Annotated in this window: 52 protein-coding genes and 1 tRNA gene (1 of these 53 running past the window's edge); 33 read left to right on the top strand and 20 right to left on the bottom strand. The window is 58.2% G+C overall.

Annotated features, from left to right (window positions below; genetic code table 11):
* The 15 genes from MGEO_RS17710 to MGEO_RS17640 form a co-directional block, all read left to right on the top strand.
* Nucleotides 1–144, top strand: the end of a protein-coding gene (locus MGEO_RS17710; protein ID WP_085640841.1) for a ferredoxin:protochlorophyllide reductase (ATP-dependent) subunit N. Its footprint begins 1,143 nt before the window's first position; the window shows 144 of its 1,287 coding nt (coding positions 1,144–1,287); its start codon lies off the left edge, out of view; it ends in the stop codon at nucleotides 142–144.
* Nucleotides 141–1,697 carry a ferredoxin:protochlorophyllide reductase (ATP-dependent) subunit B gene (bchB, locus tag MGEO_RS17705; protein ID WP_085640839.1) on the top strand — a complete coding sequence of 519 codons (1,557 nt, stop codon included), beginning with the start codon at nucleotides 141–143 and terminating at the stop codon, nucleotides 1,695–1,697. Before MGEO_RS17710 ends, bchB begins: the two co-directional genes overlap by 4 nt.
* Complete coding sequence (locus MGEO_RS17700) at nucleotides 1,687–5,256, top strand: magnesium chelatase subunit H (RefSeq protein WP_085640837.1); 3,570 nt, start codon at nucleotides 1,687–1,689, stop codon at nucleotides 5,254–5,256. Before bchB ends, MGEO_RS17700 begins: the two co-directional genes overlap by 11 nt.
* Before the next feature lie 106 nt (nucleotides 5,257–5,362).
* Nucleotides 5,363–6,250, top strand: a complete 888-nt coding sequence (gene bchL / locus MGEO_RS17695) for a ferredoxin:protochlorophyllide reductase (ATP-dependent) iron-sulfur ATP-binding protein (protein ID WP_085640867.1) — start codon at nucleotides 5,363–5,365, stop codon at nucleotides 6,248–6,250.
* The gene (gene bchM / locus MGEO_RS17690) at nucleotides 6,250–6,921 is read left to right on the top strand and encodes a magnesium protoporphyrin IX methyltransferase (protein ID WP_085640835.1); all 672 of its coding nucleotides are present in this window, start codon (nucleotides 6,250–6,252) and stop codon (nucleotides 6,919–6,921) included. Before bchL ends, bchM begins: the two co-directional genes overlap by 1 nt.
* The gene (locus tag MGEO_RS17685) at nucleotides 6,918–8,357 is read left to right on the top strand and encodes a PucC family protein (protein ID WP_085640833.1); all 1,440 of its coding nucleotides are present in this window, start codon (nucleotides 6,918–6,920) and stop codon (nucleotides 8,355–8,357) included. The genes bchM and MGEO_RS17685 overlap by 4 nt, the downstream gene beginning before the upstream one ends.
* Nucleotides 8,358–8,384: 27 nt before the next feature.
* Nucleotides 8,385–9,164, top strand: a complete 780-nt coding sequence (puhA, locus tag MGEO_RS17680; RefSeq protein ID WP_085640831.1) for a photosynthetic reaction center subunit H — start codon at nucleotides 8,385–8,387, stop codon at nucleotides 9,162–9,164.
* A 51-nt stretch (nucleotides 9,165–9,215) separates the two neighbouring features.
* Nucleotides 9,216–9,851, top strand: a complete 636-nt coding sequence (gene puhB / locus MGEO_RS17675; protein WP_085640829.1) for a photosynthetic complex putative assembly protein PuhB — start codon at nucleotides 9,216–9,218, stop codon at nucleotides 9,849–9,851.
* An 11-nt stretch (nucleotides 9,852–9,862) separates the two neighbouring features.
* Complete coding sequence (puhC, locus tag MGEO_RS17670; protein ID WP_085640827.1) at nucleotides 9,863–10,330, top strand: photosynthetic complex assembly protein PuhC; 468 nt, start codon at nucleotides 9,863–9,865, stop codon at nucleotides 10,328–10,330.
* A 17-nt stretch (nucleotides 10,331–10,347) separates the two neighbouring features.
* Nucleotides 10,348–10,644: a hypothetical protein gene (locus tag MGEO_RS17665; protein ID WP_085640825.1), complete on the top strand. Its 297-nt coding sequence runs from the start codon at nucleotides 10,348–10,350 to the stop codon at nucleotides 10,642–10,644.
* On the top strand, nucleotides 10,641–11,765 hold the full coding sequence (gene acsF / locus MGEO_RS17660) for a magnesium-protoporphyrin IX monomethyl ester (oxidative) cyclase (RefSeq protein WP_085640823.1): 1,125 nt from the start codon (nucleotides 10,641–10,643) through the stop codon (nucleotides 11,763–11,765). Before MGEO_RS17665 ends, acsF begins: the two co-directional genes overlap by 4 nt.
* A 91-nt stretch (nucleotides 11,766–11,856) precedes the next feature.
* The gene (gene puhE / locus MGEO_RS17655; protein WP_085640821.1) at nucleotides 11,857–12,678 is read left to right on the top strand and encodes a putative photosynthetic complex assembly protein PuhE; all 822 of its coding nucleotides are present in this window, start codon (nucleotides 11,857–11,859) and stop codon (nucleotides 12,676–12,678) included.
* Nucleotides 12,668–13,882: a 5-aminolevulinate synthase gene (gene hemA, locus MGEO_RS17650; protein ID WP_085640819.1), complete on the top strand. Its 1,215-nt coding sequence runs from the start codon at nucleotides 12,668–12,670 to the stop codon at nucleotides 13,880–13,882. Before puhE ends, hemA begins: the two co-directional genes overlap by 11 nt.
* Nucleotides 13,883–13,989: 107 nt before the next feature.
* Entirely contained in the window at nucleotides 13,990–14,412 is a 423-nt protein-coding gene (locus MGEO_RS17645; RefSeq protein ID WP_085640817.1) for a c-type cytochrome, read from the top strand.
* Between the two features lie 134 nt (nucleotides 14,413–14,546).
* Nucleotides 14,547–15,863 carry a UDP-glucose dehydrogenase family protein gene (locus MGEO_RS17640; RefSeq protein WP_085640815.1) on the top strand — a complete coding sequence of 439 codons (1,317 nt, stop codon included), beginning with the start codon at nucleotides 14,547–14,549 and terminating at the stop codon, nucleotides 15,861–15,863.
* 464 nt (nucleotides 15,864–16,327) lie between these two features.
* On the opposite strand, the gene MGEO_RS17635 is transcribed toward MGEO_RS17640, so the two are convergent.
* The gene (locus MGEO_RS17635) at nucleotides 16,328–16,894 is read right to left on the bottom strand and encodes a TlpA family protein disulfide reductase (protein ID WP_085640865.1); all 567 of its coding nucleotides are present in this window, start codon (nucleotides 16,892–16,894) and stop codon (nucleotides 16,328–16,330) included.
* A 22-nt stretch (nucleotides 16,895–16,916) separates the two neighbouring features.
* Here MGEO_RS17635 and argH point away from each other — a divergent pair, with 22 nt between their 5' ends.
* The 5 genes from argH (at nucleotide 16,917) to MGEO_RS17615 (ending at nucleotide 22,832) form a co-directional block, all read left to right on the top strand.
* Nucleotides 16,917–18,308: an argininosuccinate lyase gene (gene argH / locus MGEO_RS17630; RefSeq protein ID WP_085640814.1), complete on the top strand. Its 1,392-nt coding sequence runs from the start codon at nucleotides 16,917–16,919 to the stop codon at nucleotides 18,306–18,308.
* Nucleotides 18,305–18,478 carry a hypothetical protein gene (locus MGEO_RS21595; protein WP_170102923.1) on the top strand — a complete coding sequence of 58 codons (174 nt, stop codon included), beginning with the start codon at nucleotides 18,305–18,307 and terminating at the stop codon, nucleotides 18,476–18,478. The genes argH and MGEO_RS21595 overlap by 4 nt, the downstream gene beginning before the upstream one ends.
* A complete protein-coding gene (locus tag MGEO_RS17625; RefSeq protein WP_085640812.1) occupies nucleotides 18,478–18,795 on the top strand; it encodes a DUF2834 domain-containing protein in 318 nt (105 codons plus the stop codon). Before MGEO_RS21595 ends, MGEO_RS17625 begins: the two co-directional genes overlap by 1 nt.
* A 155-nt stretch (nucleotides 18,796–18,950) precedes the next feature.
* Entirely contained in the window at nucleotides 18,951–20,216 is a 1,266-nt protein-coding gene (gene lysA, locus MGEO_RS17620; RefSeq protein WP_085640810.1) for a diaminopimelate decarboxylase, read from the top strand.
* A 36-nt stretch (nucleotides 20,217–20,252) separates the two neighbouring features.
* Complete coding sequence (locus MGEO_RS17615; RefSeq protein ID WP_085640808.1) at nucleotides 20,253–22,832, top strand: TIGR02302 family protein; 2,580 nt, start codon at nucleotides 20,253–20,255, stop codon at nucleotides 22,830–22,832.
* A gap of 73 nt (nucleotides 22,833–22,905) precedes the next feature.
* Here the strand turns inward: MGEO_RS17615 and arfB are convergent, their stop codons facing one another.
* From arfB to MGEO_RS17585, 6 genes are all read right to left on the bottom strand, one after another.
* Nucleotides 22,906–23,328: an alternative ribosome rescue aminoacyl-tRNA hydrolase ArfB gene (gene arfB, locus MGEO_RS17610; RefSeq protein ID WP_085640806.1), complete on the bottom strand. Its 423-nt coding sequence runs from the start codon at nucleotides 23,326–23,328 to the stop codon at nucleotides 22,906–22,908.
* 264 nt (nucleotides 23,329–23,592) lie between these two features.
* Nucleotides 23,593–24,222, bottom strand: coding sequence for a queuosine precursor transporter (locus tag MGEO_RS17605; RefSeq protein WP_085640804.1), 630 nt, complete (start codon nucleotides 24,220–24,222; stop codon nucleotides 23,593–23,595).
* Between the two features lie 91 nt (nucleotides 24,223–24,313).
* A complete protein-coding gene (locus tag MGEO_RS17600; RefSeq protein WP_085640802.1) occupies nucleotides 24,314–25,129 on the bottom strand; it encodes an esterase-like activity of phytase family protein in 816 nt (271 codons plus the stop codon).
* Nucleotides 25,130–25,165: 36 nt separating this feature from the next.
* Entirely contained in the window at nucleotides 25,166–26,089 is a 924-nt protein-coding gene (gene mepA, locus MGEO_RS17595; RefSeq protein ID WP_085640800.1) for a penicillin-insensitive murein endopeptidase, read from the bottom strand.
* On the bottom strand, nucleotides 26,086–27,426 hold the full coding sequence (locus MGEO_RS17590) for an MFS transporter (protein WP_085640798.1): 1,341 nt from the start codon (nucleotides 27,424–27,426) through the stop codon (nucleotides 26,086–26,088). Before MGEO_RS17590 ends, mepA begins: the two co-directional genes overlap by 4 nt.
* A gap of 54 nt (nucleotides 27,427–27,480) precedes the next feature.
* Nucleotides 27,481–28,032, bottom strand: coding sequence for an acyl-CoA thioesterase (locus tag MGEO_RS17585; RefSeq protein WP_085640796.1), 552 nt, complete (start codon nucleotides 28,030–28,032; stop codon nucleotides 27,481–27,483).
* A 137-nt stretch (nucleotides 28,033–28,169) separates the two neighbouring features.
* Between MGEO_RS17585 and MGEO_RS17580 the strand changes: the two genes are divergently transcribed.
* From MGEO_RS17580 to yaaA, 3 genes are all read left to right on the top strand, one after another.
* Complete coding sequence (locus MGEO_RS17580; RefSeq protein WP_085640795.1) at nucleotides 28,170–28,463, top strand: YggT family protein; 294 nt, start codon at nucleotides 28,170–28,172, stop codon at nucleotides 28,461–28,463.
* A 214-nt stretch (nucleotides 28,464–28,677) separates the two neighbouring features.
* Nucleotides 28,678–30,732, top strand: a complete 2,055-nt coding sequence (recQ, locus tag MGEO_RS17575) for a DNA helicase RecQ (protein ID WP_085640793.1) — start codon at nucleotides 28,678–28,680, stop codon at nucleotides 30,730–30,732.
* Nucleotides 30,733–30,768: 36 nt separating this feature from the next.
* Entirely contained in the window at nucleotides 30,769–31,548 is a 780-nt protein-coding gene (gene yaaA, locus MGEO_RS17570; RefSeq protein ID WP_085640791.1) for a peroxide stress protein YaaA, read from the top strand.
* Here the strand turns inward: yaaA and MGEO_RS17565 are convergent.
* From MGEO_RS17565 to MGEO_RS21870, 4 genes are all read right to left on the bottom strand, one after another.
* Complete coding sequence (locus MGEO_RS17565; RefSeq protein WP_085640863.1) at nucleotides 31,533–33,677, bottom strand: ATP-binding protein; 2,145 nt, start codon at nucleotides 33,675–33,677, stop codon at nucleotides 31,533–31,535. The genes yaaA and MGEO_RS17565 overlap by 16 nt on opposite strands.
* A 108-nt stretch (nucleotides 33,678–33,785) precedes the next feature.
* Nucleotides 33,786–34,964, bottom strand: coding sequence for an acetyl-CoA C-acyltransferase family protein (locus MGEO_RS17560; RefSeq protein WP_085640789.1), 1,179 nt, complete (start codon nucleotides 34,962–34,964; stop codon nucleotides 33,786–33,788).
* A gap of 68 nt (nucleotides 34,965–35,032) precedes the next feature.
* The gene (locus tag MGEO_RS17555) at nucleotides 35,033–36,367 is read right to left on the bottom strand and encodes a mechanosensitive ion channel family protein (protein WP_085640787.1); all 1,335 of its coding nucleotides are present in this window, start codon (nucleotides 36,365–36,367) and stop codon (nucleotides 35,033–35,035) included.
* Between the two features lie 60 nt (nucleotides 36,368–36,427).
* Nucleotides 36,428–36,559, bottom strand: a complete 132-nt coding sequence (locus MGEO_RS21870; protein WP_269845903.1) for a hypothetical protein — start codon at nucleotides 36,557–36,559, stop codon at nucleotides 36,428–36,430.
* Between the two features lie 267 nt (nucleotides 36,560–36,826).
* Here MGEO_RS21870 and leuC point away from each other — a divergent pair, with 267 nt between their 5' ends.
* The 7 genes from leuC to MGEO_RS17520 all read left to right on the top strand — a co-directional run bounded on the left by leuC (nucleotide 36,827) and on the right by MGEO_RS17520 (nucleotide 43,302).
* The gene (gene leuC / locus MGEO_RS17550; protein ID WP_085640786.1) at nucleotides 36,827–38,230 is read left to right on the top strand and encodes a 3-isopropylmalate dehydratase large subunit; all 1,404 of its coding nucleotides are present in this window, start codon (nucleotides 36,827–36,829) and stop codon (nucleotides 38,228–38,230) included.
* Nucleotides 38,230–38,835, top strand: coding sequence for a 3-isopropylmalate dehydratase small subunit (gene leuD / locus MGEO_RS17545; protein ID WP_085640784.1), 606 nt, complete (start codon nucleotides 38,230–38,232; stop codon nucleotides 38,833–38,835). The genes leuC and leuD overlap by 1 nt, the downstream gene beginning before the upstream one ends.
* Nucleotides 38,836–39,148: 313 nt before the next feature.
* Nucleotides 39,149–39,985 carry a hypothetical protein gene (locus MGEO_RS17540; RefSeq protein WP_233139981.1) on the top strand — a complete coding sequence of 279 codons (837 nt, stop codon included), beginning with the start codon at nucleotides 39,149–39,151 and terminating at the stop codon, nucleotides 39,983–39,985.
* Between the two features lie 11 nt (nucleotides 39,986–39,996).
* Complete coding sequence (locus tag MGEO_RS17535; protein ID WP_233139980.1) at nucleotides 39,997–40,965, top strand: endonuclease/exonuclease/phosphatase family protein; 969 nt, start codon at nucleotides 39,997–39,999, stop codon at nucleotides 40,963–40,965.
* Nucleotides 40,966–41,023: 58 nt separating this feature from the next.
* Nucleotides 41,024–42,130, top strand: a complete 1,107-nt coding sequence (gene leuB / locus MGEO_RS17530; RefSeq protein ID WP_085640782.1) for a 3-isopropylmalate dehydrogenase — start codon at nucleotides 41,024–41,026, stop codon at nucleotides 42,128–42,130.
* Nucleotides 42,131–42,148: 18 nt separating this feature from the next.
* Entirely contained in the window at nucleotides 42,149–43,129 is a 981-nt protein-coding gene (locus MGEO_RS17525) for a DMT family transporter (protein WP_085640857.1), read from the top strand.
* Between the two features lie 96 nt (nucleotides 43,130–43,225).
* Nucleotides 43,226–43,302 (top strand) — tRNA-Pro (locus MGEO_RS17520).
* 29 nt (nucleotides 43,303–43,331) lie between these two features.
* Here MGEO_RS17520 and MGEO_RS17515 read toward each other — a convergent pair.
* The 9 genes from MGEO_RS17515 to mutM all read right to left on the bottom strand — a co-directional run bounded on the left by MGEO_RS17515 (nucleotide 43,332) and on the right by mutM (nucleotide 54,635).
* Nucleotides 43,332–44,354, bottom strand: coding sequence for a phosphotransferase (locus tag MGEO_RS17515; RefSeq protein ID WP_085640780.1), 1,023 nt, complete (start codon nucleotides 44,352–44,354; stop codon nucleotides 43,332–43,334).
* A complete protein-coding gene (locus tag MGEO_RS17510; RefSeq protein WP_085640778.1) occupies nucleotides 44,351–45,580 on the bottom strand; it encodes an acyl-CoA dehydrogenase family protein in 1,230 nt (409 codons plus the stop codon). The genes MGEO_RS17515 and MGEO_RS17510 overlap by 4 nt, the downstream gene beginning before the upstream one ends.
* A 141-nt stretch (nucleotides 45,581–45,721) precedes the next feature.
* Complete coding sequence (gene gyrB / locus MGEO_RS17505) at nucleotides 45,722–48,139, bottom strand: DNA topoisomerase (ATP-hydrolyzing) subunit B (protein WP_085640776.1); 2,418 nt, start codon at nucleotides 48,137–48,139, stop codon at nucleotides 45,722–45,724.
* 107 nt (nucleotides 48,140–48,246) lie between these two features.
* On the bottom strand, nucleotides 48,247–49,356 hold the full coding sequence (gene recF / locus MGEO_RS17500) for a DNA replication/repair protein RecF (protein ID WP_085640774.1): 1,110 nt from the start codon (nucleotides 49,354–49,356) through the stop codon (nucleotides 48,247–48,249).
* 29 nt (nucleotides 49,357–49,385) lie between these two features.
* Nucleotides 49,386–50,504 carry a DNA polymerase III subunit beta gene (gene dnaN / locus MGEO_RS17495; protein WP_085640772.1) on the bottom strand — a complete coding sequence of 373 codons (1,119 nt, stop codon included), beginning with the start codon at nucleotides 50,502–50,504 and terminating at the stop codon, nucleotides 49,386–49,388.
* A gap of 154 nt (nucleotides 50,505–50,658) precedes the next feature.
* Entirely contained in the window at nucleotides 50,659–52,044 is a 1,386-nt protein-coding gene (dnaA, locus tag MGEO_RS17490) for a chromosomal replication initiator protein DnaA (RefSeq protein WP_233139983.1), read from the bottom strand.
* Nucleotides 52,045–52,522: 478 nt separating this feature from the next.
* On the bottom strand, nucleotides 52,523–52,786 hold the full coding sequence (rpsT, locus tag MGEO_RS17485) for a 30S ribosomal protein S20 (RefSeq protein WP_085640770.1): 264 nt from the start codon (nucleotides 52,784–52,786) through the stop codon (nucleotides 52,523–52,525).
* 155 nt (nucleotides 52,787–52,941) lie between these two features.
* The gene (locus MGEO_RS17480) at nucleotides 52,942–53,718 is read right to left on the bottom strand and encodes an enoyl-CoA hydratase (RefSeq protein ID WP_085640768.1); all 777 of its coding nucleotides are present in this window, start codon (nucleotides 53,716–53,718) and stop codon (nucleotides 52,942–52,944) included.
* A 65-nt stretch (nucleotides 53,719–53,783) separates the two neighbouring features.
* Complete coding sequence (gene mutM / locus MGEO_RS17475; RefSeq protein WP_085640766.1) at nucleotides 53,784–54,635, bottom strand: bifunctional DNA-formamidopyrimidine glycosylase/DNA-(apurinic or apyrimidinic site) lyase; 852 nt, start codon at nucleotides 54,633–54,635, stop codon at nucleotides 53,784–53,786.
* 85 nt (nucleotides 54,636–54,720) lie between these two features.
* Between mutM and ubiE the strand changes: the two genes are divergently transcribed.
* The 3 genes from ubiE to MGEO_RS17460 form a co-directional block, all read left to right on the top strand.
* A complete protein-coding gene (ubiE, locus tag MGEO_RS17470) occupies nucleotides 54,721–55,473 on the top strand; it encodes a bifunctional demethylmenaquinone methyltransferase/2-methoxy-6-polyprenyl-1,4-benzoquinol methylase UbiE (protein WP_085640764.1) in 753 nt (250 codons plus the stop codon).
* A gap of 1 nt (nucleotide 55,474) precedes the next feature.
* Entirely contained in the window at nucleotides 55,475–57,007 is a 1,533-nt protein-coding gene (gene ubiB, locus MGEO_RS17465) for a 2-polyprenylphenol 6-hydroxylase (RefSeq protein WP_085640762.1), read from the top strand.
* A 201-nt stretch (nucleotides 57,008–57,208) separates the two neighbouring features.
* A partial coding sequence (locus tag MGEO_RS17460) for a transglycosylase SLT domain-containing protein (RefSeq protein WP_143746289.1) occupies nucleotides 57,209–57,671 on the top strand: 463 nt, incomplete at its 3' end.

Genomic DNA, 57,671 nt, shown 5'->3' with positions numbered 1-57,671 from the left:
GAAGCCGACGGGCTGACCACAAAATGGGCCATCGAACTGGTCTTCACGCCGGTGCATTTCTACGAACAGGCAGGCGATTTGGCCGGGCTCTTCTCGCGCCCCGTGCGCCGCCGCGCCCTCCTCAAGGTGGAGGCGGCAGAATGAAGCTGACCGTCTGGACATATGAAGGCCCACCCCATGTCGGCGCGATGCGCGTCGCCACCGGGATGACCGGACTGCACTATGTTTTGCATGCACCGCAGGGCGACACGTACGCGGACCTGCTCTTCACCATGATCGAACGGCGCAACCACCGCCCGCCAGTGACCTACACGACGTTTCAGGCGCGCGATCTGGGTGCAGACACAGCATACCTCTTCAAGGACGCCGCCACCGCTGCCTATGAGCGGTTCAAGCCGGAGGCGATGATTGTCGGCGCGTCCTGCACAGCCGAGCTGATCCAGGACGATCCCGGCGGTCTGGCGGAAACGCTCGGTTTGCCGATCCCGGCCATTCCGCTGGAACTGCCCAGCTACCAGCGCAAAGAGAATTTTGGCGCAGACGAGACGTTCTTCCAGATTGTGCGTGCTTTGGCGAAGCCGATGGAAAAAACCGCGCGTGTGACCGCCAATCTGATTGGTCCCACCGGCCTTGGCTTCCGTCATCGCGACGACATCGTCGAAGTGACCGGTCTCCTTATGGATATGGGGATCGAGGTGAACGTTGTGGCCCCGATGCCCGCTTCTCCGTCGGACATCGCCAAGATGGGTCAGGCGCATTTCAACGTGCTGATGTACCCTGAAACGGCCGAAACTGCAGCCCGTTACATGGAGCGCGAGTTTGGTCAACCTTACTCCAAGACGGTTCCAATCGGTGTCGGAGCGACCCGCGATTTCGTTAAGGAAGTGGCCGAAATCGCGGGTGTAGAGCCTGTTCTGGATGAAAGCCGTCTGCGGATGCCGTGGTATTCGGCCAGCGTCGACAGCACCTACCTGACCGGCAAGCGCGTCTTCCTCTTTGGTGACGGCACGCATGTGGCCGCCTGCGCACGTATCGCGCGCGACGAGATGGGTTTCGAAGTGGTCGGAATGGGCTGCTACAACCGCGAACAGGCCCGGATGCTGCGCGGATTGGCCAAGGACTACGGCGTCGAGGCGCTGATCACCGACGATTACCTCGAGGTCGAACGCCGGATCGAGGAACTTGCTCCCGAACTGATCCTGGGCACGCAGATGGAGCGTCATATCGGGAAGCGCCTTGGCATCCCCTGCGCGGTGATATCCGCACCCGTGCACGTCCAGGATTTTCCCGCCCGTTACAGTCCGCAAATGGGCATCGAAGGCGCGAACGTGATCTTCGACACTTGGGTGCATCCGCTGGTGATGGGCCTGGAAGAGCATCTGCTCACCATGTTCCGGGAGGATTTTGAATTCCACGATGAGGCAGGTGCCAGCCACCACGGGCACAAAGCAAAACTGCGCGAGATCGGCATATCTGACGGTGCCGAAAACGAGACTGTTTCGCCTCAACAAGCCCAAGTGAGTACCGGCCCGGTCGAGATTGTCTGGCTGCCAGCTGCCGAAAAGGAACTGAAGAAGATCCCGTTCTTCGTGCGCGGAAAAGCCAAGCGCAACACTGAGACATTCGCGTCGGAACGCGGGGTTTCCGAGATCAGCGTCGACACGCTTTACGAAGCGAAGGCCCATTATGCGCGATAGTTTCACCGAAGCCCGGGCGTATAACATCGCCATCATTACACTGGACAGCCATTCCGCTGGCCCGGTGGCACGGGCTTCTGTGAACCTTGCGCGTGACTTTCCCGGCCTGAGCGTTTCCGTCCACGCAGCCGCCGAATGGGCGGAAACGCCCGAAGCGCTGACTGAAGCCAAAACCGCAGTCGCAAATGCGGACATGGTCGTAGCCAACCTTCTTTTCCTCGAAGAACACATCAAACCGATCATCGACGATCTGCGCGCCGTTCGCGACAAGGTGGATGGCATGATCGGCGTGATTGCCGATGCTGAGATCATCAAGCTGACCAAGCTTGGCAAGCTCGACATGAGCAAGCCGGCGTCGGGGCTGATGAAAATCCTCAAGTCGCTAAAGCCGAAATCAAACGACTCAGAGGTCGAAAAAGGCGAAAAGCGGATGCAGCAACTGCGCCGCTTGCCGAAACTGCTCAAGATGGTTCCGGGCAAAGCACAGGATCTGCGGTCCTGGTTTCTTGTGATGCAGTACTGGCTGGGTGGGTCCGACGACAATATCGAGTCGATGGTCCGGTACCTTCTCGGCAAGTATGCCAAAGGGCGGGACGAGTGGTTGGGCGCTGTTGCGGATGCGCCGATCGAATACCCGGATGTGGCTCTGTATCACCCTGATTTGCCAAATCGGATCACTACGGAGATCGCCGATCTGCCGCGCCCGGCAGAGGTCAAAGCCACCATTGGCCTGCTGATGATGCGCTCTTATGTGCTGGCCAACGACACCGCGCATTACGATGCGGTGATCCGTGCGTTCGAAGCAAAAGGACTTGCCGTTGTTCCCGCCTTTGCGGGTGGGCTGGACGGACGCCCTGCCATTGCCGAGTTCTTCCGCAAGGACGACCGCACCACGATTGACACGATGGTGTCTCTAACCGGGTTCAGCCTTGTCGGCGGACCGGCTTACAATGACAGCAACGCCGCTGTCGAAGTTCTGAAAGACCTCGACATCCCCTACATCGCGGCGCATCCGCTGGAATTCCAGACGCTTGGCCAGTGGTCCTCGGGCGAGCAGGGGCTTGGTCCGATCGAGACCACCATGCTGATCGCGCTGCCCGAGCTGGATGGCGCGACCTGCCCGACGGTGTTCGGCGGGCGTCACGGCCCGGAAGGCTGCACTGGATGCCATTACCAATGCCCGTGCGACACGCAAAGCAAGGCCATGGCACCGTGCCGTGAGCGGATCGACAGCCTTGCGGAAAAGGCGCTGCGCCAGGCCACGTTGCGGCGCAAGCAGAACGCCGAGAAGAACGTCGGGATTGTTCTTTTCGGCTTTCCGCCCAATGCAGGAGCGGTTGGCACCGCGGCCTATCTGAGTGTTTTCGAGTCGCTCTTCAATACGCTTCACGCGATGAAGGCTGAGGGTTACGACATTGACCCGCCCGAAACGGTGGATGCGCTGCGCGCAGCTGTTCTTGAAGGCAATGCCAAGCAATATGGCCAGGAGGCCAATGTTGCCGCCCATGTGAGCGCTGACGACATCGTTCGCAATACTCCGCCGCTCAAGGCTATTGAAGCGGTCTGGGGTCCGGCACCGGGCAAGATTCAGTCGGACGGACGGGGTGTCTTTGTTCTGGGCGCCCAGTTCGGCAAGGTCTTTGTCGGCGTTCAGCCAACCTTCGGTTACGAAGGCGATCCGATGCGGCTGCTGTTCGAACGCGGCTTTGCGCCAACCCATGCGTTCGTCACCTTCTACCTCTGGATGCGCAACACGTTCAAAGCGGATGTGGTGCTCCATTTCGGTATGCACGGCGCGCTGGAATTCATGCCGGGCAAGCAGGCGGGCCTGGGCGCGCGTGACTGGCCGGATCGCCTGATCGGCGAAATGCCGAACGTGTATCTGTACGCCTCCAACAACCCGTCCGAGGCCGCTTTGGCCAAGCGTCGGTCGGGTGCCGTGACCGTCACGCACCTGACCCCGCCTCTGGCGCAGTCCGGGCTCTACAAAGGCTTGCAGGAGCTGAAAGACAGCCTGACGCGCTGGCGGTCATTGGGTCCGAGTGATGCGGAACGGGCAGAGTTAGAGACACTTATTGCCGAACAAGCCGAGGCTGTGGACATGACGGGCACAGAACCTGATGCGCTTTGGCTCAAGTTGCTTGAAACCGAAGACGCCCTGATCCCCGACGGCCTGCATGTTGTTGGCAAGACGTTCAGCGATGCGGCGCGGGCTGAGTATCTCAAGCTCATTGAAACCGCTGATGACGCGACCAAGGCGCGGGTCGATGCATTGTTGCAGCAGGAAACCGAACTGGCCGGGATCCTGCGCGCATTGAATGGCCGTTTCACGCCACCGGTGCCGGGTGGTGACTTGATCCGCTCAACCGATATGCTGCCGACAGGGCGCAACATCCACGCCTTCGATCCGTTCCGGATGCCGACCGAGTATGCCTGCCGCGATGGTGCGAAACAGGCTCAATTGCTGCTGGAAACGCACAAAACGCTGCCGCGCACGGTGGCGCTCGTTCTGTGGGGATCGGACAACATCAAGTCGGACGGTGCGCCCTTGGCGCAGGCTTTGGCCCTGATCGGGGCGAAGCCGCGGTTTGACAGCTTTGGGCGCATCTCGGGCGCGGACCTGATCCCGCTGGAAGAACTGGGTCGTCCGCGCATCGACGTGGTGATGACCCTGTCCGGCATCTTCCGCGATCTTCTGCCGTTGCAGACACGCATGTTGGCAGAAGCCGCGAAGAAGGCGGCGGAAGCGGATGAGCCTCTCGAGCTGAACTTCATTCGCGCGCACGCTTTGGATTATGCAAAGGAGCACGCGTGTGATCTTGAGACAGCCGCGCTGCGGGTCTTCTCGAATGCCGAAGGCGCGTATGGCTCGAACGTAAACGCGCTGGTCGACAGCAGCGCTTTTGGCGACGAAGACGAGTTGGCTGACGCCTACGAGGCACGGAAGTCTTTCGCCTATGGCGTGAACGGCAAGGCGGCGGCCAATCCGGCGCTGCTTCAGGAAACGCTGAAGACCGTCGATGTGGCGTACCAAAATCTCGAATCCGTCGAATTGGGTGTCACCACGGTTGATCACTACTTCGACACGCTGGGTGGCATTTCCCGTGCAGTAAAGCGGGCGCGCGGTGGTCAGGAAGCGGCGATCTACATCTCGGATACCACGCGCGGCAACGGCAAGGTGCGCACGCTTCAGGATCAGGTCGCATTGGAGACCCGGTCGCGCAGCCTGAACCCCAAATGGTTTGAGGGCATGCTCAAGCACGGGGCCGAAGGCGTGCGCCAGATCGAGGCGCAGGTCACCAACACGATGGGTTGGTCCGCGACCACGGGCAAGGTCGAGCCCTGGGTCTATCAGCGCCTGAGCGAAACCTTCGTGCTAGATGCCGACATGCGTGCGCGCTTGGCGGAATTGAATCCGACTGCGTCGTCCCGAATGGCGAACCGCCTGCTTGAAGCCCACGACCGTAACTACTGGCAACCCGACGCCGAAACGCTCGCTGCCTTGCAAGACGCAGCAGACGCTCTGGAAGATCGCCTTGAAGGGATCGCTGCAGAATGAGCGCCAACACGTACAACCGGAGGCCCACATGAGCCCACTAGACGCCAAGAACCCGCCCGCAGCCAAGGCCGCGATGCGTGAAGCCGCCGGTCTCAAGGCGCGCCGCATGTCCGCGCCACCCGTCCTCAAGGGGCAGGACGGCGAAGGCTCGGTTCAGGTGCACCAGGACAATTCGATGCGCATCGAAGGGGCCAAAGTGTTTGCCGTCTATGGCAAAGGCGGGATTGGCAAGTCGACCACGTCGTCGAACCTGTCCGCTGCGTTTTCCAAGCTGGGCAAGCGCGTGCTGCAGATCGGGTGCGACCCGAAGCATGACAGCACCTTCACATTGACCGGCAAGCTGCAGCCGACGGTGATCGACATCCTCAAGGAGGTTGATTTCCACGCCGAGGAACTGCGCCCCGAAGATTTCATGGCCGACGGATTTAACGGTGTAAAATGCATTGAGGCTGGTGGTCCGCCTGCCGGAACAGGGTGCGGCGGGTATGTCGTTGGTCAGACGGTAAAGCTGCTCAAGCAGCATCACCTTCTGGAAGACACCGACGTGGTGCTGTTCGACGTGCTGGGTGACGTGGTCTGCGGCGGCTTTGCTGCGCCGCTGCAGCACGCTGATCGCGCGATGATCGTTACGGCGAATGACTTTGACAGCATCTATGCGATGAACCGTATCATTGCGGCGGTTCAGGCCAAATCCTCGAACTACAAGGTGCGGCTTGCGGGTTGCGTTGCGAACCGGTCCAAGGACACGGACGAGGTGGACCGCTTCTGCGACAAGGTCGGGTTCAAGCGCATTGCTCATATGCCCGATTACGACGCTATTCGTCGGTCGCGTCTGAAGAAGAAGACGCTTTTCGAGATGCCGGACGAGGAAGATATCGTCATGGCGCGCAAGGAATACATCCGGCTTGCCGAAACTCTTTGGAACGGGACCGAAGCGCTTGCTCCGCAGCCTTTGGAAGACCGTGACATCTTTGAACTTCTGGGATTCGATTGATGAGTTACGACGCGACACGCGATCGGGTCGAACACTATTTCGACCGCACGGCGACCAAGGTTTGGGAGCGTCTGACCTCGGACGCGCCGGTCAGCCGTATTCGCGAGACCGTCCGCAAGGGCCGGGACCAGATGCGGGACAAGCTGTTGTCGGCGCTGCCGTCAGACCTGAACGGCGTTCGCGTTCTGGATGCCGGATGCGGTGCGGGGCAGATGACGCAGGAATTGGCCCAGCGGGGGGCTGACGTGGTGGCCGTGGATATCTCGCCGTCGCTGGTCAAGATCGCGCGCGACCGTCTGCCAGAGCACCTGCGGTCCCGCGTGACGTTCGCCAGCGGTGACATGCTGTCAGCGGATCATGGGTCGTTCGACCACGTCATCGCGATGGACAGCCTGATCTACTACACGGAGTCCGACATCCGCGCCTCGTTGTCCAGATTGGGCGAACGGACGCGGGGATCCATCGCCTTCACCGTTGCACCGCGTACGCCGCTATTGATGACGATGTGGTACGCGGGCAAGGCGTTTCCGCGCTCCGACCGGTCGCCGGTGATGATCCCGCATGGATCGGCGCGTTTGTCGAAAACAGTCTCTGATATTGGCCAACTCAATGATCTGGGCCGCGTGAATTGCGGCTTCTACATCAGCCAGGCCCTGGAGTTCCGCCCATGATCGTGACCCGCTCTCAGGTCAAGTCTCTCGGGGTGAGCCTGCTTCCGTTCTCGGACGCGGCCTCGGACGATTTGCCTTTGGGCCAGCTTCTTCGGCTTGCGCTGTTCCAGGTGTCGGTCGGCATGGCGGGCGTCATGCTGCTGGGTACGCTGAACCGGGTGATGATCGTCGAGCTTTCCGTTCCGGCGACGTTGGTGGCGATCATGGTCGCGCTGCCTGTTCTGATTGCGCCCTTCCGGGCGCTTCTCGGGTTCAAGTCGGACAACTATCGCTCGGCGATTGGGTGGAAGCGCATTCCCTACCTTTGGTTCGGCACGCTCTGGCAGTTCGGCGGTTTGGCCGTGATGCCCGCCTGTCTTTTGGTCCTTGGTGGCGACGTCACCCATGAGATTCCGTTCGCTGGAGAGGTGCTGGCAGCCTTGGCGTTCATCATGACCGGTCTCGGCATGCATATGACGCAGACAGCCGGGCTTGCCCTTGCCGCGGATCGTGCGACCGATGAAACCCGCCCGCGCGTCGTGTCCCTGCTTTACGTCATGTACCTGATTGGCATGGGGGTGTCTGCCATCGTCATTGGCTGGCTGCTGCGCGATTTCTCGGGCGTTCTGCTGATCAGCGTCGTTCAAGGCTGTGCAGTTGCGACACTGCTGCTCAACGTGATCGCGCTTTGGAAGCAAGAGCGCGTGCGTCCGATGTCGAAAGAAGACCGTGAGGCTCCGCAACCGTCCTTCAAGGATGCCTGGGCGGACCTGACGGCAGGCGGCACGGCTGGGCGTCTGCTGGCCGTGGTGTTTGTCGGAACGATGGCCTTCAACATGCAGGACGTGCTGCTCGAACCTTATGGCGGCGAGATCCTTGGGCTGAGCGTATCGTCCACAACGCTGCTCACCGCGACCTGGGCGCTGGGCGCATTGCTCGGGTTTGCCTTGGCTGCGCGGGTACTGTCGAAAGGTGGGAACACCTATCGCATGGCCTCGGTCGGGTTGCTGGCGGGTGTCGCAGCGTTCAGCATCGTTATCTTTGCTGCGCCGATGAACTCCGCCCCTCTGTTTTTCCTCGGTGCTGGCCTGATTGGGTTCGGTGGTGGTTACTTCGCCATTTCAACACTGACGGCTGCGATGACCCTACCTGCCGACGGATTGGCGGGCCGAGGATTGGCGCTGGGCGCGTGGGGCGCGGCGCAGGCAACGGCTGCCGGTTTTTCCACACTCATTGGCGGCGCAACCCGCGACGGGATCAACATGGTCGCCATGTCCGGCCGCTGGGGCGATGCCTTGGCCACCCCGACGACGGGCTATTCCGTCGTCTATCACCTCGAAATCGCGCTTCTGTTCCTGACGCTCATCGTTCTGGGCCGTCTCATCAGCCAAAGCAGAAGCACCCTGATATCCAACCAGAAACCGACAGGGCTGGGCCTTGCCGATTTCCCAACCTGACCAAGGCCCATCAAGGAGGACACTCAGATGACCGAAGACTATATCCTTGGCAACCTAGACCTCGCGAGCATCTCGCTCTGGTTGTTCTTCATTTTCTTCGTCGGACTGGTGATCTGGATCCAGCGCGAAAACCAACGCGAGGGTTATCCGCTTCTGGACGAGGACGGCACCCCGGCAGACGCGGGTGGCGTATTCCCCAACCCGGCAGACAAGACGTTTCTGCTGCCCCATGGCCGGGGCGAATACACCGTACCTTCGGGACAGACTCCCGAGCGCACGGACATCGACGCCAAACTCACACGCCAGTTCGACAGTGGCGGTTTCCCGTTCGATCCGGTGGGCAATCCGCTGGCGGATGGTGTTGGTCCAGGCTCTTGGGCACCGCGCCGGGATGAGCCGGAGCTGGATGGGCATGGTCACCCGAAGATCATTCCCATGTCGGGCAGTGAACACTTCCGTGTTTCTGCCGGCCGTGACCCGCGTGGTCTTCCGGTTGTCGCGGGAGACGGTGCAATCGTCGGCAAGATCACCGACATGTGGATCGACGAGCCTGAACAGATGGTGCGCTACCTCGAGATGGAACTCGATGCCGAATATGGCGGTGGATCGCGGCTCGTGCCGATCACCTTTACCCGCATCTGGGGTAACCGCGTGAAAATCCGTTCGATCTTTGGCGAACACTTTGCCGGTGTTCCCCAACTCGCGTCACCGCAGCAGATCACAAAGCTCGAGGAAGAAAAGGTCAGCGCCTACTACGGCGGCGGCACGCTCTACGCGAGCAAGGCGCGGCAAGAGCCGCAGCTCTGACACGTCAAGGACCAACAGCCGCAGCCACGGCTTACCGAAAGGGAACCTACCATGCCGCATGATGACTTTCAGGTAGAACCGGTTAAAGGCCTTCCAGAGACACCTCCCAAGGGAGAGGTGATCCTCTGGCAAGGCAAGCCGGATTGGTGGGCGCTTTCCAAGGAGTCGCTGAACCTGCTGTGGGTCGCCGGTTATTTCGTGTTCCTGGCGCTCTGGCGGTTCGTTGCTGTTGTCGATTTGATGCCGCTTGGGCAGGCAATCTGGGCTTCGGTTCCGTTCCTGATCCTTGGGGCTATTGTGTGTCTGCTGCTCATCGGGATCGCATGGGCTCAGGCGCATTATACGGTCTATACGATCACAAATCGGCGTGTAGCGATGCGGATCGGTGCGGCTCTGACGGTGACGCTGAATCTGCCATACACGCAGATCGGTGCGGCCAACCTCGATCTGCGCAAGTCCGGCACGGGAACAATCGCTTTCGACCTCTTGGGCGATACGCGGATCAGCTACCTGGTCTGCTGGCCGCATGTGCGCCCGTGGCGGATTTCGCCGACGCAACCCGCGCTGCGCTGCATTCCCGAAGCGGAAAAGATCGCCGCAATGATCTCTGAAGCGGCGCAAGCGCGTATCTCGACACCGCAGGTCGAGCGCACGAATGCCGCCCCGTCGGCTGTTGCCGCGGAATAGGGGGGTCGATCATGCAAACGCAAACCGTCGATAAAGCCCGCATTCACGCAACAGAGCGTGAACTCGTACCGCGCCTCTTTGTACGCGCGATGTTCGGGATGGTGATGATCTGCCTGATCATGGTGGCGATCTACCGCTGGATGGACGGCCCGGTGCAATACACGGCGCCTGAATCGCCCGTCGTGATCGAAAAGACGCTTTTCCTCGAAGGAGCGATGAGCGGGGCCGCCAGGGTTTTCGCCGAGGATGGCACATTGATTGCCGAGTATTCGCCTGAAGAAGGCGGGTTTCTTTCCGGCATGTGGCGCGTCCTGCAACGGGAACGCACCAAGGCACGTGTCGATCTGGATGGTCCTGTGATCGTCCGCGCACGTGAGAACAACCGTCTTGAGATCTTTGATCCCAGCACGGGATGGGGGGCCGACCTGATGGGTTTCGGCGCCGACAACTCGGCCGCCTTCGCCAGGCTGCTGAACTAACCGAAAGGGAATCGGAAATGGGTCTTTTGACGAAAGAAATCGAAAGGGCACCGTGCACAGTGGAAATCAGCCACTGTTTCGAGAGCCTGCACGCGCATGTGCGTTTCAACAACGGCGCTGTGATCTATCCCGGCGACGAGGTGAAAGTTCAGGGGCCCGAGATCATGGCCCCATTCGGAGAGGTCGTTTCCGAAGATCGCGAAGCGATCATCGTCCGCGCCTCCAAGCTCGAACAGCTTTGGACCCGCCTGACCGGGGATTTCGAAGTGATGGAGCTTTGTGAATTCTCCTTCTCTGAAGAGGTGATGCTATGAACATGCATGCCAAACACTCCGCCGACGCGACGACCGTCGAAGAAGGTCTTGCCATTCAGGAAGAACAGGCGAAATACGACGACAATTTCGCCACTGAAACGGCGATGGCCAATACGCTGCTGACGCCGCGCTTCTACACCACGAATTTCGACGAGCTGGATGCGATCAATGTCGATGGCATCCGCGCCGAATGGGACGAGCTGATCGCCCAGATGGAAGCGGACCCGAACAAGGGTCACTTCAAGAAGAACGAAGACTGGGACCATGTCGACTGGGAGAACATGGAGCCACAGTTGAAAAAGGAATTCATCGATTTTCTGATCTCGAGCTGCACTGCCGAATTCTCGGGCTGCGTTCTCTACAAGGAAATGAAGCGGCGAGGGAACAACAAGGACATCACACAGCTCTTCCAGCTGATGGCGAGGGACGAGGCGCGGCATGCGGGGTTCATCAACGATGCGCTGCGTGAGGCCGGCCTAAGGGTGAACCTCGGATTCCTGACACAGTCGAAAAAATATACCTACTTCCGGCCAAAGTTCATCTACTACGCCACCTATCTGTCGGAAAAGATCGGCTATGCCCGCTACATCACGATCTTCCGCCATCTCGAGGCGAACCCCGAGCATCGGTTCCATCCGATTTTCAAATGGTTTGAGGAATGGTGCAACGACGAGTTCAGTCACGGCGAGGCGTTTGCCCTTCTGATGAAGACCGACCCCAAGCTGACGCAGGGCAAAAACGTGCTCTGGATCAAGTTCTTCCTGACTGCCGTCTATGCCACGATGTATGTGCGCGATCATCAGCGCCCTGCGTTCCACAAGGCGCTGGGCGTCGACCCGGATTGGTATGCGCATGAAGTCTTCGCCAAGACATCCAAACTGAGCGAGCAGATCTTCCCGATCACGCTGGATATCGACCACCCTCGGTGGCAGCCGACGCTGGAAAAACTGCAACGTGCGAACGTGCAGATTGCCGAAGCCAAGGCGCAGGGTGGTGTTGGTGGCAAGCTGAGGGAAATGGCAGGCGCAGCCAAGGCGGCAATGTGCTTCTTCTCGCTTTACACCATCCCGGCAAAGAAACACGAGGTGCCTGAGAATACGCGTCTGGTGCCCGCTTACTGAACAAAGGGGTTGCCGTCTCGGGGCGGCAACCTCGTGGGGGCTGGCCCCCACACCCTCGGCATATTTGTAGAACGAAAAAGGACAAGACAGCGTGTTGAATGATCCCTGGATCGCGGCCCTCGTGGCGCTCTTTCTCTGGTGGTTTTCCACCGGGGTGATCCTGATGGTCGTGAAATACGCCGATCGTCGTGGTCCGCGTTTCGGGCAGATTCTTTGCATCGCCGCCTTGCCGATCTTCCTGCTTGGAGTTTACGGGATCTGGATCAGCGCGGATGGCACTGATCCGGCGGGGGCGTATCACGCGTTCCTGTCCGCGCTTGCGCTGTGGGGATGGATCGAAATGGCGTTTCTGACGGGCGCAATCACAGGTCCAAACCGACTTGCCTGCCGGGATGACATTCCGGAGTGGGAGCGGTTCATCCGGGCCTGGGGGACGATCGCCTATCACGAGATGCTGCTTACCGCGACGCTGGCCGGGATCTGGCTGTATACGCAGGGGGCCGAAAACACATTCGGGTTCTGGACCTTTGCAGTTCTCTTTTTCGCGCGGGTGTCGGCCAAGCTGAACCTGTTTTTGGGTGTTCCAAAGATCAATACGGAATTCCTGCCGAGCGCGCTTGCGCATCTGCCCAGCCATTTCCGGATCGCAAAGATGAACTGGCTGTTCCCGATCTCCATAACCGCGCTGACCTTTGCTGTCGCCTGCTGGCTGGAACGCATCTACTCGGCGTCCACAGTTGGCGATGTGGTGGGCTTTGCTCTTCTGGCGGCCATGACCGCGCTCGCGTTGCTTGAGCATTGGTTCATGGTGCTGCCGCTGCCCGACGAGAAACTCTGGCGCTGGATGATTCCTGCGCCAAAACCAACACCAAAAGAAAAGACGATACGAACGGAGGACGCCCATGGACTTTGACAGCTTGTTCAATGCCCAGCTTGATGCCCTTAAGAAAGAAGGGAACTATCGGATCTTTGCGGAGCTGGAGCGCAAATGCGGCGCGTTCCCCAAAGCCAAGTCACATGATGAGGATTGTCCCGACGAGGTCACCGTCTGGTGTTCGAACGATTATCTTGGCATGGGCCAGCACCCCGACGTCATCAAGTCGATGCAGGATGCTGTCGCGAAGAATGGTTGCGGTGCCGGGGGAACCCGGAACATTTCTGGCACCAATCACCAGCACAAGCTGCTTGAGGATGAGCTGGCAGACCTGCACGGCAAGGAGGCGGCCCTTCTGTTCACGTCGGGCTACGTGTCGAATTGGGCGGCCTTGTCGACGCTGGGGTCCCGTTTGCCGGACGCTGTGATTCTGTCAGACGAGCTGAACCATGCGTCGATGATCGAAGGTATTCGCCACAGTCGTGCCAACAAGGTGATCTGGAAGCACAACGATCCGGAGGATCTTGATCGGAAACTGGCCGCGCTGCCGTCGAACGCGACCAAGATCGTCGCGTTCGAGTCGGTGTATTCGATGGACGGCGACATCTGCCCGATGAAGGAGATCGTCGAGGTGGCTGAGAAGCACGGAGCGATGACCTATCTTGACGAGGTCCATGCCGTGGGCATGTACGGCCCGCGCGGCGGTGGTGTTTCGGAACGGGAGGGACTTGCAGATCGGATCACTCTTATCGAAGGTACTCTTGGAAAGGCGTATGGCGTCATGGGCGGGTACATCACCGGGTCCGAAGCCATGTGTGATTTTATCCGATCATTCTCTTCAGGGTTCATCTTTACCACCGCCCTGCCTCCTGCCGTAGCGGCGGCGGCGCGCACATCGATCCGTCATCTCAAAAAGAGCGACACGGAACGCAGGCAGCAGAAGGCGCAGGTTGCCAAGCTCCGCAGGCGGCTGGACGACATGGGGATTCCGCATCTCGACAACCCAAGCCATATCATTCCTGTGATGATCAAGGATCCGGTCAAATGTCGGATGCTGGCCGACATTCTGATGCAGGACTACGGCATCTACGTTCAGCCGATCAATTACCCTACAGTTCCCAAAGGCACGGAGCGTCTGCGTTTCACGCCAGGGCCGCTTCATTCGGACGCAGACATCGAACAGTTGGTCCAGGCGCTGGCAACCCTTTGGAAACAGTGTGCTATCGCACATCAGGTCGCTTGACTTGGGGCTCGGCCCGGTTAGGTGATACGGAACCGCACAGCTTTGCTATTGGTTAACAAGATAAAAGCGCATTACTGTGCGCCGGAACACGAAAGAGGAGTTCAACAATGAAGTTGATGATCGCAACTGCGGCGATGCTGCTGGCGGGGTCTGGTGCGGCTTTTGCACAAGACGCTGCTGCTGGTGAAAAGGAATTCAACAAGTGCAAGTCCTGCCACATGATCGTGGCGGACGATGGCACAGAGATCGTTAAAGGCGGCCGTACCGGCCCGAACCTTTGGAACGTGATTGGCCGCAAGGCGGGAAGCGTTGAAGACTTCCGCTATGGCGACAGCCTTGTTGCTGCTGGTGAGGCTGGCCTTGTCTGGGACGAAGAAACATTCGTTGCTTACGTTCAGGACCCCAAGGGTTTCCTCGCTGAATACCTTGATGACTCCGGCGCACGCTCGAAGATGTCCTACCGTCTGCGCAAGGGCATGGAAGACGTCTATGCCTATCTTGTCACGGTCAGCCCCGACGCCGGGTCTTAATCCGGGAAAGCGAACCACAAAAAAAGGGCGCGCTGCCACAGCGCGCCCTTTTTCGTTTTTCGGTTCAATGCGTAGAGTTGACCCGCCCTCTGCACTGCCGCAAAACACCGCACAAGTCTTAGAAGGGCAGAGCTATGAAGATTGCGATGATCGGGACCGGGTATGTTGGTCTGGTGTCTGGAGTGTGTTTTTCCGATTTCGGTCACACGGTGGTGTGTGTGGACAAGGATCAGCGCAAGATTGACATGCTGGAGCGGGGCGAGGTTCCGATCTATGAGCCGGGGCTCGATGCGCTCATGGCGAAGAATGTCGAAGCCGGTCGCCTGACGTTTACACGCGATCTTCCCACGGCCATCGACGGTGCCGAAGCGGTGTTCATTGCCGTGGGGACACCGACACGCAGGGGGGATGGGCATGCCGATCTCACCTATGTGATGGCCGCCGCCGAAGAGATCGCCAAGGCGGCCAAGGATTATGTCGTCATCGTCACGAAATCGACCGTGCCCGTTGGCACGAACCGGAAGGTGCGCGAGGTTGTGGCCGCAGCCAATCCGGAGCTGGATTTCGACGTCGCATCGAACCCGGAGTTTCTGCGCGAAGGGGCTGCCATCGACGATTTCATGAAGCCGGACCGCGTGGTCGTCGGTGTGGAAACCGACCGGGCCGCTGCAGTCATGTCGGAGATCTACAGACCGCTGTACCTGCGCGATTTCCCGATTGTCACAACCGATCTGGAATCCGCCGAGATGATCAAATACGCGGCCAACGCGTTTCTGGCGACAAAGATCACCTTCATCAACGAAATCGCCGCTCTGTGCGAGAAGGTCGGTGCGGATGTGAAACAGGTGTCCAAGGGTATGGGTATGGACAACCGGATCGGGAACAAGTTCCTGCACGCCGGGCCGGGTTATGGCGGGTCGTGTTTTCCGAAGGACACCAAGGCGCTGGCACGGATCGGACAGGAATATGCAAGCCCGATGCACATCACGGAAACCGTGATTGCAGTAAACGAGGATACCAAGCGCCGGATGATCGGCAAGCTGCAGGATCTGTGCGACGGGTCGTTCAACGGCAAGACCGTTGCCGTGCTGGGGGTGACGTTCAAACCCAATACGGACGACATGCGGGATGCACCTTCGCTGACCATCGTTCCGGCGCTTGTGGGCGGTGGGGCCAGGGTTCGGGTGTGTGATCCGCAAGGGCAGCATGAAGGCGAGGCCCTGCTGCCGGGTGTTCAATGGCAGGACGATCCCTATGAGGCGTCGAAGGACGCTGATCTGATCGTGCTGCTGACAGAGTGGAACGAGTTCCGCGCGCTGGACCTCGACAAGATCGCATCCAGCATGTCGCGGCCCGCCATGGCCGACCTGCGTAACATCTACAGCGCCGACGTGGCGCGGGACGCAGGCTTTGTCGCGTATGAGAGTGTGGGTCGGATCGGGTTCCCCTGACAGGTAATCGGACAGAAGACCCTGCTGGTTTCGCAAACCAGGCACGCCCAATTGGGCCAAATTGTGGCGTAATTTGGGCAGTTTCTTCTGACAAACCAGGCCTTATGCGAAGGATTGTCCCTGATTTTGCGCCTCCATCGACCAAATGGGGCGAAATGCTTTGCGAGCCGTCACATTTCTGACAAAAACATATCTGTCGGGCGGGGGCTCGAACTCAGGTGCGTCCATGCGTCAGGTCTCTAACACTGTCCACTCTCTCTTTTTGCTCACGGACCGCGTTTGGCGCGGACCCATGGTGCATGGGATGAACGCCACTGATCAGCAGGAGTTTCGGATCTGATCACACGCCAAGGCACGCGCGGGGGCGCGGGTGGCAGCTACAACCATTCGACGAGGTGAAGCGTCGTGTGCCGTGTGAGCGTTGGGGGACGCGTCCGAAACTCCTGCAAGTTTTGTTCCTGGACCTATCCGTTCGAACCCCGACCAAGAATGGTTCTCAGGATGTTTTTGGCATTGTCCGATGCCCAGTCGGCATCGCCGCGCATCCGGGCAACCTCTTCTCCCTCAGGGTTGAGAATGACCGTAATCGGCAAACCCAGGACACCCATCTCGCGTGCGAGACCGGATTTCGGGTCCCGGTAAAGCGGAAGGTTACTCACCCCGATTTCCCTGAAAAACGACTGCATGGCTGGCGGAGGATTACGACCCGTGGCAATTGTCACAACGTCGAAATCGTCTCCGCCGAACTCGGTTTGCAGCTCTGACAGCATGGGCATTTCCTTGCGGCAGGGCGCACACCATGTCGCCCAGAAGTTCAGCAGAACCCATTTGCCCTTGTACTGCTCCAGCGACAACGGTGCGCCATCGAAGGTGGTGAACTCAGCCGTTCCAGCGGGCTGTGCTGCACTGTGAAAGGTCAGCTTTTTCATGTCCCCTTCACGCATCGCCTCAGCTTTGGCCAGATCGGCCAGCGCCGGGTTTGCAAGCGTCACGAGGCCCGTATAGAGGAGGACGGCAAGTGTTTTCTTCATTTTCCCTCCGAAGGGGTAGACCATGTCCGACAAATCCTCGAACCAGATGTGGGGTGGCCGTTTCGCCGCCGGTCCAGACGCGATCATGGAGGCGATCAATGCCTCGATCGGTTTTGACAAACGCATGGCGGCACAGGACATTGCCGGTTCAAGAGCCCACGCCGCAATGCTTGCCGCGCAAGGCATCGTAACACCTAGCGATGCGGATGCGATGCGGGAAGGCTTGCTCACCGTTTTGTCAGAGATTGAAACAGGGCAGTTCGCCTTTTCGACCGCGCTTGAGGACATCCACATGAATGTCGAAGCACGTCTGAAAGAGGTGATTGGCGAACCGGCTGGCCGTCTGCACACGGGCCGGTCGCGAAACGATCAAGTGGCCACCGATTTCCGCCTATGGGTTCGGGATCAACTGGATGCAGCGGCCTCTGGTCTTGAGGCGTTGATGCGCGCATTGCTTGCTCAGGCCGAAGCGGGTGCGGATTGGGTGATGCCTGGCTTTACCCACCTGCAGACCGCGCAGCCAGTGACGTGGGGCCATCACATGATGGCTTATGTCGAGATGTTCGCTCGTGATTTGTCGCGCGTTCAGGACGCACGCCGTCGGATGAACGAATGTCCTCTGGGCGCCGCTGCACTCGCGGGAACGTCTTTTCCGATTGATCGTGAGATGACAGCAAAGGCGCTGGGTTTTGATCGCCCGATGGCGAACAGCCTCGATGCGGTCAGTGACCGGGACTTTGCGCTGGAATTTCTCAGCGTTGCGAGCATCAGCGCGATGCACCTCAGCCGTATGGCAGAAGAACTGGTGATCTGGTCTTCGGCACAGTTCCGATTTGTGACTCTGTCTGACCGGTTCTCGACCGGATCCTCGATCATGCCACAGAAAAAGAACCCCGATGCCGCAGAGCTTATCCGTGCGAAGATCGGTCGTATCTTCGGTGCGAATGTTGCGCTGATGACCGTGATGAAGGGTTTGCCGCTGGCCTACTCCAAGGACATGCAGGAAGATAAGGAGCAGGTCTTTGACGCTGCGGACAACTGGATGCTGGCGCTTGCTGCCATGGAAGGCATGGTCAAGGACATGACCGCGAATACGTCCGTGCTTGAATCCGCCGCCTCGGCCGGTTTTTCGACTGCAACCGATCTGGCCGACTGGCTTGTCCGAACGCTCGACCTACCTTTCCGGGAGGCGCATCATGTCACCGGGTCTCTGGTGGCGATGGCGGAAAAGAAGGGATGCGATTTGCCGGACTTGAGCCTCGGGGACATGCAGTCAGTCCATGCCGCGATCACCGCCGATGTGTTCGAGGTGCTGGGTGTGCACAATTCGGTGGCCAGCCGCACCAGTTATGGCGGTACGGCGCCCGTGCGGGTGCGGGAACAGATCGCGCGCTGGAAAGAGGCTTTGGCATGAAAATCGTACTGCTGTTTGTCGGGCTGACAGCCCTGACTGCGTGCGGCGCGGACGGCCCACCGATTACTCCTTCGGTCAACACGACAGTGTCCGTCGGATCCGAAGGCGTGCGCACATCGACGGGCGTATCAGTCACATCCGGCCCGGTAACCGTAGGGGCGAGTTTCTGATGAGCCCGCTGCGTTGGATCTATATCGGGCTGGCTGTGTGGGGCGCCATCCACCCCATGTATTACTTTATGTCATACATGGCGGAGAATGGCTGGAGCCTCGGCGCGCTGATCGATGCTTGGTACGTGAACGATTCGACCACGGGCCTGACATGGGATCTGACGATTGCGGCCATCACGCTGACGATCTGGATCATCGCCGAAGTGGCGGTTCGCCGGAACTGGTCGGCACTGATCGCGATTCCGGCGACTTACTGTATCGGTGTCAGCTGCGGCCTGCCGCTTTATCTCTTTCTGCGGTCGCGTCCTGTCGCCTGAAGAGACTTTGATACCGGTCTGAGCCTCGATTTCCGCAGATCACGCCGGGCAAACGGCCAGTGTCGGATTTGCATATTTGGAAAAAGAAGAAGCTGCGAGGGTGGTGCAAGACTTTCAGCTGCGCTACTGCGGCGCTGGCTGATCAGGAGTCGGAAGTGGACCATTTTCTTTATCGGGACGGTGTTCTATTCGCCGAGGATGTCTCGGTGGCCGATATCGCAGCGTCCGTGGGGACGCCGTTTTACCTCTATTCTACTGCCACGCTGACGCGCCACTTCCAGCTGTTCGACGAGGCGCTGGATGGCATGGAGCACATGGTCTGCTATGCCATGAAGGCAGCCTCAAATCAGGCTATCCTGCGAACGCTGGCCGAACTTGGGGCCGGTATGGATGTCGTGTCCGGTGGTGAGTACGCGCGGGCAAGAGCCGCAGGTGTGCCCGGCGATCGAATTGTCTTTTCCGGTGTCGGCAAGACCCGCACTGAAATTCGTGCGGCTCTTGAGGGCGGTATTCGACAGTTCAATGTCGAGAGCGAGCCCGAGCTGCACGTGATTTCCGAGGTTGCGTCAAGCCTTGGAACTACCGCGCCGATTACTGTTCGGGTGAACCCGGACGTGGATGCCAAAACGCACGCCAAGATCGCCACGGGAAAATCCGAGAACAAGTTCGGGATTCCGATTTCAAAAGCCCGCGCGGTCTATGCAGAAGCCGCTGCCCTGCCGGGGATCGAGGTCATCGGCATCGATGTCCACATCGGATCACAGTTGACTGATCTGGAGCCCTATGAGCTGGCTTATCGGAAAGTCGCCGAACTCACAGAACAGCTGCGTTCCGATGGCCATGACATTCGCCGGCTTGATCTGGGCGGTGGGCTTGGAATTCCCTACGCGCGCTCCAACGAAGCACCGCCGCTGCCATCCGACTATGGAGCCCTGATCAAAAAGACCGTTGGCCATCTGGGCTGCGAGATCGAAATTGAGCCAGGACGCCTCATTGCGGGGAATGCAGGTATCCTCGTCAGCCGCGTGATCTATGTTAAGCAGGGGGAAGGGCGTCAGTTCCTGATCCTCGACGGGGCGATGAACGACCTGATCCGTCCTGCAATGTATGATGCGCACCACGACATCGTACCTGTTTTGGAACCCGCACCTGGCGTCGAATACCAGCCATATGACATCGTTGGTCCTGTCTGCGAATCCGGCGACACATTTGCCAAGAATCGTATGATGCCACCCCTGTCGGCAGGGGATCTGGTCGCGTTTCGCTCTGCGGGTGCTTACGGGGCGGTGATGGCCAGCGAATACAACACCCGTCCTCTTGTGCCTGAAGTTTTGGCAAAGGGTGATCAATTCGCTGTCATTCGCCATCGTCCCGACTTTGACGAAATCATAAACCGAGATACCATTCCCCCATGGCTGTGAGGCATTCCCCCGCGGTCAGACAGCCGGGAGACTGGAATGACCGCACGGGATGACCTGCCCACGGAAATCAATACGGCATTGCGATGGCCGCTGCTGCTGACCCAATTGGGGATGCTGGCGGAAAACGTTGTGCGCGCTTTCTGGCCGCTCTGGTCGGTTCTGTTTGCCGTGCTTGCCTTCCTGATGCTTGGGATTCAGGACTATCTGTCGACCGAAGCAGTCTGGGCGGTACTTGGGCTTTCCGGTCTTGGTGCGGTTTGGGCGCTGGTTCGGGGGGTGGGCCGCTTTGCCTGGCCAACGACGCCTGCCGCGCTTGTGCGGCTCGATGCGACGTTGCCGGGAAGTCCGATCCTTGCCGCGATGGACAGTCAGGCCATCGGAACCGGCGATGCGGCGTCTGCCGCCGTCTGGAGAGTGCATCAGGCCCGGATGGCAGCGCGTCTGAAACAGGCGAAGGCTGCTGAACCTGATCTGCGTGTATCCCGTGCCGATCCGTTTGCTCTGCGGTATGTCGCGCTTCTTGCGTTTCTTGTGGCGGCGGTTTTCGGTTCCGTACTCAAGGTGCAGTCCGTTTCCGCGATGGGACCAAGTGGGTCTGATCTGGCTTCAGGTCCAACCTGGGAGGGCTGGCTTGAGCCACCGCACTACACGGGCCTGCCGTCCATCTACCTCAACGATATCGACGCGGCGCAACTGGAAACCCCGGAAGGCAGCCGGGTGACACTCAGATTTTACGGGGAAGTTGGGGTTCTGAGTGTTTCGGAAACGGTGTCCAACCGCGTCTCTCCGACGGCCACGCCTGAAGAGCTTGTGCAGGTCTCTACGAGTACGGCGCAGGAATTTTTCGTTCAGCAATCCGGTCGGCTTGAAATCGAAGGTCCGGGAGGCAGGCTCTGGGAAATCATCGCCACTCCGGATCGCGCACCGGAGGTGACGCGGGATGGAGAGATTGAAGTCACCTATGAAGGTGAGGCGCAAATTCCTTTTGCGGCAAAAGATGACTACGGCGTTGTAACTGGAACAGCGCGCATTGAATTGGCGATCGACGATGTGGATCGGCTGTATGGTCTCAGGATTGATCCCGAACCGCGCCCGGTGATTGAATTGCCTCTTCCGATGCCGATTGCGGGCGATCGATCAGATTTCACCGAAACGCTTGTCGACAACTTTTCGGAACATCCCTGGGCGAACCTGCCGGTCAAGTTGAGCCTGAGTGTCACGGACGAGGCGGACCAGATCGGTGAGGCAGTTCCCGATGTGATCGATCTGCCGGGGCGCCGGTTCTTCGATCCGATGGCCGCCGCAATCATCGACCTGCGGCGCGCACTTCTTTGGAACCGGAAAAACGCGTCTGACATCGGATTGCTCATGCGGGCCATCTCGCACCGGCCCGACGACGTGTTCCGTTCTTCTACGGATTACCTCAGGCTGCGCGCGATCCTGCGCAGGGTTGAAGCACTGGCCGACTACAACATGACGGATGACCAGCAGGCGGAAATCGCCCAGGCGCTGTGGGATCTGGCCATCCGGCTTGAGGAAGGGGATCTCGACGACGCACTCGAGCGCCTGCAACGAGCGCAGGACAGGCTGGCCGAAGCCATGCGCAATGGTGCGTCCGATCAGGAAATCGCGGAGCTGATGCAGGAGTTGCGGGAGGCAACGGACGATTACCTTCGACAGTTGTCGCGTCAGGCGCAACAGGACCGGCAGAACAATCCTGATCAGGAAATGACTCAGAACCAGAACATGATGGAGATGAGTCAGAATGATCTGCAGGAGATGATGGACCGCATCCAGGAGTTGATGGAGCAGGGCCGGATGGCCGAGGCGCAGGAAGCGCTCGAACAGCTGCGTCAGATGATGGAAAACATGCAGGTCACGCAGGGTCAGGACCAGCAGGGCCAGTCGCCGGGGGAACAGGCGATGGAAGGGCTCGCAGAGACCTTGCGCGAGCAGCAGGGGTTGTCGGATCAGGCGTTCCGCGACCTTCAGGAACAGTTCAATCCGGGTCAGCAAGGCCAACAGGGTCAACAGCCCGGCCAACAACAGGGACAACAGGGCCAGGGTCAGCAACAAGGACAAGGCCAACAGCAAGGTCAGGGGCAAAATGGCCAAAGCCTCGAAGAAAGCCTCGCTGACCGCCAGCGCGCGCTGCGGCAGGAACTGAATCGCCAGACGCAGAACCTGCCTGGCGCGGGAACCGAAGCAGGAGAGGCTGCCCGCGATGCGCTTGATCGTGCCGAAGGTGCGATGGAGGGCGCTGAAGAGGCTCTGCGTGAGAATGATCTGGCCGGAGCAATCGACAACCAGTCCGAAGCGATGGAAGCCCTGCGTGAAGGTATGCGCAATCTGGGTGAGGCCATGGCGCAGCAACAGCAGCAGGGTCAAGGTCAGCAGGGTATGGCCGACGGGGCCGATCCGGGCCAGCAACGTGATCCGCTGGGGCGCAACGTTGGTTCCAATGGTCAGATCGGATCCAACGAGAACCTTCTTCAGGGTGAAGATGTTTATCGTCGGGCGCGCGAGTTGCTGGACGAGATCCGGCGCCGCTCGGGCGAAGGTGAACGGCCCGAGGAAGAGCTTGAATACCTCGAGCGCCTGTTGGATCGGTTCTGAACTTAGCGGACTTGTCAGCGCAAATGAACGAAGTGCTGACGCAAAATCTACTGACGAATAGCTTGGCGTGGGATCAGGTCTCCGGGTCGACCTTGCCACGCAGTGATTTCACTTCGCCGCGCACTTTTTTTGCCTTGAGCCGACGCTTTTTTGACCCAAGCGTCGGCTTGGTCGGGACCCTGCGTTTTGGCGGTGTCAGTGCAGCGACAATCATTTCCTTCAGTCGATCCCGCGCAATGTCACGATTTCGCGCTTGGGACCGTGTTTCATCCACTTGTAGAACAATCGCGCCTTCCTTCGTCCATTTCCGTCCAGCGATGCGCCGCAGACGGGTTTTGACGGGGCCCGGTAGATTGGGAGAACGGTCTGCTTCGAACCGCAACTCAACGGCCGTCGATACCTTGTTGACGTTCTGACCACCCGGGCCCGACGCGCGGATGAACTGTTCGGTCAACTCCCAGTCCTCAATCGTAATGCTGTCCGAAACTCTGATCATGTTTGGTACCTTAGTGTAGTGGCGCCAGGCAGACAAAAAGGGTCGCCAAATTGGCGACCCTTCGAGACTTACGGAGGTGGGTTCCGGTTAGGTTCCTCACCAATTCGATGGCTTCATCACCCAGGGGCTGCCCTAGATGTGTGCCTCTCGAACTGTTCCGACACCTCTCTCCAATACCTCTCTCGACACTGGATCACCTCCTTTCAGCTGTTACAAAACGCAATTGAAAGGTGGCACGGTTTCAAGAAGAGGCAAACATTTTCTTCACGTCAGGGCGGCGTTTTCGCGAAAACGCTGAACGATGAGTCGAAAAGGTATCAGTGCGATCAGCGCGAGAGCGAGTTTAACCATCCAGTCCGCGACTGCGAGCGACACCCAAAGCGGAACAACCGGGCCGCTGCCCAGAAGCGGCAGCATCTCTCCGGCCCAGGAAACATCATTCTCTGGTTCGAGGAAGGACAGCGCGCCAGAGAACGCAATGGTGAAGAAAAGTGCTGTGTCCAGGGACGACCCAATCAAAGTTGAGGCCAGTGGTGCACGCCACCACGCTCCGCTGCGCATCCGATCGAAGACTGCCACATCGAGAAGCTGCGCGGTCAGAAACGCGAGGCCGGACCCGAGCGCGATGCGGAATGTGACGAGTGGCCCGAACTCACCCTGGATCTGTGTGCCGACAAGCGAGCAGAAAACGCCCACCACGAAGCCGGCGAATACGACCTGACGTGCTGGTCCGGGGCCGTAAAGGCGGTTCATCAGGTCGGTGACGAGGAATGCCAAGGGATAGGTGAATGCACCCCATGTGAGCCAGTTTCCGAACAGAAACTGCACGAGGATGTTGGAGGCCACCACGATGTTGGCCATGGCGATTATGCCAGGAATATGAGCTCGGGTCATTGTGACTCCCGTTTTGCCAAGGTTGCGGGGACTTGATTCCCGAAACTCGGGAATGGCGCGACGCATAAAGCGAGAGTCAGATGCAGACAAGTTAAATGCTGACTGCGTATTCCACGATTTCCGTCTTCTGGAAGAAGCGGAAATTGTCGTCTGACACCATGGTCAAGCGAAGCGACCCGTCTTCTGCACCCCAAACCGACAACCCTTCGAGATTGTCGTGCTGGCGTGTCTCTGAGATCATCAGGGTCTCACCCTCTGCGGTGGTGCCATTTTCCAGAGCGAACCGACGGACCCGGCTGACAAAACCGAAACCGCCGAAGCCACGTTCCAGCACATAAAGCCGTCCATCGGGACCAATGTCTGCCCCGACAGGCAGGAAGCCTTTACTGCGGGTGATCGCCATCGGCTGATCCCAACCAGCGCTCTCTCGATATCGATACACGGGGAAGGGTGCACGCAGCCCATCGGACATTTCTGGAAGTGCATAGAGTGTACCGTCATGATCTATCGCCAGCGCCTCGAGACCACGATTGTTCGGCAAGTCGTCTATTGCCGGGTGGGAAGGCAGGGCCGACCACGCGCCGTCCGTGCCCCGCCGAAGAACCCGATTGTCGCTTTCAAGAGAAATATAGAGTTGCCCTTTCGCATCGCGCGCCAAGCCCTCGGTGTCCCGTGTCGGCTCCTCGTCGAACAAGTCTTCGGGTATTTCGAGTTTGGACAATTCGGTGCTGCGGACACCGATGATCCGGCCCTGATGTCGGAATATCGTCCCCTCTATGAGATGGGCCCGGTCACTCAGCATCACGAAGCCGCCTCCGTCCGGGGCAAGGGATATTGCGGAATAGCCGCCAAAGTCTTTCTGCTCCTTGGTCCAATGATAGGACGACAGGAATCGTGCTGCTGGCATTTTGTCCGACACTTTGTGTTCAGTGGACGCGGAAGGTCAGTTTGCTGAAAGAACGGCAGCGCACTGCGCAGGCAGATCAGCCATCGTCAATTCCCGCCGTGGTTTCGGTTTCGGCGCGTTCGGATCCGGCGGAGGTGGGTTCAGGATGTTGTTGACCCATTGTTGCGCATCCGCGCAACCATCTCCACGCGGGGGCGGATCCTGATCCACACAGCCGGACATCCCACGAGGGCAGGCCAAACGAACGTGGAAATGGTAGTGATGACCATACCACGGCCGGATTTTGCGCAGATAGCTGCGGTCTCCTTTTTCGGCATTGCACATCGCGACCTTTGCGCCCGGGAATACGAATATCCGTGCCACGCGCGGATCGCTTGCCGCAGCCTTGATGATGTTGCGGTGCGCTTCGGTCCATTCATCGTTTGTGAAGGCTCCGTTCGAACGACGCATCGAAATTGACGAGATGTTCTCGCGTTCCGACTGGGTCAGGTTCAGCCGGTTGGCAGGACGCATCCAGATATCCGCATCGAGTCCGATCTGATGGCTTGCATGACCGGTGAGCATCGGACCGCCACGCGGTTGGCTGATATCCCCAATGTAAAGGCCGTTCCATCCGGGTTGCCGTGCCGCGATGCGCGACAAATCTTTCAGGAAATCGACGGTGACCGGCAGACCCCAATTGCGGTTTCGGGACAGGCGCATCGCCTGCCACGTTGGTCCAGTTTCCGGCAATTGAACCTGTCCGGCTGCGCAGCCCTTGGCGTAGCTTCCGTAGGCAGCCGGCGATTGTCGGGATCCTGTGTCCATACCGCCGAAAAGCTGCTTTGCCTGCCGGGTGCTCAGAACTCCGCTCACGCGTGGGGAACTGGCGGCGGTTGCCTCGGCGCTACGCGACCCGCCATCGCCACCACAGGCAGCCAGAAGAAAAGCGAGACCAAGAAGAAGAGAAATCCGTTTCATGATACTGCTCGTTTCCCGTTTGGGTTGACCCAGACTAACAAGACAAGCCCGATCAGGAAAAGGATAATCACTGGGCTGACCCCCAATTGTTGGGAGCCGGTGACGTATGTTGTAACTCCGATCAGAAAAGGTGCCAGAAAACTCGTCGCTTTCCCGGCCAAAGCGTAAAGACCGAACGCTTCTGTCATGCGGGCAGGATTCGCCTGACGCACCATCATTGTCCGGCTGGCTGACTGGATGACCCCGCCGGCTGCACCGATCACCGCACCGATCACGAAGAACGCGATGTCCGGAAGCGCCGAACCCTCTGCAAGCGAAATCCCAAACATCGTATCGCGCGAGATCAGAACGATGGCGATGCCAACTGCCGTCAACGCAAGGATGCAGACAACGATCACCGGCTTTGGCCCGAACCGGGAATCGGCCATGCCGCCCAGCCATGCGGCAATGGCACCAGCAATGATGGCGATGATGCCGAAGATGCCGACATTCTGCACGCTCCAGCCCAACACCCCGGCAGCGTAGATGCCGCCAAAGGCATACATGCCGTTCAGCGCATCCCGGTAGAACATCGCGGACGCGAGAAAGGCAAACAGTGACCTGTCCTGCGGAAGGCGCCGCAAGGTAAATTTCAGGTCTTTCAGTGCACGCCTGATCGCACCCGGTGCCGCCTTGTTGGCTTTCGGGTCTTTGACGAAGAGAAAAAACGGGATCATGAACACCGCAAACCAGATCGCCACAAGAGGGCCGACAAACCGCGTCCCCTCCCGCGTCTCCGGATCCAATCCAAATGCCGGGCTGAGTCCAATCAGGGTCTTTCCGGTCTCTGCATTGTCCGCAAAGAAGACGAGCATGATGACAAGTGCGATCAGACCGCCGACATAGCCAAATGCCCAACCGTTTCCGCTGATCCGACCAATTTCGTCAGGCGTCCCGAGATCCGGCAGCATGGAGTTGGTGAACGTGGTTGCGAATTCCATTCCGATCATGCCGATGGCGAAAAGGGTCAGGATGAGCACAAGGTTGAAATCTCCGGGTGCTGCAAACCAAAGGCCACCCGCGCCGAGAACGTACATGGCCGAGAACAGCCAGATCCAGCGCATGCGATTGCCGCCTGTGTCCGCCATCGCACCTAGAACCGGCGCTAACAGAGCGATCGCAAGACCGGCGGTTCCGATCCCAAACCCCCAAGCCGATTGAGCAGCGGTTCCGTCCCCAACCAATTCCTTGATGTAGGGGGCAAAGATGAATGTAATGAGCAGGGTGTTATACGGCTGACTGGCCCAGTCGAAGAAGAACCAGCCCCAAATCCGTTTGCGCAATGATGCGTTTGCCATTCCAAATCCCCCTTCCGGGGTTATGAGTGCGAAACGCCAGAGCGACAAGCATCGTTATTGCTGAACTGTTTCCTGCATGGGGGGCCAGGGACGAGCGTCCTCTGCATGAAGCCACATTTCCACCCAATCGGGCGTCTCTGGAGAGGGCGTTCCCGCCATGCCCATCGCGGCGATCACACGTTCGGTAGGCACTATTCCGTTCCGGTCGGTCACAGCAGAACGGTAGACGGCGTGGTTGGCGCACTCGCCATTCTCTTTCCACATCGACTGTTCAATATACAGAAAACGCTCGTCCCAGCACAGCAGACGGCTGCGCATTTCAAACCGCTCAAAGGTCCGGATGCGCCGCCTGTAGCGAACGACAACGCCCGCCATTGTCAGGCCCCAGCGCTCGCTGCGTACCATCGACAGAAGACCGTTCACCTGTGCCAGGGGGATACGCCCAAGGTCATAGAGAGTCAGGGTCCGGCCATTGTTCAGTTCCATCCACATATCGATGTCCCACGGCCAGCAGCGATGGTGCGAGACATAAGTGCCAAACGGACCGAGCTTTGGGGCGGTGCGCGCTTTCCAGATACCAAGCGCCATGCGGACAAAGGGATACATCAGTGCCTCCTGTTCGGGCCTTGGTTGACCCAAGCAGGAGCAACGTCAACCGCGACCTCGCGGAAACTGCACTGACTTGTTCTTCCCGGCGACAGCGCCTAGGTCTAACGCTGTTATTGACGAAGGAACTCAGTCCGATGCAATCGCTGTACCAGATCCTCATGCTGCTTCTCGACGTGGTGTGGTTCTTCATCATCGCTCATGTCATCATGAGTTGGCTGATCAATTTCCAGGTCCTGAACCTGCGTCAGCCTATCGTCGCGCAGATCTGGGATGCCCTGATTCGGATTCTCGAACCGCTCTATTCCCGGCTGCGACGCATCCTGCCACCGATGTCCGGGATTGACCTTGCTCCGCTCGTCGCGCTGATCGGTGTCTACATCATCCGCATCGTTCTTCAGAACAACGCAGGTTTCTTCTACGGGTTCTGACCTGCAATGCCGCACGGTCTGAAACTGGCAGATTCGCGTCCTGGGTTGCCCGACTTTCGAGGCGCCACCTTTCGTGGGTAATGGCGCGTCCTTTCCAAAAGCGAGGATGGGTCAAATCCTTGGATTGATACGGCAATCCAAACTTGTTCACGCATCCTTAGTATGAGACTGTCAGCCTAAGAGCAGATGTAGTTAAGAACCTGACAGGTCATCCATGCCCCGCGACATGTCCGACGCAGACGCGATTCTGCGCGACGTCTTTGGATTCGACAGCTTCCGTCCCGGCCAGTCCGAGATCGTGGATGCCGTCACGCGCGGGGAAAACGTGCTTGCCATCATGCCGACCGGCGGTGGAAAGTCTCTGTGCTTCCAGCTTCCGGCGCTGTTCCGGCACGGTGTGACGGTGGTCATTTCCCCGCTGATCGCCCTGATGCGCGATCAGGTACGGGGACTGCGCGAAGCGGGTGTTGCGGCAGGTGCGCTGACCTCGGCCAATACCGACGCGGAAAACGACGCCGTGTGGGACATGCTTCATTCCGGCGCGCTCAAGCTGCTGTACCTCGCGCCAGAACGGCTTGCCTCGACCGCCACGCAACGGATGCTGCAGCAGGCGGGTGTGTCTCTGATCGCTGTCGATGAGGCCCATTGCGTGAGCCAATGGGGCCACGATTTCCGGCCCGACTACTTGCGTATCGGGGAATTGCGACGCGCGCTCGATGTGCCGCTGGCGGCGTTCACCGCAACCGCAGATGCGGAAACGCAGGAGGAAATCGTCACCCGTCTGTTTGACGGGCAGCCGCCGCGCACCTTCCTGCGCGGGTTCGACAGGCCGAACATCCACCTGATGTTTGAACCTAAGAACAAGCCGCGCCAGCAGATCATGCAGTTCGCCGCTGCCCGCAAGGGGCAGTCTGGCATCGTCTATTGCGGCACCCGCGCAAAGACCGAGTCGCTGGCGCAGGCGCTGAATGCCGAAGGTCACGCGGCCTGCGCCTATCACGGTGGGATGGAGGCGGATCAGCGTCGAGAGGTCGAAGCACGTTTTGCCACCGAGGACGGGTTGATCGTTGTCGCCACGGTTGCATTCGGCATGGGCGTCGACAAACCCGATATCCGCTGGGTGGCCCATGCCGATCTGCCAAAGTCCATCGAAGCGTATTACCAGGAAATCGGTCGCGCCGGACGCGACGGCGCTCCTGCCGAAACCCTGACGCTATACGGGGCCGATGACATCCGTCTGCGCCGCTCGCAGATCGACGAAGGTCTGGCCCCGCCGGAACGCCGTCATGCCGACCACGGGCGTCTGAATGCCTTGCTCGGGCTGGCCGAAGCGCTGGAATGCCGACGCAAGACATTGCTGGGGTATTTCGGTGAATCCGAGGTGTCCTGCGGCAATTGCGATCTGTGCGACAAGCCGGCCGAGGTGTTCGACGGCACCGAAGCGGTGCGCAAGGCGCTGTCGGCGGCGTTGCGGACGGGCGAAAGTTTTGGTGCGGGACATCTGATCGATATTCTGCTGGGTACGAAAACCGAAAAGGTCCTTCAGCGCAGTCACGACACGCTGCCGACATTCGGTGTCGGCAAGGATCTGAAACGCGGTGAGTGGCAGGCAGTGTTCCGCCAGATGATGGGTCACGACCTGATGCGCCCGGATTCAGAACGGCACGGGGCACTTGTGATGACCGAAGCGGCTCGCCCGATCCTGCGGGGCGAACAGACGATCTCGCTGCGTCGTGACAGCATAGAGGCCGCCAGCGAGCGCAGGCCACAGGTGCGCACGCTGGTCAGTGACGAGGACGCGCCGCTTCTTTCGGCGCTCAAGGCGAAACGCCGCGCGCTGGCCGAGGACCTGTCGGTTCCGGCCTATGTCATCTTTCCCGACCGAACGCTCATCGAAATGGCAGAAACGCGGCCCAAGACGCTGGACGACATGGCGCGGATCAACGGTGTCGGTGCGAAAAAGCTAGAACGGTACGGGCGTGCCTTTCTCGAAGTCATCGCGGGAGATGTTCCAGAAACCCATCCCGCCCGCCGCAAACTGGCGACCAGTGACGCGGGCGGCCTCTACGATGCGCTACTGCAGTCGCAGGCCCAACTGATCCGAGGGGAATGTGGCACGCTCAAGCCGATGTCGTGCAGCGCCGGTCAACTGGCCAAGCTTGCGCAGAACAGACCGCGTGATGAACGCGGGATTGCACGAATTATCGGGGAGCGACACGCTGACCGTTTTGCAGAGACGTTTCTGGACGTTTTGAGGGCTGCGCACTAGATCGTTCGGAACTCTGAATTCTAGGAAGGTACTCCCATGCTTGTCGTGATTTCTCCGGCCAAACGCCTTGACTGGTCCGAGCGCGATGTGGCGATGACCGAACCGGTCTTTCAGGATGACGCCAACAGGCTGGCAAAGACCGCGCGTAATCTGACGCTGGGCAGTCTCAAGGCGCTGATGGACCTGAGCGACGATTTGGCAAAGTTGAACCGTGACCGCTTTCGCGACTTCGACGAGTCCCCGTCGATCGATGACCTGCGCCCCGCCGCGCTGGCATTCGCGGGAGACACCTATCAGGGTCTGGAGGCGGCGTCGCTGGACACGGACGAATTGCGCTGGGCGCAGGATCACCTCCGTATTCTTTCGGGCCTTTACGGTATTCTGCGCCCGCTTGATGGTATTCAGGCCTACCGCCTTGAGATGGGAAGCCGACTGAAAACCCGGCGCGGTGGCAATCTCTATGACTACTGGCGTGACCAGATCGCAAAGGAACTCAGGGCGCAGGCAGCTGACCTCAAGACCGACACGCTGATCAATTGCGCAAGCCAGGAATATTTCGGGGCGGTTCCGGTAAAACCTCTTGGTTTGCGAATTATCACTCCGGCCTTCATGGAGGATAAGGGCGACGGCAAAGGGCCGAAAATCGTTAGCTTCTTTGCCAAGAAAGCACGCGGATCGATGGCCCGGTTCATCATCCAGCGGCGGCTGACGGACCCTGCAGGTATCCTTGATTTCGATCTGGGCGGTTACGCCTACCGTGAAGACCTCTCCAAACCCGACGCACCGGTTTTTGTACGTCCTTACGACGCCAACTGAAACTGTGGACAATAGAGTTCGAGTTTCTCGATCAAAGCATCCTTGCGCAGCGGCTTGGTAAGGTAGTCGGTCAATCCGGCATCCAGAACCATATCGCGATCGCCGTCCATTGCATGCGCGGTTACAGCGATGATTGGTACATTTGGGCCATTGCCCTCAAGCGCGCGTATACGTGCAGTTGCCTCTTTCCCGTCCATTCCGGGCATTGAAATGTCCATGAAGATGACATCCGGGCGCTCAGTTTCGAAGGCAGTGACAGCCTCAAACCCATCATTGGCCATACGAAGATCAATCCGCAGTTTGCGCACCATTTTGCGGAATACCAATTGGTTGGTGAGGTTATCCTCGGCCAAGAGCACTTTTGGTTGGGATTCTCCGCAGTTCTCGGCCGTCGGCGGCTTTTGTGCCTTGGGGATCGCCAAAGTCTGTATCGCGTCGAACAGGGCGGTACGCGCATAAGGCCGCTGAATCGTTTGTGTTTGTTCCAGTCCCGTGTCGGTCACGCCTTTCGGGTCCCGGGATACGATCAGAACAGGGGTTTCTGCACTCAGCCTTCGCATGACCGTGAGGGTCTTTCTGAACATCGGGTGGTGCGGTTCCAGAGAAAGCACGACCAAATTGGCGGACTCAAACATCGACTCCGTCAGTTCCGATGGGTCGATACACAGACATGGTTTGCCGCCGAAGGCCCTGATCTGGTCGGTCAGAAGTGCCCCGGTCTTTCCTGTGCCTTCGTCGATCACCAATATGTTCTTTAACTGTGGATCGATTTTCGCGAGTTCCGTGTCGTTTTGCAGATCGACGGGAAGGACCACAGAGAATCCGAAGCAGCTTCCTTCCCCTTCTTTGGACGTGACCCAGATATTGCCCCCCATCAGTTCGACCAGTCGTTTGGTGATGGTCAGTCCAAGACCAGTCCCTTCGAACTGACGATTGCGGTCATCTTCGACCTGATTGAATTCTCCAAAGACGTGATCGATCTTGTCCTCGGCGATGCCAATGCCTGTGTCCTCAACCGTGATATTGAGTTTTCTGGTCGTCCCATTGGAGGTCTCTCCAACCACCCGAAGAACGACCTGGCCATCGAGCGTAAACTTTACGGCGTTGCCCATCAGATTCGTGACGATCTGACGAATGCGCCCCGGATCGGCAATGAACCTGGTCGGGAGGAACACGTCATAGTCGAGGATTACAGCAAACCCTTTTGCCTGTGACGATGGCTGCAAGAGTGTGATCACCTCCTGAAAAGTCTGTTCAAGGTCAAAAGCTTCCGGATGCAGAACAAGTTTGTCTGCGTCGATTTTCGAGTAATCGAGGACGTCGTTGATAATAACCAATAGCGCCTCGGCAGAGTTTTTGATCGTATCGACAAACAATCTTTGTTCGGTATCGAGTTCGGTTTCGGTCAGCAGGTCGGCCATCCCGACAACTCCGTTCATGGGTGTCCGGATTTCGTGGCTCATGTTGGCCAGAAAGGCCGATTTGGCCCGGTTTGCCGTTTCGGCCCGTTCCCGGGCTTCTCGCAGCTGTTCTTCGTAGCGGACGCTGGATGTAATGTTGAGTGCAAGGCTGACCACATCGCCCGAAGGCCCGCGGCGGTCGAAGATCCGGACGTGTTCACCATTCCAAAGCTGGATTTCCATCGGCGTGGGATCATCCTGCTGCCACCGATCCTGCATTCGGGCCCGCCACTCGGCGGGGTGTTCTTTGCCGATATTGACAATGCCTTCCTCGGTCAGAAGCTGAAGGATGCGTGGGTATGTGATACCCGGCTGCACCTCTTCCAAATCGTCGAACACTGCAAGATAGGCACGATTGGCGACGATCATGCGGTTGTCGGAGTCGAAGAATGCGAAACCGTCCTGAATTGTCTCGATGGAATGCCACAGACGGCGTTCCGCGATCTGAATCTTTTCGTTGGCGACGCCCAATTCGGTTTTTACGCGCTGGTTCTCTCCGCGCACCATCGCCACCTCGGCCCGCGTCTCGACGATTTCGTTGCTGAGCTGCTGTGCGTGGTTGCCCAGCTTGCGATTGGCGGCGAAAAGTTCGGCCTGCTTGAGTTCCAAAAGGCGTTCAGCGGCCAAACGGGCACGCCGTTCCTCTGCCAGTTTGTTGGCGAGACTCATCCAGTCCTCCGTCATTCCGTTTTGGGACTGTCCGGGATCATGCTGAAGAATGAATTAACCCGGCTGAGGGTGGTCAGCCGGGTTTGCAAAGCGGAGTGTGCCCTTGGGTTACAGGCGTTCGATAGCCAAGGCGATACCCTGACCGCCACCAATGCACATGGTGATGAGCGCTTTCGATCCGCCGATGCGCTCCAATTCATAGAGCGCTTTGACGGTGATGATCGCTCCAGTCGCGCCGACAGGATGGCCGAGCGCAATTGCGCCGCCGTTCGGGTTGACCTTGGCAGGGTCAAGACCAAGCCCTTTGTTCACGGCAAGTGCCTGTGCCGCAAAGGCCTCGTTGCTTTCAATCACGTCGAAATCATTGATCGACAGACCAGTACGCTTGAGCAGGTTCTCGACCGCAGGCACAGGCCCGATGCCCATCACCTCGGGGCGGACGCCCGCATGAGCGTATCCCAGAATGCGCGCTTTGGGTTTGAGACCGGCCTTTTCGGCCGCAGACGCGGTGGCCAGAACAACAGCCGCAGCACCATCATTGATACCCGAGGCGTTTCCGGCGGTGACGGTGCCATCTTTCCGGAACACGGTTTTCAGACCGCCAAGCGTTTCCAACGTGGTGGCCTTGGGGTGCTCATCCGTGTCGAACGGCACCATGTCGCGTTTGACTTTGACCTCAATCGGAATGACTTGGCTCTTGAAGCGGCCTTCCTCAATGGCTTTCGCCGCGCGTTTTTGGCTTTCAAGCGCAAACGCATCCTGCGCGTCACGGGTGATGTCATGCTCGGCGGCAACGTTTTCTGCCGTCACGCCCATGTGGCCTGTGCCGAAGGGACAGTTCAGCGCGCCAAGCATCATGTCGAGCGTGCGGATGTCACCCATCTTCGCGCCCCACCGCTGGTCCGGCACGATATAGGGAGAACGGCTCATGCTTTCTGCGCCACCGGCCAGAGCGAATTCCGCATCGCCCAGCATCAAGGACTGAATGGCCGAAACGATGGCCTGTGCGCCCGATCCGCAAAGACGGTTCACGTTCATGGCAGGTGTCGTGTCCGGGATTCCGGCCTGCATTGCTGCGACGCGGCTGAGGTACATGTCGCGGGGTTCGGTGTTGATGACATGACCGTAGACAACATGCCCGATTTGTCCGCCCTCGACCCCGGAACGTTCCATTGCAGCCTTGGCCACCGCTGCGCCGAGATCGATCGGAGGCGTGGCAGCCAATGATCCGCCAAAGGTGCCGATTGCGGTGCGCGCACCGTCGAGAAGTACGATTTCGTCTGCCATAAAAGACTCCCTAACTAATCGAAGACAGTATGTGCGAGCCGATAGGCGGAGTCAGCCGCAACCGTCCGTCAGTCGGGGAGCGATTTTGTCGCAAGCTCCGATCCTTCGAGCAGCTTCACCTCTCGTTGCGGGAACGGAATCGAAATTCCATTTTCGTGGAACGCATCCCAAAGGGCCAGATAGACATTGCCCCGGATGTTGGTCAGCCCGCCTGTGGGATCGCGGATCCAGAAGCGCAGGATGTAGTCAACCGAACTGTCTCCGAAACCGACGATGTGACAGACCGGAGGTTTGAAGCTCAGTACGCGATCTACCGACTTCGCCGCATTGATCGCGATTTCCCGCACCTTGTGGGGGTCGTCAGAGTAGGCTGTTCCAAAATAGATATCCAAACGTACGAATTCGTTGGAATGAGACCAGTTCACCACCTGCCCGGTGATGAGGTCTTCATTTGGGATCAGGTATTCCTTGCCGTCACGCGTGACCACGCTCACATAACGCGCGCCCAAGCTGTTGATCCATCCGAAAGTGTCGCCCAGAGAGATCACGTCACCCGGTTTGATCGACTTGTCGAGAAGGATGATGATGCCTGAGACCAGGTTCGACACGACCTTTTGGAGGCCAAAACCGAGGCCGACACCGATCGCACCTGACAGAACGGCAAGCCCTGTCAGATCAACTCCGACGATCCGTAAACCAAGAAAAAAGGCCGTTCCAAAGAGCGCAACCTGCAGGAACTTGATTGCAAGAACCTGCATTGACGGTGAAATATCTTCATTCCGTCGGATCGACGCGGCCGTGGTGCTGCTGATGATGCGAGCCAGTGTCAGAAGTGTTGCAACGATGACAATTGCTTGGATAACCAACCAAATTGAGACGCGCATGTCGCCAATGCTGAAAGCCGCGCTGTCAAGCAGAGCCTGAGCTTCGTCAGACAGACCCGTAATGGACAGCGTGACCCAAATCCACGCGCCGTATCGCACGATACCGCGCATGAGCGTGTTCTTGATAAGGCGGGTCGCAAAGGCAATGAGAAGCCATGCTGTCGCAAGATTGGCAATGATTGCCAAAAGGTATGATCGCGATGGCCAGGTGATTTCGCGCATGACGAAGACCACAAGCCAGATCAACACCACGAAGAGAGCCATGCGCAGGCGTCGGTGAAACACCACCAAAGCCCGCATGCGCCATTTTGGCCATCCTTCGAGACCACGCATCCACTCGTGCATACGTGGCTTGATGATCGCAGAGAGAAGATGGGCCGTTAAGAAAACGCCAAGCGCAATCAGAAGTTGGTAGGCGTTCCATGGTCGCAGCAGACTTGTCAGAAAGGCCTCTGCCCAAACGTATAGGTCGAGTGTGACCTCGGTCAGGGTTTCTGGTGAGACGACATCAGGATCCATTCTGTGCCCGGGTGACTGCCTGACACCAGCGTTGCATCGCTGAGTGATCAGCGCAACTGGTTAAGAGTCGGTGAATGGAAACACGACTGCGATCGGTTCGAGATCCGTGTCCGCGCCTGCCGTGTGCACGACAAGACCGGCCGCAAGAATCGCGATCAGCGTCAGATTGATGATGTTGAGTTTCGTCAGCATTTGTCCCTCGCTAGTGTCTGGTACGCGGTAAACGGGTTACTGGATCATCTTTTTCCATACGGGCGCGCGTGTAGCGCCGCCCTTGCGGCGAGGCAGGGCGATGATGTAAAGCAGCAGGCATGGAAATGGTTTTCGATCTGGACGACCGGGCGCGTTTGCGGGAACGGTTTTTCGGTGCGACGCATACCGTGCTCGCGCGGCTAGACTGCTGCGCCTGAGCTACCCCGACCACACCACCAATTCTGACAAGTTCAAGGGAGAGGACCGATGTCCCCCAAAACGCTCTATGACAAAATCTGGGATGCCCATGTCGCGCATGAAGCCGACGATGGCACCTGCCTTCTCTACATCGACCGTCACCTCGTTCACGAAGTGACCAGCCCCCAGGCCTTTGAAGGTCTGCGGATGGCAGGTCGGTCGGTGCGTGCGCCGGACAAGACCATTGCGGTTCCGGATCACAACGTTCCTACCACTCCGGGCCGTGAAGATCCGAAGAACATGACCGAGGACAGCGCGATCCAGGTCGCCGCACTCGACAAGAACGCAAAGGACTTTGGCATTCATTACTATCCGGTGTCGGATGTCCGTCAGGGCATCGTGCACATCGTCGGGCCCGAACAGGGCTGGACCCTGCCGGGCATGACCGTGGTCTGTGGCGACTCGCACACCGCGACGCATGGTGCTTTCGGCGCTCTTGCGCACGGCATTGGTACGTCCGAGGTCGAGCATGTTCTGGCAACCCAGACGCTGATTCAGAAGAAGTCCAAAAACATGAAGGTCGAAATCACCGGCAAGCTGCGCCCCGGTGTGACCGCCAAGGACATCACCCTGTCGGTGATCGGCAAGACTGGCACCGCCGGCGGCACTGGCTATGTCATCGAGTATTGCGGTGAGGCGATCCGCGATCTGTCGATGGAAGGGCGTATGACCGTCTGCAACATGGCGATCGAAGGCGGCGCACGCGCGGGTCTGATCGCACCGGATGAAAAGACGTTTGAATACGTCAAGGGCCGCCCGCACGCGCCGAAGGGTGCGCAGTGGGAAGCAGCACTTAACTGGTGGAAAACCCTCTTCTCTGACGAGGACGCACATTGGGACAAGGTGATCACCATCAAGGGTGAAGACATCGCACCGGTCGTGACATGGGGAACCTCGCCTGAAGACGTGTTGCCGATCACTGCAGAAGTCCCCGCGCCTGAAAGCTTTGAAGGCGGCAAAGTTGGTGCTGCGAAGCGCTCGATCGAGTATATGGGCCTGACACCGGGTCAGAAGCTTTCGGACATCGAGATCGACACGGTCTTTATCGGGTCCTGCACCAATGGCCGGATCGAGGACCTTCGCGCTGCAGCCGAAATCCTCAAAGGCAAGAAGATCGCAGTCAAACGGGCGATGGTCGTGCCGGGCTCTGGCCTTGTGCGCGCTCAGGCCGAAGAGGAAGGTCTTGCAGACATCTTCAAAGAGGCCGGTTTCGAGTGGCGTCTTGCTGGATGCTCCATGTGTCTTGCGATGAACCCTGACCAGTTGGCTCCGGGTGAACGCTGCGCGGCTACGTCCAACCGCAACTTCGAAGGCCGTCAGGGCCGTGGTGGTCGAACCCATCTGATGTCGCCCGCTATGGCGGCAGCTGCGGCAATCACCGGAAAACTCACCGATGTGCGGGAGATGATGTAATGGAAAAATTCGAAAAACTCACCGGGATTGCGGCACCCATGCCGCTGGTGAATATCGACACCGATATGATCATCCCCAAGCAGTTCCTCAAGACGATCAAGCGCTCGGGTCTGGGCGTGAACCTTTTCGACGAGATGCGTTATGACGACAACGGTGATGAAATTCCCGATTTCGTGCTGAACATGCCGCAGTATCGTGAGGCAGAGATCCTCGTTGCAGGAGACAACTTCGGCTGCGGGTCTTCGCGCGAACACGCCCCCTGGGCGCTTAAGGATTTCGGGATTCGGGCGATTGTCTCGACATCGTTTGCGGACATCTTCTACAACAACTGCTTCAAGAACGGCATTCTGCCGATTGTTCTGCCGCAGGAGGCTGTGGATGTGCTCATGAAGGATGCCGAAAAAGGCTCCAATGCGCGCATGACGATTGATCTGGAAAACCAGGTCGTGACCAGCTCTGACGGAGAAACCTTCTCGTTCGAGGTTGATAGCTTCAAGAAGCACTGCCTGTTGAATGGTCTCGACGACATTGGCCTGACGATGGAAAAGGCGGCGGCCATTGACAGCTTTGAGGCCCAGGCTTCACAGGCCCGTCCATGGGTGTAATCACCACAAACGAGATCGGAAAAGCCGCCTTGCAGGGCGGCTTTTTTGTTTGTTGATCGCGTCCGTGTTTCTACAATATGTTGTGTGTTTCTGTGGGTTTGCCATATTTCAAGGCACGGTTTGATGTAAACGCGCACCAGTTTTCGTGTAACTTCAATGATTTCGGCGACTTCTCATGGCAGCGGAGTTGAGCGCCGCGGCGAACTTGGGCACAAATGGGGCAATAATGAGGCAGTCCGCCATCCCGGCGGCACAAATTTGGAATAAGGTCGCGGCATCGTATCGCGATCGTCCAGGTTGAAGGGAAACCAGAGTGGTCAAGCGGATCATCGGATCAGCTGTGCGTGCGCTTTTGATGGCGTTGCTTGTGGCGATTCCGTCGCTCGTTCTTCCCGGAACGTCCAGCGATTCAGCCCAGATGGCGGCATTGATAGCTTTGGTCGCGGCGGTCGTAACCTTTACCGAATACAACAGCGAATATCCGACTTTCCTCGAATTCAGGAATGCACCGCCATTCAACAGGCTGCGCTTCCTCGCCCTGTTTTTCTGTGTTCTGTTTGCGTCGATACTCATGGCAACAGCCGAAGCCGGTGCGCGCAATACGACGACTTTGCTTGAGTCCCTTGCGCTCTGGGCAACCCGTTTGCTCGATTTTCCGTTTTCCCCGGTCCGGCTTATGTCGATTGCGCTGAATGATCTGCCTGCGGGGTTTGATCATGAAACGGCACTGAACGTGTCCGGCTTGTTGCTGACCGTAACCATGATGGTCCTGCTGTTGTTTTGGCTGCATGCGCGGTTCATTTTCTGGCCGATCCGAAAGAAAGCCTTCAATTTCTGGATAAATCTGCCGCTCTTCGATCCGACGTCAGGGCGTGATGTGCTGTTCCGCCTGAAAAGAGATGCGCATTTTAACCTCGCGTTAGGATTTCTTTTGCCATTTCTGATCCCGGCAATGCTGCGTCTCTGGATCGGCGCGTTCGACCCGAGTTTGCTGATGCTGCCCGAAGTCTTGATCTGGGTGCTATGCGCATGGGCTTTCTTGCCGCTGACACTGATGATGCGTGGCATCGCGCTCTTTCGGGTCGCTGTTCTGATCGAGGAAAAGCGTCGTCGCGCCTACGCTCAGGAAGACGAATTGCAAATCGCCTGAGAGCCATTGCTTTGGCCTTTGTTCTGGCGACCCAACATGCCCATGCTGACGATCTGCGCCTGGCTCTATGGCATGTTGCTTTGTCGCGCGATGGTCCTGGCCTTCTGCTGCGTGATCTGCATGTCCCGGACCAAGACCTATTGCAGGTTGCTGAGGCCATACGTCGTGCTGACGTTGATGTTCTCGTTCTGACCCAGATTGATTTCGATGCGCTGGGCACCAGCCTAGCCGCGTTATCGGACCTTGTTTCTGATGGGCACCGATATGTTCTGCCGCTCGCCTCGAACGCGGGTCGGCCAACCGGACATGATATCGACGGCGATGGAAGGCTCGGGGAACCTGAGGACTCTCATGCTTACGGGCTCTTTCCAGGACAGAAGGCGTCGGGGATCCTGTCGCGGTTTCCGATAGACGTCGAACGGGTAGAGAACTTCAACGATCTTTTGTGGAGAGACATCCCGGGAACCAATCTGACAGACACCGATGCAGCGGCAGATATTCAACGGCTGTCAGCGGGAGGGCATTGGATCGTGCCGATTCTGATTGATGGAGAGAGCAGTGACAGAACGCTGAACCTGTTGATCGGACACGCCGGAGCGCCTGTTTTTGATGGACCGGAGGATCGGAACGGTCGGCGGAACCTTGACGAATTGAGACTGTGGACGATGATCCTCGATGGACGCCTTGGCACAGGGTTGGGGCGACCGTGGGTCTTCATGGCCAACACCAACCTCGATCCTGAGAGGGGAGAAGGGTATCGCAGGGCGATGGCCGAATTTCTTTCAGCCCCTTTGTTGAGCGACCCGCTTGCCGGGCAGGTGAGTGCGCATTGGGATGATCCCGGGCCAATGCGGGTCTCCTATCTGCTTCCGTCCGCCGAACTTCTGACAGGTGATGCGCAGGTCTGGCCTGCTCTTCCCGGCCAGTGGCACAGCCTGATCACCGTCGACATTGCTCTTCCGGACTTGGCTCTGCCTTGACCCTAGGTGCTAGCGGGTCTAGGCGAGGCGCAACCCTGTTGATCAAAGGAACTCCATGATGAGCAACGCTTCGCTTCTGATTCTGCCCGGTGATGGCATCGGCCCCGAGGTCATGGCCGAGGTGCGCAAGATCATTGATTGGTTCGGCGCAAAACGCGACCTGACATTCGACGTGAGCGAAGACCTTGTTGGCGGCGCGGCTTATGACAAGCACGGCACGCCTCTCCATGACGACACGATGGCGAAGGCACAGGAAGTCGATGCCGTCCTCTTGGGTGCTGTTGGTGGACCCAAATACGACAATCTTGATTTCAGTGTGAAACCGGAACGTGGCCTTCTGCGTTTGCGCAAAGAAATGGATCTCTTCGCGAACCTTCGTCCTGCGCAGTGTTTTGACGCGCTCGCCGACTTCTCGTCGCTCAAGAAAGACGTGGTTGCGGGTCTGGACATCATGATCGTGCGCGAACTGACATCCGGCATCTATTTCGGTGAACCCCGCGGCATCTTCGAGGAAGGCAACGAACGTGTTGGCATCAACACGCAGCGTTACACCGAATCCGAAATTGACCGGGTAGCGCGCTCGGCTTTCGAACTGGCGCGGCGTCGCAGCAACAAAGTCTGCTCGATGGAAAAGGCCAATGTGATGGAATCGGGTATCCTGTGGCGGGAAGTCGTGCAGAAAGTGCACGACGAGGACTATCCCGATGTCGAGCTGTCGCACATGTATGCAGACGCAGGTGCGATGCAGCTCTGCCGCTGGCCCAAACAGTTTGATGTAATCGTGACGGACAACCTGTTCGGTGACCTTCTTTCGGATGCTGCCGCAATGCTCACAGGCAGCCTCGGCATGCTTCCATCGGCGTCGCTAGGTGCTCCGATGGCGAACGGTCGGCCCAAAGCGCTGTATGAGCCCGTGCACGGTTCCGCACCTGACATTGCGGGGCAAGGTAAGGCGAACCCGATTGCATGTATCCTCAGCTTCGCAATGGCGCTGCGCTACAGCTTCGATCAGGGTGATGAAGCGGCACGTCTGGAAAACGCCATCGAGAAAGTTCTCGCCGATGGTGCGCGCACGGCTGATCTGATGGGTCCGGAAGGCGGCACACCTATGTCCACCTCCGAAATGGGTGATGCCATCGTCGCTGCGCTCGACGCCAGTCTGTAACTGAAAATGGGGCCAGCCGTGTCTTCGAATGTAAAAGGCGCAGTGCTGGCCCTGATCGCTTTCGGTCTTTTCTCGACCCATGACGTGTTCATCAAGACGCTTGGGGCGACGTACTCACCAGTTCAGATCGTTTTCTTCAGCGTATTGTTGAGCTTTCCCCTGGCGACGATCATGCTGATGCGGGACGCAAAGCCGGGAACGCTTGTTCCGGTTCACCCTTGGTGGATGGCCGTCCGGACAATGGGCGCCGTGGTCACGGGTGTATCTGCGTTTTATGCGTTCTCGGCGTTGCCTCTGACCCAGACATACGCGATCCTCTTTGCGACCCCGCTTCTGATCACCGTTCTTTCGATTCCCATTCTTGGGGAAACCGTCCGGTTGCAGCGCTGGATGGCCGTGATCGTCGGTCTGATCGGTGTCATGGTCGTTCTGCGCCCGGGGTCCACGGACCTGACTCTTGGTCATGCTGCAGCTATTCTCGCGGCTTTTGGTGGTGCGTTTGCATCCATCGTGGTCCGAAAAATTGGAGCTGAAGAACGCCCGGTTGTCATGCTTCTTTACCCTATGGTGGCCAATTTCGTGGTCATGGGGGCGGCTTTGGCGTTCGTTTACAAGCCGATGCCGATCGAGCATCTCGGATTGCTTGCAATCATTTCGCTGATGGCGTGGATCGCCGGGCGCATCATCATCACGGCATACCAGACCGGAGAGGCCGCGATTGTAGCCCCAATGCAGTATTCCCAGATTCTCTGGGCGACGGCATATGGGCTTCTTTTCTTTGGCGAGACCACGGATCTGTATACGGCGCTGGGCGCTACGATCATCATTGCATCGGGATTGTTCATTGTTTTCCGAGAAAGCCGTTCCGGAGCTTCCAAGAATATGCCTGTGTTGCGGACCAGAAGCCGCATCGGCACACCGTCAACCTTGCGGTTGAGTGGATTGATGACATCCGGTCGGTTCCGGGACCGGATCAAGACGGCACAGGACGAAGCATAGCGTGCATATCGGGTGCAATGCTCAAAAAACGCTGTCACTTCCTTTAAATCAACTCTTGTCAAATCCGTACGTGGGCAGTAGTTCCCGCTGCACGGTCGGGCTGTAGCGCAGCCTGGTAGCGCACCTGCTTCGGGAGCAGGGGGTCGGAGGTTCGAATCCTCTCAGCCCGACCAATTTCCAGACAGAGTGAATACAATAACGGTTAGACCGTGCCTGCTGCGCGAAGGCCGCCTTCGGCGAAGACCGGGACGAAGGCTCCGAGTTCGAGCGCTTTCTCCGGGTTTGAAGCATTTCCATCAAGTGCTCGGCGTTTCACGCCCTGCAGGATCGAAGCCATGCGGAAATAGCAGAAGGCGAGGTAAAAGCCGAACCGATCAATGCCGGGCAAGTCGAGACGGTGGCAATAGGACTCGATAAAAGCCTGATCCTCCGGGATACCCAGTGACTTTCGATCCACTCCAGCCAGTCCACGCCCGGTGTCGCCCGGAGGCAGGCCCCATTGCATGATAACCGCCGCAAGATCCGCAAATGGATGGCCGAGCGTCGACAATTCCCAGTCCAGCACAGCAACACAGGCTGGATGGCCCGGAGCAAAAAGCAAATTGTCGATGCGATAGTCCCCGTGGACCAGCGTGACCCGCCCGTCATCTTCGGGAAGATTAACCCGTAACCAGTCGATCAGCGCGTCCATGTCGGGAATGCTTTCGGTTTCGCTGGCGCGGTACTGCTTGGTCCAACGGTCAATCTGGCGCTGATAGTAGTTGCCTTGCGGCCCGTAATCCGAAAGGCCGGTCGCATTTAGATCGACGGAGTGGATCGCGGCCAGTACGCGGTTCATGTCGTCGAAAATCGCGGCGCGTTCCTGTTTGTCGAGACCGGGAAGACGGGGATCGACAAATGTTCGGCCCTCGACGAAATCCATTACGTAGAACATCGAGCCAATAACACTGTCGTCCTCGCAGAGCGCGTGCATGCGGGAAACAGGCACATCCGTCCCGGCAAGCGCCTTCTGAACGCGAAACTCGCGATCGACCGCGTGGGCTGACTTCAAGAGCTGACCAGGGGGCTTGCGCCGCAGAACATAGACGCCTGACTCGGCGGTCAGCTTGAAGGTCGGGTTTGACTGTCCAGTGGCAAACTTCTCAACCGAAATCTGCCCCCGAAAACCTGGCACATGCGCTGTCATCCATGTCTCGACAGCCGCCGGATCGAAAGTCGCGCTCATCCGTTGGTGTATTTGCGCAGTTCGGCCCGCGCGACCTGGCGGCGGTGCACTGCATCCGGGCCGTCGGCAAAGCGCAGGGTGCGAAGATGCGTCCACATCCGCCAGAGCGGTGTGTCCTGGCTGATCCCGGTGCCGCCATAGAGTTGCATTGCCTCGTCCACGACCTTGAGCGACATGAGCGGCGCGACCACCTTGATCTGGCTGATCCAGGGCTGCGCAGCGCGTGTCCCTTGCGTGTCCATCATCCACGCCGCTTTCAGACAGAGCAGGCGGGCCTGTTCGATCTCCATCCGCGCATTGGCGATGATGTCGTAATTCGCGCCCAGATCGATGATCCGCTTCCCAAAGGCTTCGCGGTGAAGCCCGCGCAGACACATGAGTTCAAGCGCCTTTTCCGCCAGCCCGATAGAACGCATGCAATGGTGAATGCGTCCCGGCCCAAGCCGCCCCTGGGCCACTTCAAACCCGCGCCCCTCACCCAGAACGATGTTCCGGGCAGGTACACGGACATCCGTGAACTTCAGGTGCATGTGCCCGTGTGGGGCATCATCCTGGCCGAAGACATGCATCGGGCGCAGCACCTCTATGCCCGGCGTGTCAGCATCCATGACGAACATCGTGTGGCGGCTGTGCTTGGCTGCCTCAGGGGCTGTACAGGCCATCAGAATGTAGACAGCGCACCGCGGATCCCCGGCGCCGGAAATCCAGTACTTCTCGCCGTTGAGCACCCAGTCATCGCCGTCTTTCCGGGCCTCGAAGGCAAGCTGAGCCGCATCCGACGACGCCACGCCGGGTTCCGTCATCACATAGGCCGAACGGATATCGCCATCGAGAAGGCGTGTGAGCCAGCGGTCTTTCATCCACTGCGCGCCGTAGCGTTCCAGCACTTCCATGTTTCCGGTATCGGGGGCAGAGCAGTTGAACACCTCGGCGGCAAGATGCACCTTGCCCATCTCTTCTGCGAGATAAGCGTATTCTACGGTAGTCAGGCCGTGACCCTTGTCACTGTCTGTCAGCCAAAAATTCCACAGCCCACGCTCCTTGGCCTTGGCTTTCAGCCCGTTGAGTATCTCCAACTGCCTCGCGGTATGCTGGAACCGATCCCCGGAGGGATGCTTGCCGACCTCTGCGTGGTATTCTCCATCCAGCGGCGCGATCTCGTTTTCCACCATCGCCCGCACCTGTTCCACCAGTGCGCGCACGCGTTCCGACATTCCAAGGTCCATGCGTCCCGCTCTCCCCTACGTGACAATCTAGCGAACAGTAGAAGCACTTGCGTCGGACGACCAGAGCCGACGCGCCACGAACCAATCGTTACTCATGTTCCGCGCAGTGCGCCTTGCGATTTCCGAATGTGCAAAGCCAAATCAGAAATCGAGGTTCTCAACACTGAGCGCATTTTGCTGAATGAATTCTCGGCGCGGTTCCACGACATCACCCATCAGTTTGGTGAACAGATCGTCCGCTTCCGTCATGTCATCAACCTTGACCTGCAGCAGAGTGCGCGCGTCCGGATCCAGCGTGGTTTCCCATAGCTGATCAGGATTCATTTCACCCAGACCTTTGTATCGCTGCAGGGTGAGACCCTTCTCGCCCTCATCAAGGATGGCGTTGAGAAGGTCCAAGGGACCGTGGATCACCTGACGGCGATCCTTTCGAACAAGCGTTGCCGGCTGATTGTAGACAGCCTGGAGACTTTGCGTGAAACTTCCCGTTTTCCGCGCCTCACCGGACCGCAGCATCGGGCCGTCCAGCGTCCTGACTTCCTCGACGCCGCGCAGAATGCGGGCCAGACGAACACCGCGATCCTGTGTGATCCGTCCTTGCCACCCGCGCTCATATTCCAATGCAATGAGGTCAAGGCGCTGTGCAACCTTGTCCGCGACGCCCTGAAGGTCCGCATCTACGGCGCCCTGAACGAAAGCGCCGGCAATGGCGGCTTGCTCAAGGATGTGGCGTGGATAATGCGTAGGGAAAGCATCAAGAACGCGTTTGAGTTGTCGTGCTTCCTCAACCACCCGAGCGAGATCCTGACCCGAAATGGTTTCGCCGTTCCCTTGCACCAGCTGTGCACCTTCGACACCCATTTGGATCAGATAGTCGTCCAGCGCAGCCTGATCCTTGAGATAAACTTCCGACTTGCCACGGGCCACTTTGTAGAGCGGCGGCTGTGCAATATAGAGATAACCGCCTTCAATCAATTCGGGCATCTGACGATAGAAGAAGGTCAGCAACAGCGTGCGGATATGCGCGCCGTCAACATCGGCGTCCGTCATGATGATGATCTTATGATACCGAAGCTTCGCGATGTTGAATTCATCGCGGCCGATACCTGTTCCGAGCGCCATCACCAGATTGCCGATTTCCTGACTGCCGAGCATCCGGTCAAAGCGAGCGCGTTCGACATTGAGGATCTTGCCGCGCAAAGGCAGGACAGCCTGCGTGCGACGATCACGCCCTGTCTGGGCAGAACCGCCGGCGCTGTCACCCTCGACCAGGAACAGTTCCGTCTGGGACGGGTCTTTTTCCGAGCAGTCTTTGAGCTTACCGGCAAGGAAGTTCACATCCATCGCCGTCTTGCGGCGCGTCAGTTCACGGGCCTTGCGGGCGGCTTCCCGTGCCAGCGCGGCTTCAATGATCTTTCCGACGATGATCTTGGCCTCGTTCGGGTTCTCTTCGAACCATTCGGCCAGTTTTTCGTTGACCAAACCTTCAACTGCCGGGCGTACTTCGGACGAAACAAGTTTGTCCTTCGTCTGGCTTGAGAACTTCGGATCCGGCACCTTGACTGACAGCACGCAGGTCAGGCCTTCGCGGGCGTCGTCGCCGGTGAAGTTGACCTTTTCCTTTTTCGCGATGCCCGAAGACTGCGCGTAATTGTTGATCGTGCGCGTCAGCGCACCTCGAAAACCTGCAAGGTGGGTGCCGCCGTCGCGCTGCGGGATGTTGTTGGTAAAGGGCAAGACGGTTTCGTGGTAGCTGTCGTTCCACCACATGGCCACTTCGACGCCAATGCCATCTTTTTCACCGGTCATGAACACGGGCTCAGGCATGACCGGAGACTTTGATCGGTCAAGGTATTTGACGAATTCGCGAACGCCACCTTCGTAAAACAACTCGGACTTGAGAGGTTCCGCCGGGCGTTCATCCTCGAGGATGATGCGCACGCCAGAGTTCAGGAATGCAAGTTCGCGCAGCCGCTTTTCCAAAGTGTGAAAATCATAGTCGAGGTTCGAGAAAGTGTCGGTGGAGGCCAGGAACCTGACTTCGGTTCCCTTCTCGCCCTCGGCATTGCCGACAACCTCCAGATGCTTGACGGTGTCGCCGCGTTCGAAGCGCGCTATGTGCTCTTTCCCGTTGCGCCAGACTCGCAACTCCAACCAATCCGACAGCGCGTTCACAACCGACACGCCGACGCCGTGTAAGCCACCTGAAACCTTATAGGAGTTCTGGTCGAATTTTCCGCCTGCGTGCAGTTGAGTCATGATGACTTCGGCAGCCGAAACGCCTTCTTCCTCATGCAGATCGACTGGAATCCCGCGACCATTATCGCGCACTGAAACGCTGTTGTCGGCGTGGATTTTGACATGAACAAAATCCGCATGGCCAGCCAGTGCTTCGTCAATTCCGTTATCGACCACCTCGTACACCATGTGGTGCAGACCCGAGCCGTCGTCAGTGTCACCGATATACATGCCAGGACGCTTGCGAACGGCCTCCAAGCCTTTGAGAACCTTGATGGAATCCGCGCCGTATTCTTCCGGTGCCTGTGCGGGGTCTGCCATGTACGTGCCCTTTGTTTTTCTGCTGATTTTATACGCTAAAGCCAAAGGGTTGTCACGCAACTGACACAAGATTTAGCGGTCGAGTGATTTACCCGGCGGACAGGTCGTTACGCAGTCTCGAATGGTGTTACGACTGTGCGCCCTTCTTTTTCGCTTACCTCGAAATACTGCGCACGTGGCCCAAGTTCGGTGAAGAGTTCGGCACCGGTTCCCGTCATCCAGGCTTGAGATCCCAAAGCGCAAATCTCATCATAAAGCGCGGCTCGGCGGTTGGCATCGAGATGTGCTGCAACCTCGTCCAGAAGAACGATGGGAGCGGCCCCGAAATCTTCGACCAGAGCACGTGCGTTCGACAAAACGAGTGAAATCAACAACGCTTTCTGCTCACCAGTTGAGCTGTCGGCTGCGGGAACGCCTTTGGTTGCAAAAACGCCATACAGGTCGGCGCGATGCGGACCGACCAGAGTTCGACCAGCGGCAAGGTCTCGAAAGCGACTTTCTTCAAATGCGCTGCGGAGATCTTCGGCGGAATCGGGCATTTCGCCTTCTGTTTGGACAAGTTCGAGCTCAGCTGTTGGAAACTCAGTACTTGCCTGATCCTGCGCCAACAGAATGCGCTCCAATGCCCTTTGTCTGTTCTGATGAATTTGAGCTCCGGACTGCGCCATCTGCAACTCAAGAGCTTTGTACCACATTGGGTCGCGCACCTGATCCTTCAGCAGCCGATTTCGCTCTCTCATGGCCTTTTCATATAGTAGCGAGGTTTCGCCGTGTTGTGGAAAGAAGCTGAGCGTCATGCGGTCGAGAAATCGTCTGCGACCCTCCGCCCCTTCGATCCAGAGCCGGTCCATCGAAGGGAGCAACCAAAGCAATCGCACCAGTTCACCGAGCCTCGTTTGAGGTGCGGGTTTGTCGTTAATCCGGACTTGCCTTGGGGACCCCTGTTCCGATTGAAACGCGATGTCCTGAAGACCTTCTGGTGTTTGCACGAGCCCTGTCACCTTCCATCCAAGGCTTTCAGGGCGGCGGGTCATGTCCTGTGCAGAGGCCCGGCGCATCCCACGACCGGGTGAGAACAGCGATACGGCTTCAATTAGATTGGTTTTGCCTGCACCGTTCGGGCCGAAAAGAACGACCGGTCGTGCATCGGGTTCAATCGACACATGCAGATGCGACCGGAAATGCGATAATTCAAGGCGGTTCAGGTGAAGCGGCAACAGCGCCCCCGTTCAAAGGCGCGGCAGGCTTACACCCGCATCGGCATCACGACATACACCGCGCTGGTGTCATTGCCTTCGCGCATCAGTGTCGGATCGCCCGCTGAATTGAACATGAAAACGGCGTTCTCGCGGTCTACCTGACTCGCGATTTCGAGCAGGTACTTTGCATTGAATCCGATTTCGAGCCGGTCATCGGCGTACGCAACAGCCAATTCTTCTTCGGCCGCACCGCTGTCTGGAGCATTGACAGACAGGACCAGGCGATCTTCGTCCAACTGCATCTTTACAGCACGGGACCGCTCTGATGACACGGTTGCTACACGATCGACAGCTTTTGCAAACTCTGCGGCGTCAACCTCGAGGCGGCGAGTATTGCCCTGCGGGATCACCCGTGTGTAATCGGGGAAGGTGCCGTCGATCACTTTGGACGTCAGCGTGATGTCCGGCGTTGCGAACCGGACTTTGGTTTCCGAGACAGAAACCGCGATTTGCATGTCGTCATCGTCCAACAGCTTGCGAAGTTCGCCTACAGTCTTTCTCGGTACGATCACGCCAGGCATGTCAGACGCGCCGTCCGGCAATGGCGCATCGATCCGGGCGAGGCGATGCCCGTCCGTGGCGACGCAGCGCAGGGCCTTGCCATCCTCGCTGTCAGCAACATGCATGTAGACGCCATTGAGATAGTAGCGTGTTTCTTCCGTCGAGATCGCAAATTTGGACTTGTCGAATAGCCGACGCAGAACTGGCGCAGGGGCCGAGAAATTCGCGCTGTATTCGGATGACGCCATGACCGGGAAGTCTTCTTTCGGCAGAGTCGCAAGAGAGAAGTTCGAGCGGCCCGCTTCGACAGTAAGACGGCCAGACGCACTGTCTTCGGAAACAGATACCAAAGCACCGTCCGGCAGTTTGCGAACGATTTCGTGAAGCGTCACAGCGGAAACGGTCGTTGCTCCGGCGCGCTCCACCTGAGCAACAGCGCGATCTACAACCTCGATGTCGAGATCCGTCGCGCGAAACTGAACGGTCTCGCCCTCAGCCTCGATCAGAACGTTTGCCAGGATGGGAATGGTATTGCGCCGTTCGACAACGGACTGCGCCTGCGACACGGCCTTGAGCAGCGTTCCGCGTTCCATGCTGAATTTCATGCGTTCATCCCCCGACTGGCCGGACGCCGACAGTAACCCCCATTAGGGTTGCTCTCCAAGCCCTTGTTTTGCAATTTCTTGGCCGGATTGCGCGCAGGGTCAAGGGCGGGCGTGCAGTAAAGCACGCCATAGCCGGGTTTGTTGTGTCTGGGACTCAGGCTTCGAGCGAACGGCGGAGCAGTTCCACGTCTTCCGCAATCTGAGCGTCCTGTTTCTTGAGCTCTTCGATCCGGCGGACACCATGCATGACTGTGGTGTGATCACGCCCCCCAAAATGCCGGCCAATCTCGGGGAGCGAGCGTGTGGTCAACTGTTTGCACAGATACATCGCAATTTGGCGCGGACGGGCAAACGTGCGGACCCGTTTCGGGCCGACCAAGTCAGAATGGCGGATGAGGTAATGGTCGGCGACCTTGCGCTGGATTTCCTCAATCGAGACTTTGCGCTCGGAGACGCGAAGAATGTCTGTCAGGCATTCTTGCGTGAGGTCCATCGAGATCGGTTTTCCCACGAGCGATGCAAAAGCGAAGAGTCGGGTCAACGCCCCTTCGAGAATGCGCACATTGCTGACAATCCGCGCCGCAAGGAATTCGAGAATTCCATGCTCGACCTCGAGACCGGGATACATGCGCGCATACATCTCGGACTTTGATTGAAGAATGCCCAAGCGAAGCTCGTAGTCCGTGGGGTGCAGGTCAACCACCAAGCCGCTCTGCAGGCGCGACCTGATCCGGTTTTCCATATCCTTGATTTCCTCCGGCGCGCGATCAGCAGAGATGATGATTTGCTTGTGCTGATCTACGAGTGCGTTGAACGTATGGAAGAACTCTTCCTGGGTGCTGTCCTTGCCAGCAATGAACTGCACATCGTCAACCATGAGTACGTCAACCGACCGGAACAGCTCTTTGAAGTCCATCATCTTGCGATCCCGCAGAGCCTGGACGAAGCGATACATGAACTGCTCAGCCGAGAGATTCAGGACGTTGAGATGAGGGTGGTTGTTGCGCAGCTCCCATGCGATGGCATGCATGAGGTGCGTTTTACCAAGGCCGACGCCGCCATAAAGGAACAGCGGATTGAACGTGACAGGCCCGCCCTCGGCGACGCGTCTTGCGGCCGCGTGGGCCAGTTCGTTCGGCTTACCAACCACGAAAGTGTCAAAAGTGAACCGCTTGTCCAGCGGGGAGCCGGAAAGACTGTCGGATTGAGGAGCCGCCTTTGTTTGTACTGCGGGAGCGGAAAGAGACTCTGCTTCGGTTTTGGTATTGGCAGAGGCGCGGTTTTCATTCGACGCGCTTGACGTGGCCGCATCGAACACGATCCGTCTGATAGACGGGTTCAGGCGTGTGATCTTCGACAGAAGCATGTCGCCATAATTCTGCGACACGTAGTTGCCCATGAAGTTGGTCGGAACCTGAAAGCGGGCGATTCCGTTTTCCGATCCCAAGTAGGTCAGTGGTTCAATCCAGCTTTGGAAGCTGTTCGCTCCCATCGTTTGATTTAGCTCTTCCCGAATTGTGCCCCACTGATCCTGCGTCATCTGTCCCTGTTCCACGCTCGGCATGTCATTCAACATGCTGGTTCCCCTGTCGGAGTGACATTCGTATGTCACTCTTGCGGCACATCTGGGAAAAAAGACATCTGTTGGTCGACTCAGGCAAATGAGCGACCTTGTTTTTGGCCATCAGACCTCTTGGCAAAGAGAGATCGAGACGACCCTGACATCAATTTGGACGAGGCGTTTGACCTATAATCAATTTGTGCCACCAGACCAAAATCGAAGCAGATTGTTATGTCGATTCTGAGCTGGCGGAGCCTGTCCCCCCAACGCGACGTGACTCGCAGGATTGATTTATCAACGCGGCGGGGAGTGCTTCAACTGAACTTCGTTATTGACTCAGGCAAAGCCGAAAAAGAATCTCTGACCGGTGCATCGCTGCGCAAGAGCCAACAAAAAACGCCGCCTCAAGTAGGGCGGCGTCTTGATTTTTTGAGCCGGATTAGTAACCCGCTGATTCTCAGCCCAGGGCCTTCACACGGGCTGCCAAGCGGGACACTTTGCGCGAGGCAGTGTTCTTGTGAAACACACCTTTGGTCACGCCGCGCATCAGCTCAGGTTGTGCTGCGCGCAGAGCTGCGGTTGCGGCATCCTTGTCACCCGAAGCGATGGCTTCTTCGACTTTACGGAGGAATGTGCGAATGCGCGAACGGCGCGCTTTGTTGACTGCGAAACGCTTCTCGTTCTGACGAGCGCGCTTTTTGGACTGGGGCGTATTTGCCATGCGATCTATCCTGGTTCTTCGGTTCCAAATTCAGTTGCACGACAGCCGCAAGCCCGGAACCTCAACCGGAACGATTCTTGCCAAGCGGGCAGCACGCGCATGTATCGGGGCCGTATAGCCCCAGATTCCCTAGATGAAAAGGCCCTTTGTTCGGCCTATCTGTCGCGGAACTGCGGGGTTCTCTTCTCAAGGAACGCCGCCATCCCTTCTTTTTGGTCTTCTGTCGCAAAAAGCGAATGGAAGAGCCGCCGTTCGACCAACAGGCCTTCCGCAAGCGTCGTCTCATAGGCGCGGTTCACCGCTTCCTTTACAGCATAGGTTGCCAGCATGGATTTCTCGGCAATTTTTGCTGCAGCGGACTGCGCTTCTTCCATGAGCGATTTCGCGGGCACGACACGGCTGACAAGCCCGGCACGTTCTGCTTCTTCCGCGTCCATGAAGCGTCCGGTCAGATGCATGTCCATGGATTTCGACTTTCCGACAAAACGCGTAAGCCGTTGTGTCCCGCCGATCCCCGCAACAACGCCAAGATTGATTTCGGGTTGTCCAAACTTGGCCGTGTCGGATGCAATGATAAAGTCACACATCATGGCCAGCTCGCAACCTCCGCCCAGCGCGTAGCCGGAAACGGCGGCGATGATCGGTTTGCGGACTGAACAAATCGCTTGCGATTCCGATCCAAAGAAATCGGACATGTACATCTCGACAAATGACTTCTCAGACATCTCCTTGATGTCTGCGCCAGCAGCAAAGGCCTTGGCCGATCCGGTGAGGATGATGCATCGCACTTTCTCATTCGCGTCCGCATCCGCAAGTGCGGTCGCCAATTCAGACAGAAGCTGACTGTTCAACGCGTTCAGGGCGTCCGGTCGGTTCAGTTTGATCGTGGCAACGTGATCTTCGATTTCGACGATGATCGTCTCATAAGCCATGAGTGAGGGCTCCGTTCGGTGATCTCAGGCGTGCAGCCTTACGCATGTGATCGTCACCGTTCAAGCTATCTTTGACAGGTCGGACAATAGAAGGTCGAGCGGCCCGATTGCACAATTCGCCGGATCATCGACGCGCAACCAGAGGAGCGGCATGGCTCTCCTTCCCGTCCATAAACATCGAAGCTGTGCTGAAAATATCCAAGTTCTCCATCAGTTTGCCGGAAATCACGCAGGGACGAGCCGCCCGCCTCAATTGCGTCTGTCAGTACGTCCCGGATGATGGGAACAAGTCGCGAAATGCGTTCTTTCGAGACCCTGCGCGCAGGGCGAGTGGGATGAATTTTTGATCGAAACAGCGCCTCACAGACATAGATGTTGCCCAGTCCTGCGATCGTTTTCTGGTCAAGGAGTGCCGATTTCATCGGTGTATTACGGTCTGCAAGCGCTGCGATCAGGTAATTTTCATCGAAGGTATTTCCCAAGGGTTCCGGCCCCAGGGGCGCCAACAGTGGGTGCGCGTCGCCACTGCCCGTTTCAAATAAATCCATCGCACCAAAGCGGCGCGGATCATTGAATGTGATCCGGGCACCGTTTGCCATGTCGAGCACGACATGATCGTGTTTCTCGGGGGCTGGATGATCGTGGACGAACTGGCCAAGCGGGTCGCCCGAGACAAGCATCCGCCCGGACATCCCCAGATGGATTAGCGCTGTCTCATCACTATCAAGGTCAACGAGGATGTATTTGGACCGCCGACGCAGACGCAGAACACGCTTACCCGTCAGGCGTTCGGCCATGTTCGACGGAAAAGGCCACCGCAGATCGGGTCTGTTCACTGTTGCCTTGGCGATGATTTGACCTTCCATCGCCGGGATAAGCCCGCGTCTTACCGTCTCAACCTCTGGTAATTCAGGCATTCCGCGTGTCCTGTCTCGTGTCGCCGCATTGTATCGCCGTGTGGGCGCTCTATAAGAAAGCCTGTCACGGGAAACGACAAGGCTTATGACGGACGAAAAACAATCCACCACGCATTTCGGGTTTCAGGATGTTCCTGAAAATGAAAAGGCGGGTCGCGTTCAGGGCGTGTTCAGTTCTGTCGCGTCAAAATACGATGTCATGAATGACGCCATGTCCTTCGGGATTCACCGGATCTGGAAAGATGCGATGATGGATTGGCTCGCGCCGCGTCCCGGCCAGAAACTCCTCGATGTCGCCGGCGGTACAGGGGACATTTCATTCAGGTTCCTGAAACGGGCAGGGCATGGCCACGCAACCGTTCTCGACCTCACCGAACCCATGCTTGTCGAAGGTCGCAAACGTGCCGAGGCGTCTGCCATGGGCGATAGCCTGGACTGGGTTGTTGGCGATGCGATGCACCTGCCCTTCGAGGACAATACGTTCGACGTCTACACCATATCGTTTGGTATCCGTAACGTGACCCGACCGCAGGAGGCGCTGAATGAAGCGTTTCGTGTCTTGCGCCCCGGTGGCCGTTTGATGGTGCTGGAGTTCAGCCAGATTCCGAATGACCTGATGCAGAAGGTCTATGATCTTTACTCCTTCAACATCATCCCGCGCATGGGGCAGGTCATTGCAAACGACAGAGACAGTTATCAGTACCTCGTTGAATCCATACGGAAGTTTCCTGATCAGGAAACGTTTCTGAGCATGGTTCGACAGGCCGGATTCGAGAATGCCAAGTACCGAAATCTGAGCATGGGAATCGCCTGTCTGCATTCGGGCTGGAAAATCTGACGTGAAGGGCCCGCACAACATCCTTCGTCTGATCCGTACGGGCGCTACGCTGGAGCGCACGGGCGCGATGGGCGTGGTTCTCGACGCCTTCGATGCGCCCAAACCGCTTCGCATGGCTGCGCGTCTGCTCGGCTGGCCGTTCAAGTGGCTGGGTTACAAGGGCGACCCGACCATGCCTCCGGCGCCTCGTGCGCTGACGGCTCTTGGCCCTGCGTATATCAAGTTCGGTCAGGTCCTCAGCACACGGCCGGATGTGGTTGGCGACACGATGGCGACGCAACTGCGGATCCTGCAAGATAAACTGCCGCCTTTCTCGGTCGGTGAAGCCAAGAAAATGGTCGAGTATGAACTTGGAGTATCGGTAGACAGCGTGTTTTCCGAGTTCAGTGAGCCAGTTGCCGCAGCTTCTATCGCTCAGGTCCACAAGGCGACGTTGGTTCAAACCGGAGAAACCGTGGCGGTCAAGGTGTTGCGCCCGCACATCGAAAAAGACTTCCGAAAGGACATCGACGCCTTCTATTTCGCTGCCGGTATGATCGAGGCGCTTGCCCCCTCATCGCGCCGTTTGCGCCCAATGGATGTGATTGCGCATTTCGAAGGCGTGGTCATGGGCGAACTGGATCTGCGGCTGGAGTCAGCGGCGGCATCCGAGTTCGCTGCAAACACAACGGATGATCCGGGTTTCCAGCTTCCAGAGGTAAAGTGGGAGCTTTCGGGTCGCCGGGTCATGACCCTGGGTTGGGCGGATGGAATCCCGCTTGGCGACAACGCAGCGTTGGATGCTGCCGGTCATGATCGAGTTGCCCTGAGCGAGCGTGTTCTGCAGCTGTTTCTGCAGCACGCATTGCGGGATGGATATTTCCACGCGGACATGCATCAGGGGAATCTCAAGGTCGCGCCGAATGGAGACATCATCGCTCTTGATTTCGGGATCATGGGTCACATCGACGAATACACCCGCCGTGTCTACGCGGAGATCCTCTACGGCTTTATCCGTCGTGACTACAAACGCGTGGCAGAAGTGCACTTCGAAGCCGGTTACGTTCCAAGCGATCAGGATGTCGATGAGTTCGCCCGTGCCTTGCGCGCGGTTGGAGAACCTATCTTCGGGATGGACGCCACCCGCATCTCAATGGGCCGTCTGCTCAGCTACCTGTTCGAAGTGACTGAACGTTTCGGAATGCAGACACGCACTGAACTGATCCTTCTCCAGCGCACAATGGTTGTGGTGGAAGGCGTGGCGCGCTCGCTTGATCCGAAGATGAACATCTGGAATGTCGCGAAACCGATCGTCGAGGATTACATCAAGACGAGTATAGGTCCGCGAGCTTTTGCACGTGATCTCGGAAAAACCGCGCTTGTTCTTGCGCGGTTTGGACCGCGGCTTCCCGGTCTGATGGAGCAAGCCCTGATCGCCCAAGCGCAAGGTAAAGCCGAACCGCAAAACAGCTCGGTCAAGACAGCGGTTGTTTCGGCCCTATTGGGCGCCCTGATCGGTGGCGGACTTGTAGCAGTGATCGAGGCGTTTTTCTGATCGTAACCAAATCCTAACTCTCTGACCGCTAAGGTCGCCCGGACCGGAGAATGCGAAGGGTGTCAGGTGATCAGGACTTGGGTGAAACTCCGTGCTTTGGCCGCATTTGCCACCTGCGCTTGCGCAACAACGCTTGGTGCCGGAATTTGTGATGCATCAGCGCAAAAAGCGGCCACTCGAACGGGTGTTCCGATTGATGTCATGCTCACGATTACCCGGTTGGAAACCGGGCGCGGCGCAGCGGCAGAGCCTTGGCCCTGGACAGTGAATCACGCCGGGGCCGGATCATGGTTTCAGTCAGAGGATGAGGCGCGGGCCTTTGTTTTTTCGAAGGTCAAGCAAGGCGCGTCCAACATCGACATCGGGTGTTTTCAGATCAATTATCGCTGGCATGGCCAAGGGTTCAGTTCCCTCGACGACATGTTCAACCCTGACCTCAACGCGCTCTACGCTGCGGAATTCTTGTCTGAACTTCACCGGGAATTCGGCAGTTGGACCGAGGCAGCAGGCGCATATCACAGCCGCACTCCCGAATATGCGGAGCGTTACAAATCGAAGTTTCGGTCTTTGAGGTCACACGTTGCCGAATTGGCGACAATGCTTCCGACACAAGACGCACATCTTGCGCTGTCACCAAATTGGGGAACCGCCGCGTCTTCTAGGG

Origin of the sequence: Marivita geojedonensis (genome assembly GCF_002115805.1) — a bacterium.
GTDB classification, from domain to species: Bacteria; Pseudomonadota; Alphaproteobacteria; order Rhodobacterales; family Rhodobacteraceae; genus Marivita; species Marivita geojedonensis.
The sequence above is the reverse complement of the archived record's forward strand: the minus strand, read 5'-3'. Positions and strand labels throughout refer to the sequence as shown.

Bases quoted from the DNA above. Each gene is read 5' to 3' on its own strand.
- bchB (WP_085640839.1), top strand. From the start codon at position 141: ATGAAGCTGACCGTCTGGACATATGAAGGCCCACCCCATGTCGGCGCG.
- MGEO_RS17700 (WP_085640837.1), top strand. From the start codon at position 1,687: ATGCGCGATAGTTTCACCGAAGCCCGGGCGTATAACATCGCCATCATT.
- bchL (WP_085640867.1), top strand. From the start codon at position 5,363: ATGTCCGCGCCACCCGTCCTCAAGGGGCAGGACGGCGAAGGCTCGGTT.
- bchM (WP_085640835.1), top strand. From the start codon at position 6,250: ATGAGTTACGACGCGACACGCGATCGGGTCGAACACTATTTCGACCGC.
- MGEO_RS17685 (WP_085640833.1), top strand. From the start codon at position 6,918: ATGATCGTGACCCGCTCTCAGGTCAAGTCTCTCGGGGTGAGCCTGCTT.
- puhA (WP_085640831.1), top strand. From the start codon at position 8,385: ATGACCGAAGACTATATCCTTGGCAACCTAGACCTCGCGAGCATCTCG.
- puhB (WP_085640829.1), top strand. From the start codon at position 9,216: ATGCCGCATGATGACTTTCAGGTAGAACCGGTTAAAGGCCTTCCAGAG.
- puhC (WP_085640827.1), top strand. From the start codon at position 9,863: ATGCAAACGCAAACCGTCGATAAAGCCCGCATTCACGCAACAGAGCGT.
- MGEO_RS17665 (WP_085640825.1), top strand. From the start codon at position 10,348: ATGGGTCTTTTGACGAAAGAAATCGAAAGGGCACCGTGCACAGTGGAA.
- acsF (WP_085640823.1), top strand. From the start codon at position 10,641: ATGAACATGCATGCCAAACACTCCGCCGACGCGACGACCGTCGAAGAA.
- hemA (WP_085640819.1), top strand. From the start codon at position 12,668: ATGGACTTTGACAGCTTGTTCAATGCCCAGCTTGATGCCCTTAAGAAA.
- MGEO_RS17645 (WP_085640817.1), top strand. From the start codon at position 13,990: ATGAAGTTGATGATCGCAACTGCGGCGATGCTGCTGGCGGGGTCTGGT.
- MGEO_RS17640 (WP_085640815.1), top strand. From the start codon at position 14,547: ATGAAGATTGCGATGATCGGGACCGGGTATGTTGGTCTGGTGTCTGGA.
- MGEO_RS17635 (WP_085640865.1), bottom strand. From the start codon at position 16,894: ATGAAGAAAACACTTGCCGTCCTCCTCTATACGGGCCTCGTGACGCTT.
- argH (WP_085640814.1), top strand. From the start codon at position 16,917: ATGTCCGACAAATCCTCGAACCAGATGTGGGGTGGCCGTTTCGCCGCC.
- MGEO_RS21595 (WP_170102923.1), top strand. From the start codon at position 18,305: ATGAAAATCGTACTGCTGTTTGTCGGGCTGACAGCCCTGACTGCGTGC.
- MGEO_RS17625 (WP_085640812.1), top strand. From the start codon at position 18,478: ATGAGCCCGCTGCGTTGGATCTATATCGGGCTGGCTGTGTGGGGCGCC.
- MGEO_RS17615 (WP_085640808.1), top strand. From the start codon at position 20,253: ATGACCGCACGGGATGACCTGCCCACGGAAATCAATACGGCATTGCGA.
- arfB (WP_085640806.1), bottom strand. From the start codon at position 23,328: ATGATCAGAGTTTCGGACAGCATTACGATTGAGGACTGGGAGTTGACC.
- MGEO_RS17605 (WP_085640804.1), bottom strand. From the start codon at position 24,222: ATGACCCGAGCTCATATTCCTGGCATAATCGCCATGGCCAACATCGTG.
- MGEO_RS17600 (WP_085640802.1), bottom strand. From the start codon at position 25,129: ATGCCAGCAGCACGATTCCTGTCGTCCTATCATTGGACCAAGGAGCAG.
- mepA (WP_085640800.1), bottom strand. From the start codon at position 26,089: ATGAAACGGATTTCTCTTCTTCTTGGTCTCGCTTTTCTTCTGGCTGCC.
- MGEO_RS17590 (WP_085640798.1), bottom strand. From the start codon at position 27,426: ATGGCAAACGCATCATTGCGCAAACGGATTTGGGGCTGGTTCTTCTTC.
- MGEO_RS17585 (WP_085640796.1), bottom strand. From the start codon at position 28,032: ATGTATCCCTTTGTCCGCATGGCGCTTGGTATCTGGAAAGCGCGCACC.
- MGEO_RS17580 (WP_085640795.1), top strand. From the start codon at position 28,170: ATGCAATCGCTGTACCAGATCCTCATGCTGCTTCTCGACGTGGTGTGG.
- recQ (WP_085640793.1), top strand. From the start codon at position 28,678: ATGCCCCGCGACATGTCCGACGCAGACGCGATTCTGCGCGACGTCTTT.
- yaaA (WP_085640791.1), top strand. From the start codon at position 30,769: ATGCTTGTCGTGATTTCTCCGGCCAAACGCCTTGACTGGTCCGAGCGC.
- MGEO_RS17565 (WP_085640863.1), bottom strand. From the start codon at position 33,677: ATGAGTCTCGCCAACAAACTGGCAGAGGAACGGCGTGCCCGTTTGGCC.
- MGEO_RS17560 (WP_085640789.1), bottom strand. From the start codon at position 34,964: ATGGCAGACGAAATCGTACTTCTCGACGGTGCGCGCACCGCAATCGGC.
- MGEO_RS17555 (WP_085640787.1), bottom strand. From the start codon at position 36,367: ATGGATCCTGATGTCGTCTCACCAGAAACCCTGACCGAGGTCACACTC.
- MGEO_RS21870 (WP_269845903.1), bottom strand. From the start codon at position 36,559: ATGCTGACGAAACTCAACATCATCAATCTGACGCTGATCGCGATTCTT.
- leuC (WP_085640786.1), top strand. From the start codon at position 36,827: ATGTCCCCCAAAACGCTCTATGACAAAATCTGGGATGCCCATGTCGCG.
- leuD (WP_085640784.1), top strand. From the start codon at position 38,230: ATGGAAAAATTCGAAAAACTCACCGGGATTGCGGCACCCATGCCGCTG.
- leuB (WP_085640782.1), top strand. From the start codon at position 41,024: ATGAGCAACGCTTCGCTTCTGATTCTGCCCGGTGATGGCATCGGCCCC.
- MGEO_RS17515 (WP_085640780.1), bottom strand. From the start codon at position 44,354: ATGAGCGCGACTTTCGATCCGGCGGCTGTCGAGACATGGATGACAGCG.
- MGEO_RS17510 (WP_085640778.1), bottom strand. From the start codon at position 45,580: ATGGACCTTGGAATGTCGGAACGCGTGCGCGCACTGGTGGAACAGGTG.
- gyrB (WP_085640776.1), bottom strand. From the start codon at position 48,139: ATGGCAGACCCCGCACAGGCACCGGAAGAATACGGCGCGGATTCCATC.
- dnaN (WP_085640772.1), bottom strand. From the start codon at position 50,504: ATGAAATTCAGCATGGAACGCGGAACGCTGCTCAAGGCCGTGTCGCAG.
- dnaA (WP_233139983.1), bottom strand. From the start codon at position 52,044: ATGACGCAGGATCAGTGGGGCACAATTCGGGAAGAGCTAAATCAAACG.
- rpsT (WP_085640770.1), bottom strand. From the start codon at position 52,786: ATGGCAAATACGCCCCAGTCCAAAAAGCGCGCTCGTCAGAACGAGAAG.
- MGEO_RS17480 (WP_085640768.1), bottom strand. From the start codon at position 53,718: ATGGCTTATGAGACGATCATCGTCGAAATCGAAGATCACGTTGCCACG.
- mutM (WP_085640766.1), bottom strand. From the start codon at position 54,635: ATGCCTGAATTACCAGAGGTTGAGACGGTAAGACGCGGGCTTATCCCG.
- ubiE (WP_085640764.1), top strand. From the start codon at position 54,721: ATGACGGACGAAAAACAATCCACCACGCATTTCGGGTTTCAGGATGTT.